At 63.6% G+C, this 56,259-nt stretch carries 48 protein-coding genes, 1 tRNA gene, 2 rRNA genes and 1 pseudogene (2 of these 52 running past the window's edge); 23 read left to right on the top strand and 29 right to left on the bottom strand.

The genetic code is table 11. The annotated features are described in order from the left end of the window. Window positions 1–225: the end of a methyl-accepting chemotaxis protein gene (locus C2U47_RS23525; RefSeq protein ID WP_043154966.1), read on the top strand. 1,770 nt of this gene lie to the left of the window's left edge; the window shows 225 of its 1,995 coding nt (coding positions 1,771–1,995); the start codon falls outside the window, past its left edge; its stop codon occupies window positions 223–225. Between the two features lie 62 nt (window positions 226–287). On the opposite strand, the gene C2U47_RS12145 is transcribed toward C2U47_RS23525, so the two are convergent. Together C2U47_RS12145 and C2U47_RS12140 are read right to left on the bottom strand one after the other, a co-directional pair. Next, window positions 288–701, bottom strand: a complete 414-nt coding sequence (locus C2U47_RS12145; protein ID WP_010675902.1) for a hypothetical protein — start codon at window positions 699–701, stop codon at window positions 288–290. Between the two features lie 129 nt (window positions 702–830). Next, window positions 831–1,832 carry a sensor domain-containing diguanylate cyclase gene (locus tag C2U47_RS12140; protein ID WP_043154967.1) on the bottom strand — a complete coding sequence of 334 codons (1,002 nt, stop codon included), beginning with the start codon at window positions 1,830–1,832 and terminating at the stop codon, window positions 831–833. Between the two features lie 386 nt (window positions 1,833–2,218). On the opposite strand from C2U47_RS12140, the gene glnK reads away from it, so the two are divergent. Together glnK and C2U47_RS12130 are read left to right on the top strand one after the other, a co-directional pair. Further along, entirely contained in the window at window positions 2,219–2,557 is a 339-nt protein-coding gene (gene glnK, locus C2U47_RS12135; protein ID WP_010675904.1) for a P-II family nitrogen regulator, read from the top strand. 25 nt (window positions 2,558–2,582) lie between these two features. Beyond that, complete coding sequence (locus C2U47_RS12130; protein ID WP_042864817.1) at window positions 2,583–3,824, top strand: ammonium transporter; 1,242 nt, start codon at window positions 2,583–2,585, stop codon at window positions 3,822–3,824. 59 nt (window positions 3,825–3,883) lie between these two features. Here C2U47_RS12130 and C2U47_RS12125 read toward each other — a convergent pair whose 3' ends face one another. Further along, window positions 3,884–4,798: a helix-turn-helix transcriptional regulator gene (locus C2U47_RS12125; RefSeq protein ID WP_049636324.1), complete on the bottom strand. Its 915-nt coding sequence runs from the start codon at window positions 4,796–4,798 to the stop codon at window positions 3,884–3,886. 75 nt (window positions 4,799–4,873) lie between these two features. Here C2U47_RS12125 and C2U47_RS12120 point away from each other — a divergent pair, with 75 nt between their 5' ends. Further along, window positions 4,874–5,272: a VOC family protein gene (locus C2U47_RS12120; protein ID WP_043154968.1), complete on the top strand. Its 399-nt coding sequence runs from the start codon at window positions 4,874–4,876 to the stop codon at window positions 5,270–5,272. 267 nt (window positions 5,273–5,539) lie between these two features. Continuing rightward, a complete protein-coding gene (locus C2U47_RS12115; protein ID WP_049636888.1) occupies window positions 5,540–7,153 on the top strand; it encodes an IS1634-like element ISAs25 family transposase in 1,614 nt (537 codons plus the stop codon). 168 nt (window positions 7,154–7,321) lie between these two features. On the opposite strand, the gene C2U47_RS12110 is transcribed toward C2U47_RS12115, so the two are convergent. From C2U47_RS12110 to C2U47_RS12075, 8 genes are all read right to left on the bottom strand, one after another. Then, on the bottom strand, window positions 7,322–8,002 hold the full coding sequence (locus tag C2U47_RS12110) for a hypothetical protein (RefSeq protein WP_081000991.1): 681 nt from the start codon (window positions 8,000–8,002) through the stop codon (window positions 7,322–7,324). After that, on the bottom strand, window positions 8,003–8,527 hold the full coding sequence (locus tag C2U47_RS12105; protein ID WP_158657413.1) for a biosynthetic peptidoglycan transglycosylase: 525 nt from the start codon (window positions 8,525–8,527) through the stop codon (window positions 8,003–8,005). It abuts the gene before it with no gap. A 32-nt stretch (window positions 8,528–8,559) separates the two neighbouring features. Then, on the bottom strand, window positions 8,560–10,614 hold the full coding sequence (gene recD, locus C2U47_RS12100) for an exodeoxyribonuclease V subunit alpha (RefSeq protein WP_103261665.1): 2,055 nt from the start codon (window positions 10,612–10,614) through the stop codon (window positions 8,560–8,562). Window positions 10,615–10,622: 8 nt separating this feature from the next. Beyond that, a complete protein-coding gene (recB, locus tag C2U47_RS12095) occupies window positions 10,623–14,237 on the bottom strand; it encodes an exodeoxyribonuclease V subunit beta (protein ID WP_103261664.1) in 3,615 nt (1,204 codons plus the stop codon). Then, a complete protein-coding gene (gene recC / locus C2U47_RS12090) occupies window positions 14,237–17,593 on the bottom strand; it encodes an exodeoxyribonuclease V subunit gamma (RefSeq protein WP_103261663.1) in 3,357 nt (1,118 codons plus the stop codon). The genes recB and recC overlap by 1 nt, the downstream gene beginning before the upstream one ends. 232 nt (window positions 17,594–17,825) lie before the next feature. Next, complete coding sequence (locus C2U47_RS12085) at window positions 17,826–18,218, bottom strand: DoxX family protein (protein WP_010675909.1); 393 nt, start codon at window positions 18,216–18,218, stop codon at window positions 17,826–17,828. Between the two features lie 83 nt (window positions 18,219–18,301). Next, entirely contained in the window at window positions 18,302–18,988 is a 687-nt protein-coding gene (locus C2U47_RS12080; protein WP_049636436.1) for a pirin family protein, read from the bottom strand. Between the two features lie 30 nt (window positions 18,989–19,018). Beyond that, window positions 19,019–19,351 carry a hypothetical protein gene (locus C2U47_RS12075; protein WP_041211883.1) on the bottom strand — a complete coding sequence of 111 codons (333 nt, stop codon included), beginning with the start codon at window positions 19,349–19,351 and terminating at the stop codon, window positions 19,019–19,021. A gap of 257 nt (window positions 19,352–19,608) precedes the next feature. Between C2U47_RS12075 and C2U47_RS12070 the strand changes: the two genes are divergently transcribed. Further along, window positions 19,609–20,523: a LysR family transcriptional regulator gene (locus C2U47_RS12070; RefSeq protein ID WP_010675912.1), complete on the top strand. Its 915-nt coding sequence runs from the start codon at window positions 19,609–19,611 to the stop codon at window positions 20,521–20,523. A 443-nt stretch (window positions 20,524–20,966) separates the two neighbouring features. Continuing rightward, window positions 20,967–21,731 carry a helix-turn-helix domain-containing protein gene (locus C2U47_RS12065; RefSeq protein WP_010675913.1) on the top strand — a complete coding sequence of 255 codons (765 nt, stop codon included), beginning with the start codon at window positions 20,967–20,969 and terminating at the stop codon, window positions 21,729–21,731. Between the two features lie 46 nt (window positions 21,732–21,777). On the opposite strand, the gene C2U47_RS12060 is transcribed toward C2U47_RS12065, so the two are convergent. Continuing rightward, complete coding sequence (locus C2U47_RS12060) at window positions 21,778–22,590, bottom strand: UTRA domain-containing protein (RefSeq protein ID WP_039040129.1); 813 nt, start codon at window positions 22,588–22,590, stop codon at window positions 21,778–21,780. 183 nt (window positions 22,591–22,773) lie between these two features. Between C2U47_RS12060 and C2U47_RS12055 the strand changes: the two genes are divergently transcribed. From C2U47_RS12055 to C2U47_RS12030, 6 genes are all read left to right on the top strand, one after another. Further along, window positions 22,774–23,820, top strand: coding sequence for an ABC transporter substrate-binding protein (locus C2U47_RS12055; RefSeq protein ID WP_049636428.1), 1,047 nt, complete (start codon window positions 22,774–22,776; stop codon window positions 23,818–23,820). A 10-nt stretch (window positions 23,821–23,830) separates the two neighbouring features. Beyond that, window positions 23,831–24,664: an alkaline phosphatase family protein gene (locus C2U47_RS12050; RefSeq protein WP_049636429.1), complete on the top strand. Its 834-nt coding sequence runs from the start codon at window positions 23,831–23,833 to the stop codon at window positions 24,662–24,664. Further along, window positions 24,664–25,560, top strand: coding sequence for an ABC transporter permease (locus tag C2U47_RS12045; protein ID WP_049636430.1), 897 nt, complete (start codon window positions 24,664–24,666; stop codon window positions 25,558–25,560). Before C2U47_RS12050 ends, C2U47_RS12045 begins: the two co-directional genes overlap by 1 nt. Then, complete coding sequence (locus tag C2U47_RS12040) at window positions 25,553–26,329, top strand: ABC transporter permease (RefSeq protein ID WP_039040132.1); 777 nt, start codon at window positions 25,553–25,555, stop codon at window positions 26,327–26,329. Before C2U47_RS12045 ends, C2U47_RS12040 begins: the two co-directional genes overlap by 8 nt. A gap of 6 nt (window positions 26,330–26,335) precedes the next feature. Then, complete coding sequence (locus C2U47_RS12035) at window positions 26,336–27,343, top strand: ABC transporter ATP-binding protein (RefSeq protein WP_043154986.1); 1,008 nt, start codon at window positions 26,336–26,338, stop codon at window positions 27,341–27,343. 65 nt (window positions 27,344–27,408) lie between these two features. Then, window positions 27,409–28,068 carry an HAD family hydrolase gene (locus tag C2U47_RS12030; RefSeq protein WP_049636431.1) on the top strand — a complete coding sequence of 220 codons (660 nt, stop codon included), beginning with the start codon at window positions 27,409–27,411 and terminating at the stop codon, window positions 28,066–28,068. Between the two features lie 23 nt (window positions 28,069–28,091). Here C2U47_RS12030 and C2U47_RS12025 read toward each other — a convergent pair whose 3' ends face one another. After that, the gene (locus C2U47_RS12025) at window positions 28,092–29,696 is read right to left on the bottom strand and encodes a sensor domain-containing diguanylate cyclase (protein WP_049636432.1); all 1,605 of its coding nucleotides are present in this window, start codon (window positions 29,694–29,696) and stop codon (window positions 28,092–28,094) included. 110 nt (window positions 29,697–29,806) lie between these two features. On the opposite strand from C2U47_RS12025, the gene C2U47_RS12020 reads away from it, so the two are divergent. Next, window positions 29,807–30,247 carry a DUF2214 family protein gene (locus tag C2U47_RS12020; RefSeq protein WP_029314852.1) on the top strand — a complete coding sequence of 147 codons (441 nt, stop codon included), beginning with the start codon at window positions 29,807–29,809 and terminating at the stop codon, window positions 30,245–30,247. 109 nt (window positions 30,248–30,356) lie between these two features. Continuing rightward, window positions 30,357–31,256 (top strand): DMT family transporter, encoded by a 900-nt coding sequence (locus tag C2U47_RS12015; protein WP_049636433.1) that lies wholly within the window; start codon window positions 30,357–30,359, stop codon window positions 31,254–31,256. A 69-nt stretch (window positions 31,257–31,325) separates the two neighbouring features. Here C2U47_RS12015 and C2U47_RS12010 read toward each other — a convergent pair whose 3' ends face one another. Next, window positions 31,326–32,183, bottom strand: a complete 858-nt coding sequence (locus C2U47_RS12010) for an AraC family transcriptional regulator (RefSeq protein WP_049636434.1) — start codon at window positions 32,181–32,183, stop codon at window positions 31,326–31,328. After that, complete coding sequence (locus C2U47_RS12005; RefSeq protein ID WP_010675925.1) at window positions 32,180–32,668, bottom strand: GNAT family N-acetyltransferase; 489 nt, start codon at window positions 32,666–32,668, stop codon at window positions 32,180–32,182. The genes C2U47_RS12010 and C2U47_RS12005 overlap by 4 nt, the downstream gene beginning before the upstream one ends. A 152-nt stretch (window positions 32,669–32,820) precedes the next feature. Between C2U47_RS12005 and C2U47_RS12000 the strand changes: the two genes are divergently transcribed. Next, complete coding sequence (locus C2U47_RS12000; RefSeq protein ID WP_039040138.1) at window positions 32,821–34,269, top strand: catalase; 1,449 nt, start codon at window positions 32,821–32,823, stop codon at window positions 34,267–34,269. 1,019 nt (window positions 34,270–35,288) lie between these two features. Here C2U47_RS12000 and C2U47_RS11995 read toward each other — a convergent pair. After that, complete coding sequence (locus tag C2U47_RS11995) at window positions 35,289–35,606, bottom strand: DUF1496 domain-containing protein (protein WP_039040821.1); 318 nt, start codon at window positions 35,604–35,606, stop codon at window positions 35,289–35,291. 219 nt (window positions 35,607–35,825) lie between these two features. Between C2U47_RS11995 and C2U47_RS11990 the strand changes: the two genes are divergently transcribed. Next, window positions 35,826–37,232 carry a hypothetical protein gene (locus tag C2U47_RS11990; RefSeq protein WP_049636435.1) on the top strand — a complete coding sequence of 469 codons (1,407 nt, stop codon included), beginning with the start codon at window positions 35,826–35,828 and terminating at the stop codon, window positions 37,230–37,232. Window positions 37,233–37,312: 80 nt separating this feature from the next. On the opposite strand, the gene C2U47_RS11985 is transcribed toward C2U47_RS11990, so the two are convergent. Further along, entirely contained in the window at window positions 37,313–37,690 is a 378-nt protein-coding gene (locus C2U47_RS11985; RefSeq protein ID WP_010675931.1) for a hypothetical protein, read from the bottom strand. A 172-nt stretch (window positions 37,691–37,862) separates the two neighbouring features. On the opposite strand from C2U47_RS11985, the gene C2U47_RS11980 reads away from it, so the two are divergent. Continuing rightward, entirely contained in the window at window positions 37,863–39,239 is a 1,377-nt protein-coding gene (locus C2U47_RS11980; protein WP_199766811.1) for a bifunctional NUDIX hydrolase/phosphatase PAP2 family protein, read from the top strand. 9 nt (window positions 39,240–39,248) lie between these two features. After that, entirely contained in the window at window positions 39,249–40,334 is a 1,086-nt protein-coding gene (gene ydiK, locus C2U47_RS11975) for an AI-2E family transporter YdiK (protein ID WP_043155010.1), read from the top strand. Window positions 40,335–40,383: 49 nt separating this feature from the next. Here ydiK and C2U47_RS11970 read toward each other — a convergent pair whose 3' ends face one another. Next, the gene (locus tag C2U47_RS11970; RefSeq protein WP_103261422.1) at window positions 40,384–41,721 is read right to left on the bottom strand and encodes an IS4-like element ISAeme15 family transposase; all 1,338 of its coding nucleotides are present in this window, start codon (window positions 41,719–41,721) and stop codon (window positions 40,384–40,386) included. A gap of 420 nt (window positions 41,722–42,141) precedes the next feature. On the opposite strand from C2U47_RS11970, the gene C2U47_RS11965 reads away from it, so the two are divergent. Further along, the gene (locus C2U47_RS11965) at window positions 42,142–42,846 is read left to right on the top strand and encodes an SDR family oxidoreductase (protein ID WP_042016491.1); all 705 of its coding nucleotides are present in this window, start codon (window positions 42,142–42,144) and stop codon (window positions 42,844–42,846) included. 90 nt (window positions 42,847–42,936) lie between these two features. Here C2U47_RS11965 and C2U47_RS11960 read toward each other — a convergent pair. The 4 genes and pseudogenes from C2U47_RS11960 to C2U47_RS11945 form a co-directional block, all read right to left on the bottom strand. Next, window positions 42,937–44,057: pseudogene (locus C2U47_RS11960) on the bottom strand (agmatine deiminase family protein). Window positions 44,058–44,073: 16 nt separating this feature from the next. Continuing rightward, entirely contained in the window at window positions 44,074–45,183 is a 1,110-nt protein-coding gene (locus C2U47_RS11955) for an extracellular solute-binding protein (protein ID WP_043155016.1), read from the bottom strand. Then, window positions 45,180–46,079 carry an N-carbamoylputrescine amidase gene (gene aguB, locus C2U47_RS11950; protein WP_043155018.1) on the bottom strand — a complete coding sequence of 300 codons (900 nt, stop codon included), beginning with the start codon at window positions 46,077–46,079 and terminating at the stop codon, window positions 45,180–45,182. Before aguB ends, C2U47_RS11955 begins: the two co-directional genes overlap by 4 nt. Before the next feature lie 132 nt (window positions 46,080–46,211). Next, window positions 46,212–47,264 (bottom strand): agmatine deiminase family protein, encoded by a 1,053-nt coding sequence (locus C2U47_RS11945; protein WP_043155020.1) that lies wholly within the window; start codon window positions 47,262–47,264, stop codon window positions 46,212–46,214. Window positions 47,265–47,380: 116 nt separating this feature from the next. Between C2U47_RS11945 and C2U47_RS11940 the strand changes: the two genes are divergently transcribed. Then, window positions 47,381–48,274, top strand: a complete 894-nt coding sequence (locus C2U47_RS11940) for a LysR family transcriptional regulator (RefSeq protein ID WP_043155023.1) — start codon at window positions 47,381–47,383, stop codon at window positions 48,272–48,274. A 72-nt stretch (window positions 48,275–48,346) separates the two neighbouring features. Further along, the gene (gene dhaR / locus C2U47_RS11935; RefSeq protein WP_043155037.1) at window positions 48,347–50,248 is read left to right on the top strand and encodes a dihydroxyacetone kinase operon transcriptional regulator DhaR; all 1,902 of its coding nucleotides are present in this window, start codon (window positions 48,347–48,349) and stop codon (window positions 50,246–50,248) included. Between the two features lie 60 nt (window positions 50,249–50,308). Here the strand turns inward: dhaR and dhaM are convergent, their stop codons facing one another. The 4 genes from dhaM to C2U47_RS11915 all read right to left on the bottom strand — a co-directional run bounded on the left by dhaM (window position 50,309) and on the right by C2U47_RS11915 (window position 54,323). Further along, window positions 50,309–51,025, bottom strand: coding sequence for a dihydroxyacetone kinase phosphoryl donor subunit DhaM (dhaM, locus tag C2U47_RS11930; protein WP_043155025.1), 717 nt, complete (start codon window positions 51,023–51,025; stop codon window positions 50,309–50,311). A 1-nt stretch (window position 51,026) separates the two neighbouring features. Next, complete coding sequence (gene dhaL / locus C2U47_RS11925) at window positions 51,027–51,656, bottom strand: dihydroxyacetone kinase subunit DhaL (RefSeq protein ID WP_043155027.1); 630 nt, start codon at window positions 51,654–51,656, stop codon at window positions 51,027–51,029. 9 nt (window positions 51,657–51,665) lie between these two features. Next, on the bottom strand, window positions 51,666–52,736 hold the full coding sequence (gene dhaK, locus C2U47_RS11920; RefSeq protein WP_043155030.1) for a dihydroxyacetone kinase subunit DhaK: 1,071 nt from the start codon (window positions 52,734–52,736) through the stop codon (window positions 51,666–51,668). Window positions 52,737–52,964: 228 nt separating this feature from the next. Beyond that, complete coding sequence (locus C2U47_RS11915; protein WP_010675944.1) at window positions 52,965–54,323, bottom strand: NCS2 family permease; 1,359 nt, start codon at window positions 54,321–54,323, stop codon at window positions 52,965–52,967. 206 nt (window positions 54,324–54,529) lie between these two features. Between C2U47_RS11915 and C2U47_RS11910 the strand changes: the two genes are divergently transcribed. Next, window positions 54,530–54,862 carry a cupin domain-containing protein gene (locus tag C2U47_RS11910; RefSeq protein WP_043155034.1) on the top strand — a complete coding sequence of 111 codons (333 nt, stop codon included), beginning with the start codon at window positions 54,530–54,532 and terminating at the stop codon, window positions 54,860–54,862. Between the two features lie 277 nt (window positions 54,863–55,139). Here the strand turns inward: C2U47_RS11910 and C2U47_RS11905 are convergent. The 3 genes from C2U47_RS11905 to C2U47_RS11895 all read right to left on the bottom strand — a co-directional run. Continuing rightward, window positions 55,140–55,216, bottom strand: a tRNA-Asp gene (locus C2U47_RS11905). 98 nt (window positions 55,217–55,314) lie between these two features. Beyond that, window positions 55,315–55,429, bottom strand: a 5S ribosomal RNA gene (gene rrf / locus C2U47_RS11900). A 79-nt stretch (window positions 55,430–55,508) separates the two neighbouring features. After that, window positions 55,509–56,259: ribosomal RNA gene (locus C2U47_RS11895) — 23S ribosomal RNA — on the bottom strand; it runs 2,138 nt beyond the window's last position.

Raw genomic sequence — 56,259 nt, 5'->3', positions numbered from 1 at the left:
ACCATGGCCGACGCCGTAGTGCAGATCCACGATCTCAGCAGCCAGATCGCCACCGCTGCCGAGGAGCAGAGCCGGGTGACCGAGGAGATCAACCGCAACATGGTAAGCATTCGCGACATGCTGAACCTCCTGGTGGAGAACGGCGGCAACACGGAGCAGAGCGCCGCCACCCTGCTGGGGTCCAACCGCCAGTTGCTGGCACTGGTGCACCGCTTCAAGGTGTGAGCCTGAACACCAGGCAGCAAAAAGGGGCCCGCGGGCCCCTTTTTCATTCACTTTGCCAGGACTCAGGCCTTGTTGGCCAGGTTCAGGGTCTTCACGGTCTCGCCTTCGAACTTGATGACCACGTTCTTCTGGGCCACTTCGGAGTCTTTCAGCAGGGACTTGGTAGTCTCGGCCAGCAGCGGGGAGGCCTTGTTCAGTGCGTCCAGGTCATAGGTCCACACTTCCAGACCGGCGTCGGTCTTGGTGCTGGCCGGGGCGCCCAGCTTGTCCTTGATGGCCTGCTTGTTGGAGCCGCCTTCCTTGATGTCCAGGGCCTTCTTGATCGCTTCGTTGGAAGCAGTGTCCATGGCGTTGCCAGCCATCTCTTTGGCGGTGCTGGTGACGCTGCTGGTCACGGTGTCGGTCAGGGAATCCATCAGGCCGGCGTGGGCAACCAGAGGCAGGGCGGTCAGGGCAATCAGCAAGGACTTTTTCATGAAGATACATCTCGCAAGAATGAAAAGAGCGCGCATGAAACCAGCGGGATGAATTGGAGTCAAGAAAATCCCTTGGTCAAGCCGTATTCGGGGGGAACAGCCCCGTAGCGGCTCCGACCAGTGCCCTTGTCAGCCGCTGAGCTGGTCCTTGCCCGCCAGCTTGGCCCGGTAGAGCGCCCTGTCGACCCGCGCCATCAGGTGGGACACCTGCTCGTCGGGGTCGGACTCCACCAACCCGAAACTCAAGGTCACGGGCTCGATCCCCTTGACCCTGGCATGGCTCAGGCGCTGCCTCAGTTTTTCGGCCACCACCCGGGCGTCGGGCAACCGGGTATTGGGAAGCACCAGCATGAACTCGTCACCCCCCCAGCGGGCCAGCAGATCGATCTCGCGGATGCAGCCCCGGGTCAGCTGCACGATATCGATCAGGGTCTGGTCCCCCACCCCGTGGCCATGGCGATCGTTGATCTGCTTGAAGTCGTCCACGTCCATGGCGATCACGGCAAAGGGCTCCTTGAAGCGCTTGGCGCGCTCATGCTCCAGCCGCACCGCCTGCTCCAGCCGATAGCGGCTGGCCGCGCCGGTCAGGGAGTCCGTCTCCGCCAGGCGGCGGTTCTCCTCCACCTGGAACTGCAATGCCTGGTTGAGCCGCTCCAGTTCGGCGGTACGCTGCGCCACCTGCTGCTCCAGGGTGCGGTTTTGCAGCTCCAGCCTGGCGTAGAGTTCCCGCTGGGCGTGGATGTTGCGGTGTGCCCCCACCATCCTGGCGACACTGCCGTCCGGGTTGCGTGTGACGATGCGGCCGCAATCCGCCACCCAGAGGTAGTCACCGTTACGGCAACGGCAGCGGTATTCGGCCCGGTAGTCCGCCGCCCGCCCGCTCAGGCAGGCATCGAAGCTCTCCATGACCTGCGCCAGATCGTCCGGGTGGATCAGGTTCTCCCAGGTGAAGACGGTGTTGTCGAGGGAGTGTGGCTCATACCCCAGCATCTGATACCAGCCGGGATAGCGATGGACATAGCCGGTGTTGGCATTCCAGTCCCAGAGACCGTCGCTCACGACCTCCAGCATGCCGCTCATCACGGCCTCGTCGAGGGCCGGTTGCCTTGTCATCTCATTGTCATGCAGCATGAAAACCTTCCTTGTTCTGCTACTCGGCGCCACGGATCCGCTTGTTGACCTGGCGGGAAAACCGGGCCTGCCGGTCGAGCCTTCAAGGGGGCGACTGGCCTCGACACCCCGTCATGACTGGTTATCGGCCAGGTTGCTCTCTTGTTGAACAACAGTAGCAGCCCGCACACTTTCGAGTCTTGCGCGCCGTCACGCTCCCTTCCGTTCTTCTGCCGGCCAGATTGCACCACGGCGGTGCACACCTTTGGCGCAGCCCTGCCCATATTGGGCAAGCCTCGCTGACCAGGGCTGCGATTAATAAGTAAGTGTATGAATAAAAAGAAAAATACTTTTCTGGCGCAATATTTGCCTTTATCTGGGTGAACCACAAGGATTGGGGATATTGCATGAAATTAATCACCGCCATCATCAAGCCGTTCAAACTCGACGACGTGCGCGAAGCCATCGCCAACCTCGGCGTCGAGGGGCTGACGGTTTCCGAGGTCAAGGGGTTTGGCCGCCAGAAGGGGCACACCGAGCTGTACCGGGGTGCCGAATACCAGGTGGATTTCCTGCCCAAGGTAAAGCTGGAGATCGCCACCCTGGCCGACAACGTCGAGCAGATCATCGAAGCCATCAGCAAGGCCGCCCACACCGGCAAGATAGGTGACGGCAAGATCTTCGTTTATGACCTGCAGGCCGCCGTGCGCATCCGCACCGGCGAGACCGACGCAGACGCCCTTTGATACGACTGGAACTGAGGAATACGACATGGAAGAGTTGATCACATCCGTCAGCGAGCTGCGCTATGCACTCGACACCTTCTACCTGCTGATCTCCGGCGTGCTGGTCATGTGGATGGCCGCCGGGTTCGCCATGCTCGAAGCCGGCCTGGTCCGCGCCAAGAACACCACCGAGATCCTGACCAAGAACATCCTGCTCTATGCCATCGCCTGCATCATGTTCCTGCTGGTCGGCTACAACATCATGTACGTGGACAACAGCGCCGGCGGCTGGCTGCCGAGCTTTGGCAGCCTGATGGGCAGCCAGGCGGACGACGCGGGCCACTCCCTGCACTCCGACTTCTTCTTCCAGGTGGTGTTCGTCGCCACCGCCACCTCCATCATCTCAGGTGCGGTGGCAGAGCGGATGAAGCTCTGGTCCTTCCTGCTGTTCTGCGTGGTGATGACCGGCTTCATCTACCCCGTGGAAGGCTACTGGAGCTGGGGCGGTGGCTTCCTGAAAGAGGCGGGCTTCTCCGACTTCGCAGGCTCCGGCATCGTCCACATGGCGGGCGCTGCCGCTGCCCTGGCCGCCGTGCTGCTGCTCGGCCCCCGTCGCGGCAAATATGGCAAGCAAGGGGAGATCTACCCCATCCCCGGCTCCAACCTGCCGCTCGCGACCCTGGGCACCCTGATCCTCTGGATGGGCTGGTTCGGCTTCAACGGTGGCTCCCAACTGGCGCTCTCCAGCGCCGCTGACGCCACCGCCATCGGCACCGTGTTCGTCAACACCAACGCCGCCGCGGCCGCCGGTGTGGTCGGCGCCCTGCTGGTCAGCAAGCTCACCTGGGGCAAGGCGGATCTCACCATGATCCTCAACGGCGCCCTCGGCGGTCTGGTCGCCATCACCGCCGACCCGGCCTCCCCCAGCCCGCTGTTCGCCAGCCTGATCGGCGCCCTGGCCGGTGCCCTGGTGGTCTACGCCATCGTCGCCTTCGATCGCCTGAAGATCGATGATCCGGTCGGTGCCATCTCGGTACACGGCGTCTGCGGCCTGTTCGGCCTGATGGTGGTGCCCTTCTCCAACACGAGCGCCACCTTCGGTGCCCAGTTGCTGGGTGCTGCCACCATCTTCGGATGGGTCTTTGTCGTCTCCCTCGTGGTCTGGAGCCTGCTCAAGGCCACCATGGGCCTGCGGGTCAGCGAAGAGGAAGAGATGATGGGTGTGGATGTCCACGAGTGCGGCATCGATGCCTACCCCGAGTTCGTCAGCGTCAAATCCAGCATCTAAGCACGCCATCTGCTTGCGGGGCCCGGGGGACACCTCGGGCCCCGTTTTTTTGGGCGCCCTCAGCGCCCCTTGAAGGCGGGGTGATGCAACCGGCGATAGTGACTGGGCGCCAGCCCATGCTGGCGCTTGAAGGCGGTGGAGAAGTGGTATTCGTTCTTGAAGCCGCACTGCTCGGCCAACTGCTTCACCGGGTCGGCCCGGCTCGCCAGCAAGAGCGCCGCCCGCTGCAACCGCAACCGTTGCAGCAGCGCCATGGGCGCCAGCGCGAAATGCTGCTGACAGAGTCGATGGAGCTGACGCTCGGAGAAGTGCAGGGCGCCGGCCATGCGGGCTATGTCCCAAGGCTCGGTCAGCGCCTCTTTGAGCAGTAATTCGAGGCGCAGCGCCAGCCGCTCGCCGCGGCTCTGTCCCTCTCCCTTTTGCAACAGGCGGCGCAGGTAGAAACCGAGCTGCTCCACCAGCAGCGCGCTGAGCAGCGGGTCCTGATGGCGCTCCTGCTCCGCATAGAGGTTCTCGATCGTGCGCAGCACGGTGGCCTGCTGGGAGGTACAGCCGAGCCGGGGGTGGCTGGCGAAGGCATCCCAGGGGGAATCCTTGTGCAACAGCAGCCACACCAGCTCCCACTCACCACCCTTATTCACCTGCGGGTTCAACGTCTCATTAAGCTGCTCACTCAACTGCTCACTAAGCTGGTAGCAGAGCGGCTCCCCGGCCGGGATCAGGGCCCACTCCCCGACCGGCAGCCGCTCGAGGCGATCGCCGATCAGCACCTCCCCCTCGCCGCCCAGGGTCAGCAGAAAACAGTGCATATCGGCAAAGCGGCGCGCGATGTGGTAGCGGGTCTTGAGACGGGAATAGCCCGCCAGCCACACCTGCTCCTGCGCAAGAGCCGGCAGCAAGCTGTCACAGCAGATCTGCTCGCGGCAGTCGGGGGAGACATCGATAATCTCGGTGTTGGCAGTTTCAGACATCATCAGGACGGGCTCAGCCATGTCGAAGGGACAGGCCCCAGCATAGCATCAAGGGCATCAAGTCACAGGAGACCAGCCATGCATATCCATCACGTCGCCATCTGGGCGCAAGATCTGGAGGCACTCAAGGCATTCTACTGCTCCCGGTTTGGCGGGCAGGCCAATGAGCGCTACCACAATCCGAGCAAACAATTCAGCTCTTACTTCGTGCGTTTCGAAGGGGGCGCCAGCCTGGAGCTGATGCACAGCCCCATCCTGTTCCCGGCGGATCTCCATCTGCCGCACCCGTTGCAGGGGTTGGCCCACCTCGCCTTCTCCCTCGGCAGCGTGGATGCGGTGGACCAGATGACAGCCCGCCTCAAGCTGCTCAAGGGCGCCGAGGTGAAACACCTGGACGGCCCCCGCTGGACCGGCGATGGCTATTACGAGAGCACCTTCCTCGATCCCGAAGGCAATCGGCTGGAGCTGACTATCTAATTACCTGAATGATCCCCTCACCCTGCCCTCTCCCAACGGGAGAGGGGATAAAGCGGCACCGGGGATATAATCGCCAGCCATGGCGATTCAATTGACGTAAAAGTAGTCAGCCACGTAGGTTCGATTAGCGAAGCGTAATCGGACGAAGGTAACGGCATAGCTCCCTTCTCCCGTTTATCCGTCATTCCGCACCTGATTTTGCTATTTTCAGTGCTTGACGGCGATCGGCCGTTCTGATCTATTACTCTCTTTTGCAGGTAGATCATCATGGCCGCACCCGCTATCTCGATCCGTAACCTCGATCACCTTGGTTTGGTCGCCGCACTCTGCCAGGAACTGGGCATTGCCCGCATGATCGATGCCTTGCTCCCCAAAACCCCGCCTTTCAAGGTCTCACATGGTGAAGCCTTGGTCGCCATGATAGTGAACGGCCTCGGCTTTCACAGCAGCACCCTGCACATGTTCCCGCAATTCTTCGCTAACAAGCCGGTTGAGCGCCTGATTGGCCCCGGGATCTGTGCTGATGACCTCAATGATGATGTGCTCGGTCGCTGTCTCGATGCCCTCTTTGAGGCCGATGTCAGCGCCTTGTATCAGGTGATGGCGGCGCAAGTTGTCGAGCGGCTGGGGCTCAAAAGCACCGCAGTGCACCTCGATATTACCAGCTTCCACGTCGATGGCGCCTATGACTGTGCCGATGGGGATCTGGTCGGTAAGCTGCAACTGGTGCGTGGTTATAGTCGTGATCACCGGCCAGAGCTGAATCAAGTGATCCTTGAGCTCATCTGTGAAAATCAGGCCGGCCTACCTGTCTATATGCAGGCCCTGAGCGGCAATAGTAATGACACCAAAGCCTTTGCCCAGACCGTTCGTCGCCATTTGAGCAGTCTCAAGGCCGCGCAGGAGTGCCGTTATCTGGTCGGCGATGCCGCACTGTACTGCGCCGATACCTTGCAATTACTGGCGCAACAGCAGCAACTATTTGTGACCCGGGTGCCCGTCACTCTCAATGAGGCAAAGCAGGCCGTGGCAACCATAGGTGCACAACCGCTGACCGCTCTGGGCAATGGCTATCATGGCCGTTGGCAACACGCGAATTATGCCGGGGTCGCGCAACGTTGGTTGCTGGTGCGCAGCGAACAAGCCAGCCACCGCGAGCAGCAGACATTGGCCAAAAACCTGCTCAAAGACAGTACCCGCGAGCTCAAAGCCTTCGCCAAATTGTGTGCCCGACGCTTTGCTTGTGAGGCGGATGCCCAAGCTGAGTTGAGCTGTTTTACCGCCAGCTTGATGCTGCTGCAACTGGATGCCGAAGTGGTAGGTGAACCCGTTTATACAGGACGTGGCAGACCCAAGCGTGGCGAAGAGCCAATTGGCCATCAGTTTCAAATCACTGGGTTGGCGGCAACTAGCCTGGCTTGCGTTGAAGAGGCCCACAACCAGACCGGGGTGTTCATCCTGGCGACCAATGACCACAGCGATACGCTGACCATGGCCGAACTTTTGGCCACCTATAAAGCGCAGCAGAATGTCGAACGGGGCTTTCGTTTTCTCAAGAGCCCGGAGTTTTTAACCTCCTCACTGTACCTGAAAAAGCCGGAGCGGATTGAAGCGTTGCTCATGGTGATGACCTGTAGCCTGATGATTTACGCAGCGTTGGAGCACCGGATCCGGCAGGGATTAGTGGAGCAGAATCGCAGTGTGGCGGATATGAAAAAGAAACCGACCCAGCAGCCGACGGCCCGTTGGATCTTTTTGCGCTTTGGTGGCATCCATGAATATCGACTGGGAGAAGCTCCGCCACAAGTAACGGAGCTAACAGGAGACCAGCAGATCATTTTGGAGGTATTGGGTGAGCGCTATCGGCAAATTTATTCCTAAATCAGGTGCGGAATGTCGGGTTTATTAAAAAAGGAGGAGAAGGGTCGGGGATAAGGGGAAGGAAAAAGAGATTACGCGGTAAACGTTGGGCTTCGCTACGCTCAACCACAACCTACACAATCGGTAGGTTGGTGATGAGCCTGAGAAACCCAACATACGATATTTCAACTATTGTCCTTGATGACTACTGTAGTCCACATTTAAAAATGTTTGAGTTATAAAATCATTCCATGTTTTATAACACCTTATACTCATATTTTTTACCTGAGGAGCACCTGTTGTCACCTCTAGACGTTTAGATAGTAACCACAGGGTTTGGGAAATCTCTCGTGTCCATCTATATGGTTCTAGGTTTGGTATTATCTTTGCATCAATAAACCCTCGAGCAAGATTGCGCTCCCCCCTAATTGCATTGTCCCTCCAAAAACCAGCTTCATTGTCATTCCTTGGTTTCACGACCTCGCTATAGTAATCTGCATACCATTGTTTAAACTCATCTTTTATTCTTGAGAAAAGACTCTCACTGACTATAAAAAAGTCCAAATCAGAGTGTAAACCAAACTTTTTACCAAGTTGCTTGGGTGATAGCGACTGTCCTAACCTAGCACTTCCAGTAATATTAATACTCTTTGGCTCAACATCCAGCTGAATACTTAACCATAATCTCACAGACTCATATATAAGGGGCGCATCTTTAAACGCATAAGGAACGCCTTCAGAAAGCCACTGAGTAGCGATAGCTTGTTTAGCAAACTGACCTCCAGACATAACAGCCTCAGCTATATGTGCTGCATCAGGGTATGTGCCAACGATATTTTTTAATGTTGGTGGGTTTTTGAATGGTTCCATTTAAACACCATTATTGTTAAGGGAATTATTCACAATATAAAAAGATCTTCGCTTTATCTTTGCATCTTGTATTGGATTCTGGAATCTAGACTGAGGATACTTTAATCTGGCAATCAAATCAGCCGCATCAACAAGGCTCATGTTTCCAATGTCTATTTTTAACTTGGTAGACGCATCAATAATGCCATGCATGTTCCAGCCAAAATAAGCCAACTGAAGATACTTGCTCAATATTTTCTCTCTACCGTAGATGCGTGTAATTTTCTTTGCTAGCAAAATCTCAATCACTTTTCTTTTTAATGTAACTTGATAGTTAGATGTAATAACTCTAACTAATTGCATCGCAATTGTAGAGCCACCCTCTCTATTTTTAAAAAAACCAGTTTTAACGATGGCTCTTAATAAAGAAAAATAATCAACTCCAGAATGATTCCAAAAACGATGATCCTCTCCTACCACCAGCGTATTTTTTAGCAAACGAGGGAGTTCGAGACAGCATTCATCCGCCATTGCTTTCTCTATCAACTTCCACTCTTTCGAAAATATATATTTCATGTTCAATCTAACAACCTCTCCGCCAATCCGGAATAACGCTCGGTCTTTTTCCGAACCGCCTGTGCCAGCAGGGCGCGATCGCCGTAGAGATCGAGGCGCGCCTTGGCGCGGGTGATGCCGGTATAGACCAGCTCGCGGGTCAGCAGCGGGCTGGGGCTGTCGGGCAGCACCAGCACGGTATGGGCAAACTCCGAGCCCTGGGATTTGTGAATGGTCATGGCGTAGACGGTCTCGTGGGGGGGCAAGCGGCTTGGCAAAAGCGCCCGCAGGGTGCCGTCCGGCTGCTCGAACCACACCTTGAGGCGGCCGGTGTCATCGGGCAGACAGAGCCCCATGTCGCCGTTGTAGAGGCCGACCCCGTGGTCGTTGCGCACCACCATCACCGGGCGGCCCGCATACCAGTCGCCGTCGCGGGCGATCAGCCCTGCCTTGGCGAGGGCCAGTTCGAGCCGCTCGTTGAGCCCCGTCACCCCGAAGGGGCCGTCCCGCAGGGCGCAGAGGATCTGGAAGCCGTTGAACGCCTTGAACACCGCCGCCGGATCCTCGCCGGCCCGGGCCGCCTTGAGGTAGCTGCCATAACCGGCCACGCCCTCGGCAATCAAGGCGTTGTAGGCCTCCCCCGCCCAGGGGTGCAGGCGGATGTCGCCAAATCCTGCGCCCCAGACCGCCTCCACCGCCGCCCCGTCGCCGCTGTTGCAGGCCCGCGCCAACTGGCCGATGCCCGAATGCTGGTCAAAGCGCCAGCTCTTGGAGAGCAAACAGAGGCTGTCGCGCACGCTGGCCCCCGCCGGCGTGCCTTGCAGGCGATAGCCGGTCTGGCGGGAGAGCCAATCCGCCTGCGCGGGGCTGATGCCCTGTTCGATAAAGCTGCAGATATCCCCGAGCACGGCCCCCGCCTCCACCGAGGCGAGCTGATCCTTGTCGCCGAGCAGGATGAGGCGGGCGTGGCGGGGCAGTGCATCCAGCAGGCGCGCCATCATGGGCAGGTCCACCATGGAGGCCTCGTCCACCACCAGCAAGTCCAGGTGCAGCGGGTTGCCTCTGTGATGGCGGAACTGGCTGCGCCCGGGGATCACCCCGAGCAGCCGGTGCAAGGTACCCGCCTCCGTGGGGATGGCCTCCACCCACTCGGGGGGCAGATCCAGGGCCTGCAGGGCAGCGCCGATACTCTCGGTCAGACGCGCCGCCGCCTTGCCGGTGGGGGCCACCAGCCGGATCGCCGGGGCCTTGCCCCCTTGCAGGCCGGTCTCCACCAGGATGGCGAGGAGCTTGGCCACCGTGGTGGTCTTGCCGGTGCCGGGGCCGCCGGAAATGACCGCGAAGGGGCGCGCCGCCGCCGTGGCCGCCGCCAGCTTCTGGCCGTTGCAGCAGAGCGCCTCGGGCACCAGGGTATCCAGCCGCTCCAGCTCGCTGGCTGCCTGGGCGCTTTTTAGCAGGGTCTCCACGGCGGGCCACTCCACCTCATGGGGGAAGACCAGATCCAGGTACTTCTCCACAAAGTGGTGGACGGAGAAATCCGGTGCGAGGCGGGCCTTGAGCAGGGCCCCGAACACCAGGCCGTAGTCGCGGGCAAAGAGGCGTGACAGGGCCGGGGCAATCTCCGGCCATTCGGCCCGTTCACTCAAGGCGCTAAGGTGGCGGGCCACCCCCAGCTCAAAGTCGTGGTAGCGGGTGAGGTAGAGGCGATCCCCCCAGAGTCGCAGGGGCCAGCGGGGGATCTCCCCCTCCTCCTGTTCGCTCCCCACCAGGGGGCTGGCCGCAAAGAGGGCGGGCCAGCTCGCGGGATCCGCGAGATCCGCCAGCAGATCCCGGCTCTGATCCGGATCCAGCCCGAAGGGGCGCGAGGATCCCTGCCCGTCACTGCCCTGAGCGAGCATCGCCAGCGGCAGGCAGACATGGCCGCGCCCCAGCTCATGGCAGGCGAGCGCGGCCCCCAGCACCAGCTCGGGGCTGCCGCCAAGGTCAGCCACCAGCCTGGCAAATTGCAGGTCAAGCTGGCGGATGCGCCCCGCCAGCGCCAAGGCTTTCAGCCGCTCTATCATGGTTTCGCCCTTCATCTCGCCCCTCATGCCTCTACCTTGTTCGATTTTTCTAAACGATGATCGTCAGATGTCACACCTTTACTAAACAACTCGTCCAGCCCCAGCACCAGTTCCCGGCTGGGCCTGGCATGGAAAATGCCCCCCTGGGGCATGCCGCGCAGGAAGAGATAGAAGACCCCGCCAAAATGCCGGTCGAAATCGTAGCCCGGCAGCCGCAAGGCGAGCAGCCGATGCAGGGCCAGCGAATAGAGCTGGTATTGCAGATCGTAGCGATGCTCGCGCATGGCCCGCTCCAGGGCCGGGCGGCCGTAATCGGCGGGGCTCATGCCAAGGTGGTTCGATTTGTAGTCGAGCAGATACCAGCGCCCCTGCCACTCGAACACCAGGTCGATGAAGCCCTTGAGCATCCCCTGCACGGTGGCAAAACCGAGCGGCTTGCCGCCCCGCGACAGGGGGTCGTGCTGCTGGCAGAGCGCGGTCAGCGCCGGTGCCGTCACCCGCCCCATGGGCAGGAAGAACTCCAGCTCCACCTGTTTGCGCTCGGGGGCCAGATCCCGCAGCCGCACCGGATCCCCAAGGCCGGTCTCAAGGGAGGTATCCAGCACCGCCTCCACCTGCTGTTGCAGCACGGGGGCCCAGCCTTCGTCGAACCCCTCCTGGGTCAGCAGGGCGGCGATGTGCTGTGCCAGCGACTCGCCCCCCGCGTGCTCGAAGTCGATGGTCTCGAACAGGCTGTGGAGCAGGGTGCCGGGACGCGCCCCCTTGGGGAAGGTGAAGATGGAAGGGGCGGGCGCCTCCTCTTCCTGCACGGTGACGGCAGCCTCGGTGGCCACCTCGTCATCAAAGCCGGGGTTGGCCAGCACCCCCTTGCCGTGGCCGTTGCCCTGGGCCGCGAGCCCGGAGTAGGAGCTGATCCACCAGTCCCGCTCAAGCTGCCCCTGGAACGCGCGCACGGTGGGCTCCCCCGGCGTCTCCGCTTCGGCGGGCAGCGGGGCCGGGCGGGTGAGCGAGGGCTCACCGACGGCCACCCCCGGCAGGGCCTGGGCCAGGTCGGTGAGGGCGGTCGCCAGTGTCCCGGCGTCCCCCTCCTCCCCCTTTTGCAGCAGGTAGCCGATGGCGGTGCGGTGCAGGTCGGTCTTCTCAGACTTGCCCGCCCCGGAGCGCACCGGCGCCAGCCCCAGCCAGGTGGCATAGACCCCCCGGGTCAGGGCCACGTAGAGCAGGCGCAAGTCTTCGGCGAGGCGCTCCTTGTCGGCCTCGGCAAGGGACTCCTCGGCGCCGGTGAGATCGAGCACGGTGCGATTGCCCGCCTCCCCCGTTTCGTGGAACAGGGGGGTGTCGGCGGCGCGGTGGCTGCAAATGAACGGCAGGAAGACCAGCGGGTACTCCAGCCCCTTGGATTTGTGGATGGTGACGATCTGCACCAGCTTGCGCTCGGACTCCAGGCGAAGTATCTGCTCCCCGTCCTGGCCGTTGGGCTGGCTCACCGCCTCCCCGAGCCAGCGCAGCAGGGCGTACTCCCCGTCCAGCTCGCCGCTCGCCTGTTGCAGCAGCTCGCCGAGATGGAGGAAGTTGGTCAGCCGCCGCTCCCCGTAGGGGCTCGCCAGCAGGGAGGCGGCGAGGTTGCGCCCGTGCATCAGGGCCCGCAGCATGGCCAGCACCCCGTGGCGATGCCAGACCGCGCGGTATCCCATGAACTCCTGCACCGCGCTCTCCCAGGCCCGCTCGTCCGAGGCCAGCGCGTCCAGGGCCCTGGCATCGAGATCGAACAGGCCGGTGGCGAGCGCTGCCCTAAGGCTTCGCTCATCGCTCGGGTTCTGGCAGGCGTGCAGGATCAGCAGGATCTCCCGCGCCTCCACCTGGGCCAGCACGCTCTCGCGGTTCGACAGATAGACGGAAGCGATGGCAAGGCGTGCCAGCTCCTGCTGCACCAGCTTGCCCTCGGCGCCGGTGCGCACCAGCACGGCGATATCCCCGGCCCTGACCGGCTCGCTGCCGAGCATCGCCTTGCCCTCCCGGGCCAGCGTGAGCAGGCGATGGATCTCCGCCGCCGTGGCGCGGGCCATCCTGCTCTGGTACTCCCCCTTGTTGAAGGTGGGCTGACCGGTGAGCTGCCAGCAGTGCAGCACGGGGGCGGTCTGCCCCTCGATCAGCAGTGCCCGGCTCTTGCCCTGCGCCTCCACCGGCAGGAAGGGGATGTCCGCCTCGTAGATGAAGGGATCCTTCGCCCGCTCGAACAGGCCGTTGACCGCCGCCACCAGGGCGCGGCTTGAGCGCCAGTTGCGCCCGAGGGTGTAGTGGGCGCTCACATTTCGCCGCGCCTGGATGTAGGTGAAGATGTCGGCGCCACGAAAGCCGTAGATGGCCTGCTTGGGGTCGCCGATCATCAGGAGCGCCGTGTCCTGGTGACCGCCGTAAAGGCGATGGAAGATGCGGTACTGCTGGGGGTCGGTATCCTGGAATTCATCGATCATGGCGACCCGGTAGGTGGCGCGGATGCGCTCGCACAGCCGCTCCCCCAGGCCCGAGCCGAGCGCCCCGTCGAGATCCCGCAGCAGATCGTCGAAGGAGAGCTGATGGGCCTGGCGCTTGCTCTCCTGCATTCGGCTGCGCACCACCCTGGCCGCCCGCTGCAAGACGAGATCCCGGATGCCGGGTCGGCTCGCCAGCAGGGCGTCTATCTCGCCAAAGAGCGGCAGGGTGGGCACCGCTCCCCCCTTCTTGAGGTTCTCCTCCAGCGCCTGCTGGCCGAAGCGCTCCAGCTCCTTGGGCAGGACGTAGCCGCTGGCCTCGTCCTGCGCCCAGTCGCCAATCTTGGCAAGCCAGCCCTCATAGTTCTTGCCGGTGTAGCGGCTGATCTGCCCCTCGGTCTGGCGGCGGATCTCGTCCGTCTGCGCCAGCCACCCGGCTTTCACCGCCCCGATGCGGGCCATGGCGACGCTGTGCCGCGCCGCCAGGGTCTCGTCCCCCGCCACCGGGCGGATCTCCAGCTCGTCGTTGTCGAGCCAGCTCCCCATCTCCCGCAGCAGGGCGGCGGGGCTCGGCCAGAGCCTTCGCACCGCCCGGGCCAGGGGCTGATCCACCGGATAGAACTCGGCGCGCCAGTAGTCACTCACCGCCTGCAGCCGGAGCCGGCTGTCGTCGGTCAAAAATTCGGTTTCAAAGAGGGCGCCCGACTCGAAGGCGTTCTGCCTGAGCATCCGCTGGCAGAAGCCGTGGATGGTGAAGACCGCCGCCTCGTCCATCTGCCGCTCGGCGGCCAGCAGGCGACGGGCCGCCAGATCGTGATCCTCCACCTCCACCAGCAGTTGGGCCAGCAGGGTATCCGTGCTGTGACCGCGCATAAAGGCGAGACGCGCCTCGTGGATGCGGGCGCGGATCCGCCCCCTCAGTTCGGCGGTGGCCGCCTCGGTAAAGGTCACCACCAGGATCTCGGTCACCGACAGGGGCCGCTCGTGGGCACAGGGCTGACCGGCGTCACCCCCCTCCTCGCCTGCTTGTTCGATAACCGGGCCGTGGCCCAGCAAGAGGCGCAGATAGAGGCCCGCGATGGTATAGGTCTTGCCGGTCCCGGCGGAGGCCTCGATCAGCCGCTCGCCATAGAGGGGAAAACGCAGGGGATTGAGCGGGTTAGCCATTATTGCAACTCCTCCAGCGCCTGATGGAGCGTGGTCAGGTGTTCACGGGCCAGCCCCTGCAACTGGGCCAGCACCTCGTCATCGAGTTCCGGGAAGCAGCGGGCGACATAGACGTCCTGCCCCTCTCCCGTCACCATGTAGCCGCCGTTGAAGCGGGCAAGCGCCGCCTTGTCGGCCTCCTCCGGCTTTGCCGGATCCTTCTCGATCGCCTTGAGCCACTCCCAGGCGGTGCTCGGGAAGAAGGGCAGCGGCCGCTTCATCCCCTGGGTCCAGAGGGCCACCAGGGCCGCCAACCTGGGCCGCGCCTCGTCCGCCGCAAGCCTTGGCAGCCGCAGACTCTGTTTGGCATCGAACAGCAGGGTGTCGCCGGGGACGCTGCTCAATGAGAGGCAAAGGTGCTGGATCCAGGCCAGCAGCAGATCCTTGCCGTTGAAGCTGCCGGGTTTGACCACCAGCGCTCGTCCCTTCTGGGTGTCTATCCAGCCCTGAAGCTGCCCCTGGGCCAGGGCGATGTCGATCTCCACCGCCTGTTTGTCCCCCGTCCAGGGACGCAGCCGCGCCGCCAGCTTGCCCATCTCGCCGTCGATCTCCTCCAGCAGCAGGCTGCCGAACCACCCTTGCGGCAGCAGGCCGGAGAGTTGCAGCCGGTGGCGACGGGCCTCGCTCTCCCCTTCGGTCAGATGGGCATCCAGCAGCAGCGCCTTGAGCTGATAGTGCTGCAGGCCGTCCAGCTCGAAGGGCTCGCTGTCTTCGATGGTCGCCTCCTCCAGCTCGAACCATACCTTGAGGCGGCGGTTGAGGAAGTACCTGGCGGGCTGGCGATAGAAGCGCAGCAGCTCCGCCAGCTCCAGCCCCTGCTCCCTGCCCCACTCCGCAGGCAGGGGCAGATCGCCGCTCTGGAAGTTGGCGGCCCCCCGCTCCGGGCTCAGGGCCGGCAGCCAGTCGGCGGCATAGGTGAAGAGACCGGAGCCGGGTTCGGGGTAAAAGTAGGCCGGGCTGTAGGGGGTGAGGGGGTGCGCCACGATCAGGTGTTCGAGCAGCCGCCGGCCCGAGGTGTCGTCGTCGAGATCTTCATCCCCCGCCAGCACGAAGCCCTGGCGCACGTAGTCGATGAGCTCCGCCAGCAGCACGGAGGGTACCTTCTCGCTGTTGTCCTGGGCGCTGAACCCCTGATAGCTGATGTAGAGCCCCTGCTGGGCACTGAGGAGCGCCTCGAGGAAGAGGTAGCGGTCGTCATCCCGGCGGGATCGGTCCCCGCGCCGCGAGGCCACCGCCATCAGATCGAAGCCCATGGGGGGCAGGGTGCGCGGGTAGACGCCGTCGTTCATGCCGAGCAGGCAGACCTGGCGGAAGGGGATGGAGCGCATCGGCATCAGGGTGCAGAAGTTGACCTGACCGGCGAGGAAGCGCTGGCTGGAGCGGGACTCCCCCAGCACGCTGCCGAGGTAGTCCTGCAACAGGTCGGCACTGATGGCCTGCTCGAAGCGGGCCTCGCCGAGCTGGGCCTGCCAGTCGGTGAGCTGGCTGCGAATGAGCTGGAGCTGGCGCTCTTCATCCTCGTCGGCGAGATAGAAGCGCTCCAGCAGCGCCAGCAGGCAGGCGTGCCATTCGGCCAGCGGCTGCGCCTGTTGCAGCCTGGGCAGAAACTCCGCCAGGGAGTCGACGAACCAGGCGAGCTTGCCGAGGATCAGCCCCTGCTGACCCTCGATGTCCGCATAGGGCAGGATCCCCGCCACCGGCTCCCCGTCCCCCATGGCAAAACCCAGCAGCATGCGCCGCAGGCCGAACAGCCAGCTGTTGCCGGACAGACGCGGCAGCGCGAAGCGCTCGGGATAGTCGTCATCCAGCCCCCAGCGGATGCCGGTCTCCTGCACCCAGCGCCGCAGCACGTTGAACTCGTCGTCGTCCAGCTCGAAGCGGCGCAGCACGGCGGGCACCTCCAGGATGGCGAGCAGCTCCCCCGCTCCGAAGCGGGCGTTCGGCAGCCTGAGCAGGGCGAGGAAACTTTGCAGCAGCGGGCTCTCCTGGCTCGCCGCCCGATCGGAGATCGCAAAGGGGATCTGGCCGCGGGCCCCGCCCCGCCCCTTGCCGCCCTCCTTGCCAAAAACGGCCTGGATGTAGGGACCGTAGCTGTTGACGTCCGGCATCATCACCACCACGTCTTTGGGGGTGAGGGTGGGATCCTGCTCGAACAGGGCCAGCAGCCGGTCGTGCAGCACCTCGAGCTCCCGCATGGGGCCGTGGCAGGCGTGGATCTGCAGGGTGCCGTCATCCAGGCTGACAGGGCTCTTGTGATGGCTGGCATCGAGACTGAACTCGCCAGCCCCCCGTTCCGCCAGCTCCAGCACGTCTTTCTGGATGGCCCGCAGCAAGGTGACCTTGCCCTCATCGTCGCGATCCTCGATGTCGACGAAGGCCTCGATCTGCGGCACCTCCAGCTCCATCAGCTGGTGCAGGTAGTCGCGCCCCAGCTTGCCCATGGAGGCGAGCAGCGGATTGGCAGGGCCCTGCAGGGTCTCGAGATCCGTGCCGGGCTTGAGCTTGTTTTCGAGGCGCGCCAGGGTCTTGCGATCGAGCAAATCCCCCCAGTAGTAGCGGCAGGGGTTGGTCACAAACAGGTGTACCTCCACCTCGGGGCGGCTGCCGAGGGCCAGCAGGGCCTCCACATAGCGGGGCGGCAGGGCCGAGATGCCGAACACGAAGACCCGTTGCGGCAGCCTGCCCGGCAGATCCCGGGTGCGCTCCAGCTCGTGGATGAAGGCCTCGTAGAGGTTGGCGCGGTGGTAGCCGCTGGGGCTGAGGGCCAGGGTGCGGGCCACCAGCTCGCGCCAGAGCTCGGGCTGCCAATCCTGACCGCTCACTCCGGCCAGCTCCTGGCTCAATCCTTCCCCCTCTTCCCAGCGGGCGATCCAGTCCGGCCGGTAGACCAGATACTGGTCGAACAGATCCGCCACCTTCTGGCAGAGCTGCCAGAGCCGCACCTGCTCCGGCACCGCCCCGTCACTGCCCCCCAGATAGGCCGCGAGGGGCGCAAAGGCGGGTCTGCCGAGCAGAGTGGGCAGAATGGTCATCAGGTGCCAGCTCATGGCCCCCTTGTTGTAGGGGCTCTGGCGCGGCACGTCCGCCAGCACCCGGGTGAACATCTCCCAGATGAAACTCGCGGGCAGGGGAAAGTCGATGTTGGCGGCGATGCCGAACGCCTTGGCCAGCTCCAGCTTGAGCCACTGGGCCATGCCGGGACTCTGCACCAGGATCTGCTCCCGATCGAAGGGGTGGGAGAGCGGAGCCTGCCGGATGCGGCTCACCAGCAGCTCCTTGAGCAGATCCAGCTGATTGGAGTGGTAGAGGGTAAACATGGACGACTCCCGCCAATTTCATGAAGAGGGGGTGCGCGGGGGGACACTCTCTGGCATTCCCGTCACGGCACGCGAATCGGGATTGTCAGGGATCGGGGGATAAGATGCAAAAGGCACTTGTGGCGTCCGGACTGCGCGCCGTCACACCGATGACATCCCCGGGAAGCGGGCACAAAAAAGCCGGTGCGGGGCACCGGCCAAAAGGCGTTGGAAAACTTGAAACGTCAGGGTATTACCAGTGCTTGCCGAGGCGGGCATCCAGGCTGAAAGCCCCTGCACCGGCCGCCGCCAGGGCCAGGAAACCACCGGCCACGGAGACGTTCTTCATGAACATCAGCATCTGCATCTGCTCGGCAGGCTGATAGTGGAAGATGAAGGCGGCCATCAGGGTGAAACCGGCCAGCAGCACGGAGAGGCTGCGGGTAAACAGGCCCAGCATGATGGCAAGACCGCCACCCAGCTCCAGCAGGATCACCAGGGGCAGCATGAACCCGGGCACGCCCATGGCTTCCATGTAACCCTGGGTACCGGCGTAACCGCCGATCTTGCCCCAGCCAGCCATCACGAACATCAGCGCCAGCAGTACACGACCCACCAGCAGTGCCACATCTTTCATCTTGTCCATCGTCATATTCCTTTGCTTACCATCATGGTATTTACAGTGTAAAAGCTAATTGTTAACTCATTCATTTCGCCAAGATTTTTCTATCAAGGCAGGTCAAACAGCAGGGCTTCACTCCCCCTGGAGGCGATGAGCACCCAGCTCGACTCGTCGCGGCTGAGCAGCCCGTCGCCGGGTCGGGCAGCCAGACCGTTGCCGGTCAGCTCCCCTGAAATCATGTGCAGGTAACCATGACGCCCTTGCAATGCCCACTCGAGGGTCTCCCCTTCGGCAAGCTGCAGCCGCCATACGCGGGCCTGCTGGCGGATCCTGAAGGATCCCGCCTCGCCGTCCGGTGACGCCACCAGCGTCATCCCGGGCTTGTTTTCAATCTTCTTCTGCTGATAACCCGGGGTCGTGCCGTGTTCATTCGGCTCGATCCAGATTTGCAACAGGGAGAGCGGCTCGGTCTGCGAGGGGTTGTACTCGCTGTGCCGGATGCCGGACCCTGCGCTCATCAGCTGGAAATCCCCCGCCGGGATCTGCTCGGCGTGGCCGAGGCTGTCCTTGTGCTCTATGGTGCCTTGCAGCACGCAGGTGAGGATCTCCATGTTGGCGTGAGGGTGGGTCGCGAAACCGCCACCCGGCGCCACCCGATCCTGATTGATGACCCGCAGGGCAGAGTGTCCCATCCATTCCGGGTCATAGTAGTGACCGAAGGAGAAGCTGTGACGGGCATCCAGCCAGCCAAAGTTGGCCTTGCCCCGTGCTTCTGCGGCTCTCAATTTCATCATGGTGTGCTCCTCACTGACCAAGTTGGTTCATTAACGCTGGCGACCGTCACCCAGACCGAAGGGGATGCGGTAGCTGCTGCTTTCGTTGCCCAGGCTCACCGTCAGCTTGCCCTGGGTACGGCTCGGGATGGCGACCTGCTGGGTGCCCATCAGGTTGGCGTGGACGGAAGCCAGCAGATCACCGGACTCGTCGCGCACCTCCAGCATGGGGTTGGCCTTGCCGTCCATCGCGGCGGTGGCGCTCCAGTTGACGAACAGCACGCCCGGGGCGGCATTGAAGTCAGCGGGAACGGAAGCCTGGGCGGCACCTGCGGTCATCAGGCCTGCAACGGCCAGCATCTTGATTACGTTTTTCATGTTCATTCACTCTCTTGGGTTTTATGTCATTGCCAAGGCCCCTTGGGCCCGAATCAATGCATCCATGCAAGAGATCATTCAAATACTATGTTGTTCTTTTGCTGACATCAGACATCGTGTTTGGGGATGTCTCAGCCCGGAACTACCTTTTATTTGGCTGCCAGGCGTTCCTGCCTAAGCGTTGATTGAATATTAAAGTGACTTCCCCTAAGTTGTTAGCGAGATAATCTGGTAAACACATTCAAAAAAATTGAAGGTTTGATATGGCCAAGGAATCGAACAAGGAGCGGGCGTTGACCCTGGAGGCGATCCGGGTGCTGGACGCCATCGACCGTCGTGGCAGCTTCGCGGCGGCGGCCGACGAGTTGGGCAAGGTGCCTTCGGCGCTGAGCTACACGGTACAAAAGCTGGAAGACGAGCTGGACGCCATGCTGTTCGACCGCAGCGGCCACAGGACCAAGTTCACCCCGGCGGGCCGCATGCTGCTGGAGCGGGGCCGGGTGCTGCTGGAGGCGGCCGAGCACCTGGTGGGGGAGACCCGGGCCCTCTCCCGTGGCTGGGAGACCGACATCACCATCGCCGTCGATGCCTTGATGCCGGTACAGGCTCTCTACCCCCTGGTGGATCGGCTGGCAGAACAGACCGATACCCGGCTGAGGTTTCGCGCCGAGGTGCTGGCGGGCAGTTGGGAGTGCCTGGAGGATGGTCGCGCCGACCTGCTCATCTCCTCCCTCAATGCCGATATCGCCATGACCGGCATCAAGCACCAGGTGCTCAGGGAGGAGGTGATGCTCTACGTCGCCCACCCCGATCACCCCCTGCATCAGGAACCCGAGCCCCTGGCGGACGAGACCCTGCGCCGCTATCGCGCCATCGCGGTGGCCGACACGGCGCTGCGCAAGCCGGTGCTCACCTACCGCCTGCTCGACAAGCAGCCGCGCCTGACCGTCAGCACCATGGGGGAGAAGCGGGACGCCCTGCTGGCGGGGCTCGGCATCGGCACCATGCCGCAACGCTGGATTGAAGAGGACATCAAGGCGGGCAGACTCAAGGTGATCAGTCCCGAATATCGCCACCAGATCCAGGTCGTGCTGGCCTGGCGGCGAGACACCATGGGCAAGGCCAAGAGCTGGCTGGTGCGGGAGATCCCCAAGCTGTTTGCCGGTCAGGGGGAATAAAGGACTGCCTTCCGGGGTCGGTGGCGCAGGAAGTACCAAAACTGCGCCCCATTCTTGACGACGGGCTCAGATTCGGAGAAAAGAAAAAAAGCGGACCTCTTGCGAGTTCCGCTCAATGCCAGGAAAGAATAAAACCTTGCGGTTAAAAAAACCCTTAAATTGGAAGCAAACAATCGTTTTCTCAACCAGGAAGGTATTGAATCCGATTCGTGTTGAATTATGTGCGATGTAATATGCATCACCAGCAAAATGTTGAAAGGTTGAAGGATATGCACCACCGAGTGTCATTTTCTGCCACCTTGCACCACAACTGGTCAGGCCATTTCCGCCATTATCACCGGGTTACCCTCCTCTGGTTTTTCTAGGTGTCAAAATTTGAGCCCGATACAGACAAACCACTCAATTTCTGACACGACTAAAAATGCAGATAAAGGAATAGTTGCATGACCTACAGCCAGACACTGGCCAATCACATCCTCGACACCCTGAAGAAAACCCTGACCGACAAGGGGATCCGCTATCAGACCCTGGCAGAAGCCATGGGGGTTTCCATCGCCACCGTGAAGCGCATGATGAACAAGCCCTCCCTGCCGTTCGACACTCTGCTGGAGATCTGCCATCTGGTGGGACTCTCCTTCGAAGAGCTGCTGGACCGGACCCAGGATGCCCAGAGCCGCCGGGCCGTCTTTACCCAGGAGCAGGACGAGGCGTTTCACAAGGAGCCGGGGCTCTATGCCTTCCTCGCCAACATCTTCTGGCGCGACAAGACCCTTATCGATCTCAAGCGGGAGTACGGCCTGACCGATGCCTCCTGCTACCTCTATCTGCGCAAGCTGGAGAAGCTCGGCATCCTGCAGCTTGGCATCGACAACAGCTACCACTTCCTCATCAGCGAGCGCATCAGCTTCGAGCAGCACAGCCGCTTCGCCCGCCAGCAGGCGCGCCAGGCCATGTCGGTGCTGGGGGACTATCTGGTGGAGAACATGCACAGGCCCAACAACTACATGGCGCTGTGCCAGCTCCATCTGGGGGAAAGCGAGGCCATGGCGCTGATCGATCGCATGAAGGAGTACTGGCATCAGGAGCTCAAGCTCAACCGCCCCGCCATCGGCCAGCGGGAGGGCAGCAAGACCTACACCATGTCCCTGCAACTGGCGGACTGCGGCTACCAGAGCTTCGACGATCTGATCCCCAACATCGACAACTGATCCCGGTGGATCCTGCGGGATCCGCCATGTCAGTGCTAGAACGCCGCTACTCTGCCAGTTGCACCTGCCGCGCGCCGGTGGCGAGCGGTTGCAGTGCCCGGGTATCCAGGCAGATGCGGATGGCGTCCGGTCGCCAGTGCTCGATGTCGCAATCCACCAGCTTCCCCTCCTCGTCATGATTGACCCGCACCAACCGCAGCACGGCGCTCCCCTGGGCCAGGTTGAGGGCGCGGGCTATCTCTCCCCGTGCCGCCGACGGGGTGATCTCGAGGCTCGCCCAGCCCTGGCCTATGCCATAGCGCTGTCGGTAGAGCTCGGTGAGGGAGCTGGCCAGGGGAGCGCTGGCGATGCCGGGGAAGCGGCTCGCCAGCAGGTGATGGCTGACGTGGAGCACGGGGCGACCGTCGATCAGCCGCTGGCGGCGGATTTCGTAGAGCGGCGTAAAGGGTTCCAGACCCATCCAGCGGCACAACTCGCTGCTGGCAAGCTGGTTGCCATGAGCCAGCACCCGGGTCTCGGCGGTGCGCTGCTGCTCGCCAATCCACTGGTGAAAGTGGGTGTGGATGGCGGGATCGTAGGTGAGGCGAGGCGGCGCCACGAACCAGCCGCGCCGCTCGGCCCGGTAGATGAGGCCGTCCGCCTCGAGGCTGGAGAGCGCCTCCTTGATGGTGATGCGGGTGGTGGCGAAGCGCTCGCTCAGCGCCCGTTCGGCGGGCAGCTGCTGCCCCGCCGCCAGGTGTCCGCTGCCGATATAGCGGCGCAGGGTCCGGCAAATCTGTTCGCACTTGGAGGGTGTGCGGCCATCGGCCATCCCCTGTTCACTCAATCGCTCTGTCACTGTCACATCCCTGTCGGTCATTCGGGTTTGCACACCACTGGAGTAGACCAGAGGTTGTCGACCCCGAGTTGTAACCGCCCCTGATGACAGCGCCATGACAGGGCGATTGTCACGAAACTGCCATCAAAGCGCCCCGCCACCGTCATATTTCCCCTCTAGCATCCCTCTCGAACCTTAACTGACCTAGTCCAGAGGGATGGGATGATGAAAAGCGTGATCGCAAGTGCACTGGCCCTGGTGGCCATCAGTCAACCGCTGTTTGCCGCCGATAACATCGCGGATCTCGAAAAAGCCGCCCGCGGTGAGGGCCAGCTCCAGAGCGTCGGCATGCCGGACAGCTGGGCCAACTGGAAGGATACCTGGCAGCAGCTCGGCAGCATCTATGGCATCAAGCATCAGGATACCGACATGAGCTCCGCCCAGGAGATCGCCAAGTTCGCCGCCGAGAAGGCCAATGCCACCGCCGACATCGGCGACGTGGGCGGCGCCTTCGGCCCGGTGGCGGTCAAGCAGGGGGTCACCCAGCCCTACAAGCCCTCCACCTGGGCCGACATTCCCAACTGGGCCAAGGATGCGGACGGCCACTGGATGCTGGCCTATACCGGCACCATCGCCTTCCTGATCAACAAGGATCTGGTCAAGGCCGCCCCCACCAGCTGGCAATCCCTGCTGGGTGGCGACTACAAGGTGACCCTGGGTGACGTAGGCGTCGCCTCCCAGGCCAACAACGGCGTGCTGGCGGCGGCCTATGCCACCGGCGGCAGCGAGAAGAATCTGAAACCCGCCCTGGAGTTGTTCGGCAAGCTGGCCAAGCAGGGCCGTCTGTCGCTGAACGACCCGACCATCGCCAACATCGAGAAAGGCGAAGTGGAAGTGGGGGTGCTGTGGGACTTCAACGCCCTCAACTACCGCGACCAGATCGACCCCAAGAAGTTTGATGTGGTGATCCCGAGCGACGGCTCAGTCATCGCCGGCTACACCACCATCATCAACAAGTGGGCCAAGAACCCCAACGCCGCCAAGCTGGCGCGGGAATACATCCTCTCCGATGCAGGTCAAATCAACCTGGCCCGTGGCTATGCCCGCCCCATCCGCAGCAACGTGACCCTGCCGGATGACGTCAAGGCCAAGCTGCTGCCGGCCGAGCAGTATGCCAATGCCAAGCCGGTGCAGGATCACGCCGCCTGGGAGCAGAGCTCCAAGGCCCTGCCGCGCCAGTGGCAGGAAACCGTCATGATCAACATGCAGTAAGGAGTGGCCAGTGCAACACAAGGTGATAGTGGTACTTGTGGATGGCCTGGCAGCAGAGGTAGCCCATTGCATGGGCTACCTCTGTGGCATGGTGGAGGCAGAGCGCGGCCTGCATACGACCCTGAGTGCCGCCCTGCCCTCCCTCTCCCGCCCTCTCTACGAGTGCATCCTGACCGGCCTGCCGCCGGTGGCGAGCGGCATCACCCACAACGGGGTGACGCGCCTGAGCCAACACGACTCCATCTTCCATCTGGCCCGGGCCGCGGGTAAACGCACCGCAGCGGCGGCCTACCACTGGGTGAGCGAGCTCTACAACCAGAGCCCCTGGCTGGCGGCCCGCGATCGCTTCACCCATGACGAGCAACTGCCCATCCAGCACGGCTGCTTCTACTGGGATGACGGCTACCCCGACAGCCACCTGCTGATGGACGGCGAGTGGCTGCGCAGCCAGTACGACCCCGATTTTCTGCTGATCCACCCCATGGGGGTGGATGACGCTGGCCACCAGTTTGGCCTCGATTCCCGCCAGTACCGCAATCAGGCGCGCCGCATGGACAGCCTGCTGGCCGACCTGCTGCCCCAGTGGCTGGCGGAGGGGTATCAGGTGGTGATCACCTCGGATCACGGCATGAACAACGATCTCAGCCATGGCGGCACCCTGGCCGAGGAGCGCACCGTGCCGCTCTGGCTCTTTGGCGATGCCTTCGTCGAGCGCTGGCCGGATGGGGTGGCGATCGCCCAGACCCAGCTCTGCGCCCTGATGGCGGATCTGCTGGGAGTTCCCCACGACAAGCCGGCAGCCCCCCCGCTGCTCAAGGCGGCCTTTATGCGCGAGGTGCACTGATGATGCCTGCCACCACCGAGATCCTCGCGGATCAACAGGTGAAGCCACGCCGGGTGCGCCGCCACTGGCTGCCGGCCCTGGTGCTGCTGCCCTTTGTCCTATTGATGATCCTGTTCCAGCTCGCCCCCATGGTGTGGGTGCTGGTGGGCAGCGTCCAGACCCCCGATGGCTGGGGTCTCGACCACTACCGGGAGATTTTGAGCTCCCCCTTCTATCTGCAATCCTTCGGCAACTCGTTGCGCATCGCCGGCATCGCCAGCCTGGCGGGGCTCGCCATCGGCACCCTCGGGGCCGCGGCGCTGCGCCACAGCGGCGAGCGGGTCAAGCGGCTGCTGCTGGCCTTCGTCACCATGACGGGCAACTTCAGCGGCGTGCCGCTGGCGTTCGCATTCATCATCGTGCTCGGCATCAATGGCGCGGTGACCCTGCTGCTCAAATCCTGGGGCCTCATCGATGGCTTCAACCTCTATTCGGGCAGCGGCCTTATCCTGATTTACACCTACTTCCAGATCCCGCTTGCCCTGCTGCTGCTCTACCCGGCGTTCGACGCCCTGCAGGATGAGTGGCCCCAGGCCGCCGCCCTGCTTGGCGCCAGCAAGGGCCAGTATGTGTGGCACGTGGCGCTGCCGGTGCTGACGCCCGCCTTGCTCGGCACCCTGATCATCCTGTTTGCCAACGCGGTGGGAGCCTATGCCTCCGCCTACGCCCTCACCACCGGCAACTTCAACCTGGTGACCATCAGGGTGGCCAGTCTGGTCTCCGGCGACATCTTCCTCGAGCCGAATCTCGCGGCGGCGCTGGCGGTGATCCTGATGGTGCTGCTGGGGGTGGTGACAGCCGCCAACCAGTGGCTGCTGAAAAAGAGCTATGTGAACAGGGGGCAATCCCATGCATGATTTGACGCCGCGCTGGCCCAGATGGGTGCTGGGGGCGCTGGTCGCCACCCTGCTGCTGCCGCTGCTGGCCACCTTTCTCTACTCCATCTCCACCCGCTGGGGGGCGACCCTGCTGCCGGATGGCTTTACCCTCGACTGGTATCTCAAGCTCTGGGGCGATCCGCGCTTTCTGGCGGCCTTTGGCCGCAGCCTCCTGGTCTGTTTCGCCACCCTGCTGCTGGGGACCCTGGTGCTGGTGCCCACCGTGCTGGTGGTGGCCTACTACTTCCCCAGGCTGGATCCCTGGATGAACCTCTTGATCCTGCTCCCCTTCGCGGTGCCGCCCGTGGTCTCTTCGGTGGGGCTGCTGCAGATCTACGCTGACGGCGTGCTGCCGATTATCGGCACGCCGTGGATCCTGATCGGGACCTGGTTCACCGTGGTGCTCCCCTTCATGTACCGGGCGCTGGCCAACAGCCTGCAAGGGGTGCCGCTCAAGGATCTGATGGATGCCGCTCATCTGCTGGGGGCGAGCAGTGCCCGCGCCTTCCTGCTGGTGGTGATCCCCTGCCTGCGCAAGGGGCTGCTGGCGGCACTGTTTCTCTCCCTCTCCTTCCTGCTCGGCGAGTTCGTGTTTGCCAACATGCTGGTGGGCACCCGTTACGAGACCCTGCAGGTCTACCTCTACAACATGCGTGCCACCTCGGGCCACTTCACCAGCGCCCTGGTGATGAGCTACTTCCTGCTGACCCTGCTGCTCACCTGGGCAGCCAACAGATTTCATCGGTGAATCAACATGTTCCATCTAGAAGTGAATCAACTGCACAAATCCTACGGTGACACCAAGGTGTTCGAGGGGATTGAATTCGGCATCCGCAAGGGGGAGCTTGTGACCCTGCTCGGCCCCTCCGGCTGCGGCAAATCCACCCTGCTGCGGGCCCTGGCCGGGCTCACCCCGGTGGATGGTGGTCAGGTGCGGGTGGCCGGTGAGGACATTACCTGGCAGGCCCCCCAGAAGCGGGGCATCGGCATGGTGTTCCAGAGCTATGCGCTGTTTCCCAACATGACGGTGTGGGACAACGTCGTTTTCGGCCTCAAGATGAAACCCCAGCCGGGGCGGGATCTCGCCGCCAGCGTACAGGAGGCGCTAGAGCTGGTGGAGCTGACCGGCTTCGAGCGCCGCTATCCAGCCGAGCTCTCCGGCGGCCAGCGCCAGCGAGTGGCGCTGGCCCGGGCGCTGGTGGTGCAGCCGCGGATCCTGCTGCTGGATGAGCCGCTCTCGGCGCTGGATGCCCGCATCCGCCGCAGCCTGCGCCAGCAGATCCGCGAGATCCAGCAGCGCCTCGAGCTCACCACCATCTTCGTGACCCACGATCAGGAGGAGGCGCTGACCCTGTCGGATCGGATCTTCCTGATGAACAAGGGCTCCATCGTCCAGAGCGGCACGCCAGAGCAGATCTACACCCGTCCCGCCAGCGAGTTCGTGGCGGGCTTTATCGGCAACTACAACCTGCTGGGTGGCGAGCAGGCCAAATCCCTGTTCGGCCCGCGCTTTCGCGGCAAGCTGGCGCTGCGGCCGGAGTCCATCATCCTGCTGCCCGCCGGGGCGGGCAGCCACGAGCCCAGCCTGCCCGGCATCGTTCGCCAGCAGCAGCTGCTCGGCAACGTCATCCGCTATCAGGTGGAGTGCGAGGCGGGGCTGTTGACGGTGGATTGCCTCAACCGCCGTGCCGGTGATCTGCTGCCGGTAGGCAGCGCCGTGACCCTGGTGGTGGCCCGGGATCAACTCTGTGAGGTAGCATAACGCCATGAATCCCATTCATTTTTCAGCCAGTACCCCGATGCTGGCAGCCAACCCGAGGAGCAGCCATGGCCCTGGCACTGTTTGATCTGGACGAGACCCTGATAGCGGGGGATTCCGCCAGCCTCTGGCTGGAGTACATGGTGGCCCAGGAGCTGGCCCCGGCGGGCATGGTGGCCGAGGAGCAGGCCATGATGTCCCTCTACCACCAGGGCAAGATGGACATGCACCAGTACATGGCCTTCACCCTGCAACCGCTGGCAGGCAGGACGCGCCAGTGGCTCGACTCCCTCTGCACCCGCTTTGCCGAACAGGTGCTGCGGGAGCGCCTCTACCCCGAGGGGCTGGCCCGCATCGAGTGGCACCGCCAGCGTGGCGACGAGCTGGTGCTCATCTCCGCCTCCGGCGAGCATCTGGTGGCCCCCATGGCGCAGATGCTGGGGATGGATCACTGCGTGGCCATCCTGCTCGACGAGGAAGCCGGCATGTTGACCGGCCAGACCCGCGGCACCCTGAGTTTTCGCGAAGGCAAGGTGGTCCGCATCAACCAGCTCTTTGCCGGAAAGGAACACCTCTGGCAGGGGAGCTTCGGCTACAGCGATTCCCACAACGATCTGCCCATGCTGCAGGCGGTGAGCCATCCCCATGCGGTCAATCCGGCCCCCGCCCTGCGCCAGTGCGCCGAGGAGCTGGGCTGGCCCCTCTGGACCTGGCAGTTGCACCCTTGATCCGCGCAATGAAGAAGAGGCCCTCAGGCCTCTTCTTTGCTCAACATGCCATCCCCTGAGGGCGAGTCGTCCCGGGGAGCCAGGGGATCCACCATGTAGATGCGATTCTTGCCGTCACCCTTGGCGCGATAGACCTCGGCATCGACCATGGTCAGCAGGCTCCTGGCCCCAAGCCCGGGGGCACTCGCCACCAGGCCGCCGCTGAAGGTGATCCCAAGACCGGGTTCACGCCAGTGCAGAGAGGCCACCCCCATCCTGTACTGCTCCAGCAGCATCTGGCAGAAGTGGATATCCGGATTGGCGAACAGCACCACCAGCTCTTCCCCGCCATAGCGGCATACCCAGCCATGATCCCCCAGCAGCTTGGCGCCAAAGCTGGCCACCCGCTTGAGCACCACGTCCCCGGTCTGGTGACCATAGGTGTCATTGATCCGCTTGAAACCGTCCAGATCGATCATGGCCAGGCAGAAGCTGTCCTGATCGAGCAGCAGCCGATTCAACCGCTCGTCGAAGAAGCGCCGGTTGTAAAGGCCGGTCAGCTTGTCGAGGTTCGCCTGCTGGCGCACCTCGTGATAATCCTTGCTCACCTCCGCCAGCTCGGCATAGACGTGCCTGAGCTCGCGCATCCCCCCCTGGTGCACCTCGTCAGGCTGGGTCCGGCTGGCCCGGATCACGGTGGAGATCTCGTCCAGCATCCGCCTGAAATAACGGGACCAGATCAGTGCCAGCACCATGTAGAGCACGCTGGCCAGCACGATGATCCCGAGCACGTTGAGGGAGGCGCTCGCCACCACCGCCTGGATGCTGGAGGCGGGCAACACGCTGATCAGCACCCAGTTGTGGTCAGGCAGGCGGCTGTAGGCCACGAACTGGCGAGACGCCTGATCCAGGAAGATGCCGTCCTCCCCGCTGAAGCGGGAGAGCCAGGTCGGGTGGGTCATGGGCTTGAGCAGTTGCGAGGGATCGGGGTGGGCCAACACCTTGCCCGACTGGTTGACGATCATCTGGTAGCCGCTGTTCCACTGCCGGTTCAGCTGGGCGGAGAAGGGGGCCAGGATGGCATCCACCGCGAAGACCCCCCGCACCTTGCCCTCCTTGTCGGTGATGGCCCGCGCCAGGGCGATCACCAGCGTGCCGTTGGTGTAGTCGTAGTAGGGTTCGGTCCAGACCATCTTGCCCACATGCTGGCTGGCCAGCTGATACCAGGGGCGCACCCTAGGATCGAAGTCCGCATCCGCCTGCCATTCGGGGTAGATCAGCATCTGGCGCTCGGCGGTGCCCACATAGATGTAGATGAGATCCGCCATCACCCCCTTGTAGAGACGCCACTCCCTGAGATAGGAGTCGGTGTTGCGCAGACGGGGGCCACTGATGTCCTCCACCTTGACCTGGTCGTAGATGAGGGAGAACTGACGCTCCATCTCGTTCAGGTAGGGTTCGATGAAGACGTGGCGCAACTGGTGATTGGTGGCGAGCAGGCGCTGTTGCAGCTCTCGCTGCAGGCTGCGCTCCATGTGCAAGTAGTAGATGGCGCCCAGCATCAGGACGGGAATGAAGAGCAGAAGCAGGCCCAGGCGCATCCGTGCCACCAGGGACCAGGTCTTTTTGGAGACTGCTCGCTTATCCAACCCTGACTCCATGCTATCCCCTGACATCGTGTAGTGTCAGAATATCAGCCCCACCTGATGGCGTCCAAACGGAAGCGCATCAGGTGGCCAACGAGAAGGAACTGGCCTGGATGTTGAAACCGGAACTGCTGACTGCCCTCCATTACTGCGCCGTGATCACCCTGACCGGTGCCATCACCTCGGAGTATTTCCTGTTCCGGCGCGGCATGTCCATCGAGCAGGTGCGCAAGCTGCTGCTGGCTGACAGCCTGGCCGCCCTGGCCCTGCTGCTCATCTTCATCACGGGAGTGCTGCTGGTGGTCGCCCATCCCCAGCCACCGGCCATCCTGTTTGCCAATCCGGGTTACCGCACCAAGCTGCTGATGTTCTTCGCCATGGCCATCAGCTTTGGCTACCCCAGCCGGCTGTTCCACCACTGGCGCCGATCCTTGCGCCAGGGACGGGCTCCCCTTGTCTCCACCCAGCAGCAGTTCTGGGTGATCTGGATCCTTAGGGGCAACCTGCTGCTGCTCGCCCTGCTGCCCCTGCTCGCCAAGCTGGCCAGCCGCTGATCCTGCCCTCGCCCGGCAACAAATGGCTGACGACAAACGCCCCTTCTCGCAGGTATCGTAATGGCGGGGCCCGAGTGCCGCCGAGACTCTTTCTCAGGGATGATTCCGTATGCGTTCAAACATGATGTTATTGATGGCCGCCGCCATCTGGGGGCTGGGCTTCGTCGCCCAGCGTCTGGGGATGGATCACATGGGGCCCTTCACCTTCAACGGCCTGCGCTTCCTGCTGGGCGCCCTCTCCCTGCTGCCGCTCTTGTGGTGGCTCAAGTCACGCCAGCCGCCCCAGCCTGCCGGTGATCACCGCCTGCTGCTGACCGGGGGCCTCATCGCCGGCACCGTGCTCTTCTCCGCCGCCTCCCTGCAACAGGTGGGGCTGCTCTACACCACGGCCGCCAAGGCGGGCTTCATCACCGGCCTCTACATCATACTGGTCCCCGTCATCGGCCTGGCCCTGCGCCACAAGACCGGGGCCAACACCTGGGTAGGCGCCCTCATCGCCATGGCCGGGCTCTATTACCTCAGCGTCACCGAGGAGTTCACCATCGGCTACGGCGATCTGCTGCAAGTGATCGGGGCCCTGTTCTGGGCCGTGCATCTGCTGGTGCTGGATCACTACTCGAACCGGGTCGCCCCCATTCGTCTTGCCGGGGTGCAGTTCGTGGTGTGCGGCCTGCTCAGCCTGGCCACGGCCTTCATCATCGAGACCCCGACGGCGAGTGGTGCCGTCGCGGGCTGGCAGGCGCTGCTCTACGCCGGTCTGGTCTCGGTCGGCATCGGCTATACCCTGCAGGTGGTGGGGCAGCGCGGTGCCCATCCGGCCCACGCCGCCATCATCCTCAGCCTGGAGACGGTGTTCGCCGCCATCGGCGGTGTCCTGCTGCTGGGGGAACATCTGGACGAACGGGCCGTGGTCGGCTGCGCCCTGATGCTGGCGGGGATGCTCATCTCCCAGATCCGCCTGCGCTGGTGGTGGAAGTCCCGCCGCAACAAGGTGCCCAGCCAGTCCTGATATCTGCGGTGGTCATGGACCCCAAATAAAACGAGGCGCCCTTGGGTGCCTCGTTTTATTGCCGCCTGCCTAGCGCACGCTGGAGCAGAAGCTCACGTCATCGCGCAGGGGGTCATTGCTCACGCTGTGATAGAGCTCGAAGCAGGGGCCGTCCCCAAAGGCGAGCCCGGCCGCGACGATATCGCCGATGTGCTCCTGCCAGCGCTCCCCGTACTGGCTGCGATCCGTGATGAGGTAGCGGGACTGGGCGTAGCGTCCGGCGGGGATGTGCTGGATCTCCACCTCTCCCGAGCCCTGGGTCCCCACCGGTACGCTGATGCCGATGTCGGTGCGGCACTGGGCCGGCGGCGTCACCTCGGGGTTGTCGTGGTAGATGAAGATCCACTCTCCCCCTTCCAGGCCACGGGGCGCGGCCCACTGGTGAAGGCGATGGCAGACGGCGTCATACCCTTCGCCATAGGGGCCGGTCACGCGGATATAGGCCAGGGTGCGGGCGTCCATCTCGACGGTGTTCATGGTGTTGCTCCTTGCTGATGAGTGGCCTTCAGCATAAGGGAGTGCCCCTTGCCATGCGTGTCCTTCCTTGCGATCCAGGTGTCCGTTCTTGCCCTTGTCGCGGCGAAACGCCCCCGGGGTGCAACCATAGTGGCGACGAAACGCCTTGGCGAAGGCCTGGGAGCTGCCAAGCCCCGCCCCCAGGGCGATGGCGGTGACGCTGGCATCGGTGTAGCAGAGCTGCCAGGCCGCCCGCTGCATCCGCAGGCGGCGGCACATCTCGCCAGGGGCCTCCCCCACCACGGCGGTGAACACCCGGTGGAAGTGGTAGAGGGAGAGGCAGGCGCGACTCGCCAGCGCCTCGATGGAGAGATCCGGATCCTGCTCCAGTGCCCGCAGCACCGGCGTCAGGCGCTCGCGATAGTCGATCATCGGCGCACCCTGGCCATGTAGAGGGCATCCACCAGCACCCCATGACGCAGGCCGTAATCCCGGGCAACGCCCTCCTCCACGAAGCCCGCCTTGCGATAGAGGGCCAGGGCCGCCTGGTTGTCGGCCCAGACCGTCAGCTCCACCCGCGTCAAGCCGAGCCAGTTGTCCGCCAGATCCAGCGCAGCCTGCATCAGGGCGGTGCCCACCCCGCGCCCGGCCCAGTCATCGTGTACCGCCATGCCGATGCTCGCCACGTGGCGGCGGCGGGGGGCCGGCTCCACCATCAGGACCAGCGCGCCCGCCACCTCCCCCTCCCACTCCGCCAGCAGGCTGTAGATGCCATCCCGCGGGGTCAGCTTCTGCTCCCACTGCTGCAGGGAGGGGAAGGGAAGTTGCAGGGTGCCCGCCTGGGCATGGGGCATGGCGTGAAGATCCCGCAGGGCGGCGGCATCTTCCGGCCCGGCGCGGCGAATGGTGATGGACATGAGACCTCCTGATTGGCTGAATCCCATCTTGCCGCAAGGCTGGCGTCTGTTTCCACCCCCATCAGCGAAACCAATCAAAGGGTTAGGCACACTCCATTGGAGCCGCTCCCCCACTTCACCTAGTCTGGCGACTCATCACAAGGAGACCCGCCATGACCGACAAGACCCTGCGCAGCGCCAACGGCGCCCCCGTCGTCGACAACAACAACAGCCTCACCGCCGGCCCCCGCGGCCCCGTCCTGATGCAAGACATCTGGTTGATGGAGAAACTCGCCCACTTCGACCGCGAGCGCATTCCCGAGCGGGTGGTGCACGCCAAGGGCTCGGGCGCCTACGGCACCTTCACCGTGACTCACGACATCAGCGCCTTCAGCAAGGCCGACCTGTTCAACGCCGTCGGCAAGCAGACCCCGGTGTTCCTGCGCTTCTCCACCGTGGCCGGCGAGAAGGGCGCCGCCGACGCAGAGCGCGACGTGCGCGGCTTCGCCCTCAAGTTCTACACCGAGCAGGGCAACTGGGATCTGGTGGGCAACAACACCCCGGTGTTCTTCATCCGCGATCCCCTGAAATTCCCTGACTTCATCCACACCCAGAAGCGGGATCCCCGCACCAACCTGCGCAGCGCCACCGCCGCCTGGGACTTCTGGTCCCGCCACCCGGAATCCCTGCACCAGGTCACCATCCTCTTCAGCGATCGCGGCATTCCCAGGAGCCTGCGGGAGATGAACGGCTACGGCAGCCACACCTTCAGCTTCATCAACGACGCGAACGAGCGCTTCTGGGTCAAGTTCCACTTCAAGACCGAGCAGGGCCACCGCTTCTACACCGATGAAGAGGCGGCCACCGCCGTCGGTCAGGACAGAGAGACCAGCCAGGCAGATCTGTTCAACGCCATCGAGCGGGGGGACTTCCCGCGCTGGAAGGTCTATGTGCAGGTGATGCCAGAGGCCGAGGCCCAGACCTACTCGATCCACCCGTTCGACCTCACCAAGGTGTGGCCCCACAAGGACTACCCGCTCATCCCGGTCGGCGTGCTGGAACTCAACCAGAACCCGGACAACTACTTCGCCCACGTGGAGCAGGCCGCCTTCACCCCGGCCAACGTGGTGCCCGGCATCGGCTTCTCGCCGGATCGCATGTTGCAGGGGCGGCTCTTCTCCTACGGTGACACCCAGCGCTACCGTCTCGGCGTCAACCACGGCCTGCTGCCGGTCAACGCCCCGCGCTGCCCGTTCCACCACGGTGCCCACCGCGACGGCGCCATGCGGGCCGACAGCAACGGTGGCGCCAGCCCCAACTACCAGCCAAACCGCTTCGGCACCCAGCAGCCGAGCGAGCAGCACGAACCGGCCCTGAGTCTGGAAGGGGCTGCCCTGCACTACGATTTTCGTGACTACGACAGCGACTACTACAGCCAGCCGGGGGATCTCTTCCGCCTGATGGACGAGGGGCAGCGTGCCCGCCTCGCCGCCAACCTGGCCCGCTCCCTCATCAATGTGGAGGATGACGCCATCGTCGCGGCCCAGCTCAGGCACTTCGAGCAGGCCGACCCCGAGTACGCCAAGCGGGTCGAGCTGGCCCTCGCCGCCCTGCAACGCTGAGTCGCAGGCAGCCAACCTCTGCAAAAGCAAAACGGGGGCCTGATGGCCCCCGTTCTCGCATGACGGTCTTTGCTGAATGAAGGGGTTGTACCGCCAGCTCACGGCGGCAACGACGTTGAGCACTGGCAGCGCGGCACCATTATCCACCTGTGGTAATCAACCTGTCTGTGGTAATGCACTTCTAGTCAGCAATAAAAACGGAGCCCGAGGCTCCGTTCTTCCATGTCGTATCCATCCCGGACACTGCGCCCTCGCGCGCTTCCCTCCTTTGCCAACAAGGGTTTGTACCGCCAGCTTACGACGGCAACGACGTTGTGCACTGGCAGAACGGCATCATTGTCCACCTGTGGTAATAAACCTGCCTGCGGTAATGCACGTTTAGTCACCAATAAAAACGGAGCCCGAGGCTCCGTTTTTCAATGCGGTATCAATCCCGGACGGAACGCGCTTCGCGCTCTTCCCGTCCCCTTGCCAACAAGGGTTTGTACCGCCAGCTCACGGCGGCAACGACGTTGTGCACTGACAGAGCGGCACCATTGTCCACCTGTGGTAATAAACCTGCCTGCGATAATGCTCTTTTAGTCACCAATAAAAACGGAGCCCGAGGCTCCGTTGTTCAATGCGGTATCAATCCCGGACGGAACGCGCTTCGCGCTCTTCCCGCTCCCTTGCCAACAAGGGTTGGTACCGCCAGCTCACGACGGCAACGACGTTGTGCACTGGCAGAGCGGCACCATTGTCCACCTGTGGTAATAAACCTGCCTGCGGTAATACACGTTTAGTCACCAATAAAAACGGAGCCCGAGGCTCCGTTGTTCAATGCGGTATCAATCCCGGACGGAACGCGCTTCGCGCTCTTCCCGCTCCCTTGCCAACAAGCGTTTGTACCACCAGCTACTGCGACGACGTTGTGCATTGGAAGAGCGACGAGCCATTGCTTAGATCCCAGTCAAGAGAAGAAAGAGCCGCATTATGCGATAGAGATCACGCCCGTGTCTGTAGCTGGATCAAGAAAAGGCTCACTGGCCCACCCGGATCGTCCGCTGGTTGCCCTCCGGTTCACCACTCTGTGACGGCGTCGTCACCTCTCGCCAGATCAGGGGACCATTGGTCTCCATCGCCTGTTGCGGCGCGCACTCCAGCCAGAGCTCCCCCTGCTGGATACGGGCCCCCTGGGAGTATTTCTGATCCTGATACCAGCACACCCGCTCGGGCAGCGAACCAAGGGGCAGCACCAGCTCGGTGCCCACCGAGTGGCTGAGGGTGTTGGACGCCGGGGCGGCCAACGCGGGGAAGAGCCAGCCAAGGGCCAGCAGACAACCTGCACAACGGATCATGGGAATTCCTGTCACGGGGGTGTGAAAGTGTAGAGCGACCAGCAGAGCCCTCGACTTGACCAATAAATGTCGGCTCATCTGGCATTCCGGAAGCAATATGATAGCCTGCCTGCGCCCGCAAAGGCCTGTCAGGGTTCTGCCGTGGGCCCCCACCGGCATCGCCGGGATGCGGTAATGAATAACCCTTAATAATCAGATAATTAACTGGATATGTTGTCAATGCGTATCATGCCGTTGCTCAAGGCTGCCTGCCTGAGCCTGATGTTGTCCGCCTGTGTCGCCCCCCTGCTGATGATGAGCCCCACCAGCCAGCTGATGTGGGCCCTGCTCAAGCCGCTGGTCGGTTTCGATCCGAACGAGGCCAACCTGTTCGAGCAGCCGCTGATCAAGGACAGAATGACCGCCATGCTGGGGCCCAACTACGAGAGCACCATGCAGCTGCTCAAGACCGCCGACGAGCTGCAACAGGAGGGGCCGCTCTTTTACGTGGTCTCCCGCTACGCCCCGGTGCCGGACGTAGCCAAGCAGGCCGGCATGGTCTGGAACGCCGACACCAACCAGCTCGCCGTCATGGTGCAAAAAGGTGACGGGGCGACCCAGGTCTTCGGGGAAAACCTGACGGCCGCAACCCCGACCTGGCCCAGCGCCATGCAGGGCTGGCAGTCCCAGGCCACCCCGGCCGCCACGGCCCTGACCGGTGCCGGTCAGGGGCTCACGGGCGCTGGCAGTTCTCTGCTGGGCACCATGATGGGGGGCCTGCAACAGAGCGCCAGCAAGGCCCTGTCCGACTCCACCAGACAGGTGATCGGCAGTGCCGCCACCACGGCGCAGCAACAAGCGACCAAGGCGGCGAGCGACTCGGCCAAACAGGCCGCCAGCAGCGCAGCGACCATCAGTGCCGCCACCACGGCGCAGCAGCAAACCGCCAAGGCGGTGAGCGACAGCGCCAAGCAGGCCGCCAGCAGTGCCGCCGCCATCAGTGCCGCAACCACGGCGCAGCAGCAAGCCGAAAAGGCGGTGAGCGACACCGCCAAACAGGCCGCCAGCAGCGCAGCGACCATCAGTGCTGCAACCACAGCGCAGCAACAAGCCGCCAAGGCGGTAAGTGACAGCGCCAAGCAGGCTGCCAGCAGTGCCGCCGCCATCAGTGCCGCCACCACGGCGCAGCAGCAAGCCGCCAAGGCGGTGAGCGACACCGTCAAACAGGCCGTCAGCAGTGCCGAAACCACGGCGCAGCAACAAGCCACCAAGGCGGTAAACGACAGCGCCAAGCAGGCCGTCAGCAGCGCCGCAACCACGGCGCAGCAACAAGCCGCCAAGGCGGTGAGTGACAGCGCCAAGCAGGCCGTCAGCAGCGCAGCGACCATCAGTGCCGCCACCACGGCGCAGCAGCAAGCCGCCAAGGCGGTGAGCGACAGCGCCAAGCAGGCCGCCAGCAGTGCCACAACCACGGCGAAGCAACAAGCCGCCAGCAGCGCAGCGACCATCAGTGCCGCGACCAGTGCACAGCAGCAAGCGGCCAAGGCGGTGCAGCAACAGGGCGAGAAGCTGGAAGCGACTTCCGGCACCCTGAGCGATCAGGCCAGGGCGGATGCCGAAGCGGAGCTGGAAAAACTGCTTAACTGACTTTTTTAAGCGTCATGCCACCATAAAAACAGGCCATCACATGATGGCCTGTTGTTTATCTGACCCGTAGCAGGGGAAGATCAGAAATGGCGGTCCTGCTCGGTGGGCTTGGCACCCTTCTCTTCGCTGTGCTCGATGGCGGTGCGGATAAGGTCGACGCCGGCCCGGATGATCAGCACCCCCATGTTGACCAGCTTGACGCAGACCCACATGAAAGTGATGAGCAGGATCAGCTTGAGCACCGTCTGGAATGCCTCCAGGAAGTTCTGCTCCAGCTGGGCGGTGAGCCCGTTGGCGCTGCTCATCAGCCAGGTGTACACCTCGCGCACGAAGGGGATCCGGCTCGGCATCTCCAGCACGTCCAGCGCCGCAGGCAGGGCCTGGAAGATGACGATGCTGCCAAACAGTATCAGGATGACGCCGATGGCAATCCCCAGAAAGAAACCGAACTGTCGCATGAAGAGCCCCACAATGTAGTGAATGAGAAGAACAATAGCCGCCAATACTAGGGACTGCCCGCGCAGACGGCAATCCTTGCGTCCCCGACAGGGTCGGTGCCCCCTGCAAGCCATTGCCCGGCCGTCTGATTTCTGTGACCCTTGTCCCCACTCCTTGCCCCTGGGTGTCATCATGTTTCGAGTCGTCTTCTGCCTGCTGCTGTTGCTGGGCGGTGCCCTGCCCGCCTCCCGCGCCGAATCCCCTCCCTCTGCGGCCGCCTGCGTGATCCGCCACCAGCAAGGGATCCTGCTGGTGCAGGACAGGCTCTCCTCGCGCTACAGCCTGAGCGGCGGCTACATCGACAGGGGGGAGACCCCGGAGCAGGCGGCCCTGCGCGAGCTGTTCGAGGAGACCGGCCTGCAGGGTCGCGTCACCGGCGAGCTGGGGCGCTGGCAACGGGCCAGGGTGTTCGCCTGCCAGACCCTGGAACCCCTGCGGGTCCAGCGAGGGACGGGGTTTGTCTCCCTGCTCCAGGCCCCGGATCTCGGTGGCGAGATCCTGAACGCCAGGCTGATCGCGGCCGCCGACCTGCCCCTTGACCAGCGTCGCTTCCCGGCGCAGCTCGACTGGATAGCCCCGAAGCTGGCCGAGGTGCCCGAGAGCCAGGTGCTGTGGGTGACGGATTTCAGCGACGCGGCCAGTGAGCTGCACCGCGCCGAGCTGCCGCTGATCCAGCGCCTGCAACAATGGCTAGGGCCGGATGCGCTCTGGCCAAGGGCGGGCAATCTGCTGGGCTCGGCCCCCTTCCAGCTGGCGCTGCTGCCCTTGCTGCTGCCCCTGCTCGGCTGGTCCAGACTGCGCCACCTGCTGTTTGCCATGGTGCTGCTCACCCTGGTGGTGAACCTGCTCAAGGCGGGCATTGGCTGGCCCAGGCCCTTCCACCTGCAACCCGAGCTGGCCCGCCAGAGTGCCCAGGGCTTCGGCATGCCGAGCGGCCACGCCGCTTCGACCCTGCTCTACTGGGGCCTGCTGTTTGGCTGGCTGCCGGCGCTGCGGGCCTGGCAGGGGGTCCTGCTGGCCCTGTTGCTGGCCGGCGTGGCCGGGCTGGCCCGGGTCTGGCTGGGGGTCCACTTCCTCTCGGATGTGGTGGCCGGCCTTGCTCTGGGGGCCCTGCTGCTGGCACTGCGCGCCACGCTGGCGAAGCTGGCGGCGCGCCCACTCCCCTGGGCCGGGGTGCTCATCGCCAGCGCCCTCTCGGCCTGGCTCACCCAGTCCACCGCCCTGGCCGGGCTTGCCATGTTCATCCTGGGGCTGGTATCGGGTAATCTGCTATCACTCGAACGGAGCCCCACCCCCGCCCTGCCCGCCGCGCTGCTGACCCTGGCAGGGGGACTGGTCGTGGCAGGGCTCCTGTTCCTGGTGCCCGCGCTCACCAGCAGCTCTCTGCTGATCCTCGCGGGACAAGGGTGGCTCTTTGGCTGCCTGGGGTTCTGGCTCAGCGCCGGGCTCTGGTGGTCGTTGTCCGCTATCCGTCACGGTGCCCGAACCGGGCGCTCAACCCCTCGTTAAGGGAATGCCATGAATATGAAAAAAGTGGATTTGGCCAAGATCACCCTGGGCTTGCTGTTCCTCAGCCTGCTCATCATCTCGTGCTTCATGGTCTTGCGCCCCTTCCTGCCCGCCCTGGTGTGGTCGACCATGATCACCATCGCCACCTGGCCCCTGATGCAGATGGCCCAGCGCCTGCTGTGGGGCAAGCGCACCCTGGCGGCGTTGCTGATGACCAGCATCTTGCTGCTCATCTTCGTCATTCCCCTCTTCATGACGCTGGCCAACGTGGCGGAGAAGGCCCCCATGCTCATCGAGCTGGGCACCGAGCTCAGCCAATCCCCGCCCCCCGAGCTGCTCTGGTTGCAGCAAGTGCCCCTGGTGGGCGACAAGCTCTATGAGTTCTGGCAGCAGATCCTCGCGAGCGGCGGCCAGGTGCTGTTCACCAAGCTGGCCCCCTACTTCGGCCAGACCGCCCGCTGGCTGGCGGCCCAGGCGGGCAACCTCGGCCTGCTGTTCGTCCACTTCCTGCTGACCGTGGCCATCTGCGGCCTGCTCTACCACTCGGGGGAGAAGGCCGCAGAAGGCATTCGCCGCTTCGCCCACCGTCTGGCGGGCCAGCGCGGTGACAATGCGGTGGTGCTCGCCTCCCAGGCCATCCGCGCCGTCGCCATGGGGGTGGTGGTGACCGCCCTGGTGCAATCCTCGGTGGCGGGCCTGGGCCTGCTCATCGCCGGCATTCCCTATGTCATGGTGCTGGTGGTGCTGATGTTCCTGCTGATCGTCGCCCAGATAGGCCCCTTCCCGGTGCTGCTGGCCAGCGTCGGCTACCTCTACTGGAGCGGAGACACCACCTGGGGCACCTTCCTGCTGGTCTGGTCCCTGCTGGCGGGCACCATGGACAACTTCCTGCGCCCCTTCCTGATCAAGCGCGGGGCCGACCTGCCGCTGATCCTCATTCTGGTGGGGGTCATCGGCGGCCTGCTGGCGCTGGGGATCATCGGTCTCTTCATCGGCCCCGTGGTGTTGGCGGTGGGCTACACCCTGCTGGATGCCTGGATCAAGGAAGATGACCAACCGGCAACCGCTCTGGTGGAGCCGTCCAAGGCGCCGTGACGATTCATTCATCCCCGATGCAAAGAGCCGCCCCAGGGCGCAATGCTGTTCACTTAAGCGGAGCCGCATTGCGATTTACCGGAAAACGGGTCTTTGATATCTTCACCGCCCTGGGTCTCGATGGCCTGGGGCGTTTTTCTATGAACATGACGCCTATGCAGCCCCGCAACTCCGCCAACCTCCGTGGCGTATGGGCTGGCGATAACGCGCCCGCCATCACTGCCATCTGGTTCGCGATGAACTGACAGGCAAACTTAAAGCTCACCTCATTGGGCGCTCGCTGATGGGCTATGGCGGCCTGGCTGGCCTCCCGCCTGACCAGATTGTATCCAAGCAGCAATCCCCACAGCTCCTGATAGACCAAGTCCACTTTCTTGCTTCTCAGCGTGATGGCGTTGTGCTGCATCGCGCTTTTGATATCCCGGTATCCCAGCTCGATTTCCCAGCGCTCGTGGTACAGGGTCGCCACCTGAGCTGCACTGAATCGCGCCACGGGCAGGGAGGTAAAGACCGTTTTCTCCTTGCCTGCCACCTCATAGGTCACTGCGCGAACTTGCCAGTGTGTCGGCAACGCCGGGTTTTTCTTGCGAGCCTGAGGCGAGACCGTCATTTGCAACAGACGGTCACCGTCGCCATAGCGCTCAAGTTCCGTGTATACCAGCCCCTTGCGTTCCGGGATGAGCCAGTGACGGTCGGTGTCTTCGGCCTGAATACGCAGCAACAGGTCGGCACCGAAGAAGCCTTTATCCAGCAGGGTCACTGACTTGTCCGGCAATGAGTGAATGAACTCGCTGGCCAGGGGGATTTCCCCTTTGCGGTACGGGCTGATGGCCGCGTTGGCAATGACATGCGAGCGGACATTCATGAGCGTGACCAACCGCAGCATCGGGTAGGGTGTCTGCCGGTTGGTTGAGGTGTTACCCGAGCCGAAATGTGCTCTGAGTTCAGGCATATCCTGGGTTCGGAACAGGGCCCCATCGATGGCAAAGACCTGTAAACCGTGCCAATGGTCTTCAGGATAACGTTCCCGCCCCCACACATCGGCGCACTGTTTGAACAGCCACTCGAGCGGCTGTTTGCCGAGTCGCTGACGGGCCTGAGACAGGGCACTGTCCGCGAGCAAGGCATCATTGGCCAACCCTTCTGCACAGATGTTGAGGCGCCGAGCGACCTCGGAGATGGGCTCATTGCGGAAAAAGGCCATCCCCACGACGAGCCACAAGACCATATCAGAAGGTAAGCGGCGTCGGCGGATAGTGGCCTTTTCAGACAAGGCGGCAGCGGCAGTAATCCATTCGTCGGGAATATGGTCGGCAAAAATGGCCAGCCGAGCCAGCATGTCGCCAGATGCCTCAACAACATCGTTCAGATCGTTTGCAATAGACATAAAAAATCCGGAACCAGTGATTGGTTCCGGATTGTCCTACAGCAGAAGGATCGGTCAATGGATCCTTAACTGATCAGCATTGCGCCCCAGGGCGGCTCTTTTGTTTATTACCGTCCCATGTTGGTTCGATTAGCGAAGCGTAATCGGACGATCGAGATGCCGCTGTCCGGTGTGTCCATGAATCAGCGGCATCTGTCAGCAGGGAAATATGGATGGCTGTTATAGCGGGAGAATTGATTTACGCGAACGTCCGATTACGCCTTATGGCTAATCGAACCAACGGCCGGTCGCGGCCTTTAGAACCAAAGTTCGAACCGGAACGCCAAAACACGAACCAGGGTTCGAATCACTCCTTCCCCTCCCCTGTTCCCTGCCGAAGGCGCCCGCCACAATGCCTGCACCATTGGAGGAGAACACAAGATGAACGAACTGAGAGCAACACGGGCCCTCATCAGCGGCGGCGCCAGCGGCATCGGACTGGCCATCGCCGAGGCCCTGGCCAGCCAGGGGGTGGAGCTGATCCTGGCTTCCCGCCGCCTGGGGCTGCTGGAGCAGGAAGCGGCCAGACTGGAGGCGCGATACGGGGTGCGAGTCATGGCACTGGCGCTGGATGTGTGCGACGGCGATCAGGTGCGGGACGGCCATGCCCGGATCCGGGAGCGGCTCGGCCCCGTCGATCTGCTCATCAACAACAGCGGGGTCGGCAGCGACCACCTGGTGCAGGATCTGCCGGAATCGGAGTGGGACAGGGTGATGGATACCTGTGCCAAGGGCACCTTCCTGCTGACCCGGGCCTGCCTGCCGGACATGCTGGCAAACCGCCACGGCACCGTCATCAACATCGCCTCCCAGGCCGCCAGGCACGGCTATGCCAGGGCCAGCGTCTACTGCGCCGCCAAGTTTGCGGTGCTGGGGTTCGCCCGGGCACTGCGGGAAGAAGTGCAGCATCAAGGCATCCGGGTCCACACCCTCTGTCCCGGACTGGTGCAGGTGCCGCCCCCGGCCTGCCCGGGCGATCGCAAGCCCGGCTGGCTGCAGGTGGAGGATCTGGCCGAGGCCGTGCTCTACACCCTGCGCCAACCCGCTCACGTCCAGCTCGACGAGATCGGCATGACGGGGATCTGAGCGAGGCGCCATGGAACGCCAGCAAGGACAAGGGGCGCCGAGGCGCCCCTTGTCCTGCGTCACACCGCCAGAGGCGGCCTGCGCGTAAGATCAGGCAGGTTGATGGAGGGTGATGCAGTGGATGCCGCCGCCCCCGGCCGCCACCGGGTCTATGTCTATCTGCACTATCTTGCGCCCCGGATAGAGGCGGGCCAGCAGATCCCGGCAATGACGGTCGGCCCTGGCATCCCCGAACTGGGGAGCGATGACGGCGCCGTTGATGGGCAGGTAGTTGATGTAACCGGCGGCAAAGTCCGGGCTGCGGCTGAACTTGTTGTCCCGCCCGCCCAGGGGCGGCGGCAGCTGATGCAGCTCCAGCTTGTTGCCGTCGGCGTCCGTCGCCTGCTGCAGGATGGCGAGGTGCTGGCGGGTCACCTTGTAGTCGTAGGAGTCGGGATCGTTGTCCATGTTGATCACCACCACCCCGGGGCGCACGAAGCGGGCGTAGAAGTCCACGTGGGCATCCGTGATGTCACGGCCCTTGATCCCCGGCAGCCAGATGATCTTGCGCAGCCCCAGGTTGGCCTTGAGCTCCGCCTCCACCTGCGCCTTGGTGAGGCCGGGGTTGCGGTTGCTGTTGATCCAGCTGCTCTCGGTCATGATGGCGGTGCCGTTGCCATCCACCTCGATGCCGCCCCCCTCACCGATGAGCTCGCTCTGCAGGTAATAGGCATCGGTCTGCCGGCCCACCAGGGCGGCGACCCTGGCGTCATGGCTGTGCTCCTGCTTGTCACCCCAGCCGTTGAAGTTGAAGTCCACCAGCCCGAGCCCTCCCTGCTCGTCCTGCACGAAGACGCCGCCGGTATCCCGCAGCCAGATGTCATCCATCTCGGCGTGGACGAAGTGGGTGTTGCGCTCGCCGCACAACTGGCGCGCCAGCGCCTCGTCATCCTCATGGCAGAGCACGTTGACCCGGGTGTAGGGCACCATGGCCTGCACCAGCCGCCCTATGGTGGCCTGCACCTCCTTGTAGTGGCGACCCCAGATCTCGCTGGTGGCCCCGAAGGCCACCCACACCAGGGCCTGGGGGAGGACTCCTCCGGCATGTGGTAGCGAGCGGCGGCGCCGGGTTCGCCGGCGGCGAAGGCCGCGCGGGCACCGGGCAGACTGCCAAACCCGGCAATGGCGCCAAGGGCAACCAGCTGTTTCAATACGTGGCGTCGGGAAAACATCGTTCTACTCCTGGGTTCAGAGGCTGCTCTTGAAGCGAGTCCAGGCTCGCATGCGGGCACGCATCTGGGATTGTGCTATATCCTGACCCGGAATGAGCCGCTGGTAGCTGGCCTCGTCCAGGTAGATATCCGGGTTGGCCGTCATGGTGGCATCCACCATGGGTCTGGCCTTGGCACTGGCAGTCGGATAACCGGTGCTGTTGGTGATGGCCGCCATGTTGGCCGGGCGCATCACGAAGTTGATAAAGGCATAGGCATAGTCAGGATGGGGGGCATCCGCCGGGATCGCCATGGTGTCCATCCAGATGGTGCTCCCCTCCTTCGGCAATCGGTATTCGAAGTCGGCCCGCTTGCCCGCCTCGGCGGCGGTGCGCCTGGCCTGGGTCATGTCGCCGCTGTAGCCCAGGGAGAGGCAGAGATCCCCGTTCACCAGCTGAGTCACCGGCTGGGACTGGAACTTGCGGATATAGGGCTTGATCCCCTTGAGCAGGGCCAGGGCCGCCTCCAGATCGTCCGCCTTGCCGCTGCGGGGATCCCGCCCAAGATAGTGCAGCACCACCGCCAGCACCTCGTCCGGGGAGTCGATGACCGAGATGCCGCAATCTGCAAATTTCGCCGCCAGCTCGGGCTTGAACAGCATGTCCAGGCTGCTGACCGGGGCATCCGGCATCCGCTGCTTGATAGCGTCCGCATTGTAAGTGAGCCCTATGGTGCCCCAGGTGTAGGGCACCACGGCCTCCTTCGCATGGGGGTAGGCCTGCTGCAGCCGCGCCAGGCCGGGGTCTATGTCCCCCAGGTGTTGCAGCTTGCCCTTGTCGAGGGGCTGCAGGCTGCCCGCCCGCATCAGCCGCTCCGCCACCGTGTCCCCCGGGAAGATGAGGTCATACCCGCTGCGACCCGCCATCAGCTTGGCCTCCAGGGTCTCGCTGCTGTCCATCACGTCGTAGATGACCCGGATCCCGGTCTCCCGGGTGAACTCGCTCAGGGTATCGGGGGCGAAATAATCGGACCAGTTGTAGAGGCGCAGCACCTTCTCCTCTGTCGCCTCCCCCGTCCCTTCTGCGGCCTGGGCCCCCAGACCCAGCAGCAGGGCCAGTGCCGTGGCTATCTTGGTGAGTGGGCTCATGATGGACGCCCTCCCCGATGGCTCTGCCCATCCAGGCTCAGCAAGGCGCCATACATCTCGGGGCGGCGATCTCGATAGATGCCCCAGGTCAGCCGCTCCTCGGCCATGGCGGCGAGATCCAGCTCCCGCACCAGCACGCCCGGGGTATCCCTGTCCGCCTCGGCCAGCAGGGCCCCCTTGTGATCCGTGATGAAGGAGGAGCCATAGAAGCGCATCTGCAACGCGGGATCCCGGGTCGCCACCTCGCGTCCGATGCGGTTGGCGGCGATCACCGGCATGATGTTGGCGGCGGCGTGGCCGCGCTGGGTCAGTTGCCAGTGATCCCGGGAATCGAGCCCCTCTGCCCCCGGCTCCGAGCCGATGGCGGTGGGATAGAGCAGCAGCTCGGCCCCCTGCAGCGCCATGGCGCGGGCCGCCTCCGGGAACCACTGATCCCAGCAGATGCCGACCCCGATGCGGCCGGCGGCCGTGTCCCAGACCCGAAACCCCGTGTCCCCCGGGCTGAAGTACTCCTTCTCCTGATAGCCGATGGCGTTCGGGATATGGGTCTTGCGATAGACCCCGAGCAGCCGGCCATCCTCATCGGCCACCGCCAGGGAGTTGAAGCAGGCGTTGCCGGCACGTTCGAACCAGCTGATGGGCAGCACCACCCCCAGTTCCCGCGCCAGGGCCGAGAAGCGGCGCAACACCCGGCTCTGTTCGAACGACTCCGCCAGCGCCAGATGGCCGTGGTATTGCTCGATGCAGAAATAGGGGGTGGCGAAGAGCTCCTGCAACAGCACCAGGTTGGCCCCCCTGGCGGCGGCGTCCCGTACCAGGCTCTCCGCTGTGTCCAGATTGCGCTCCAGCTCCCAGCTGCAAGCGAATTGTGTGGTGGCGACGACGATCTTGCTCATCCGGATACCCTCCCTGACACGCGTTCCCCCTGACAGGCAAACTGCATGGTTGCGACGACCTTGTTCATGAATCTCTCCTCCCTGATCCCGTCATGAGGCCTCGCAGACGCCTGACGAGGCCGCTCCAAACGCTTACCCCTGCACCGGCCAGGCCGGCTGCTGCTGGGTGATGCAGTGAATGCCGCCCCCGCCGTGGGCCAACTGGTTGATGCGCACCGGCACCAGCTGCCTGTTCGGGAAGGCGCGCCTCAGCACTTCCCCAGCCGCCTCGTCCGCGCCTACGCCGTAGGCGGGCATGATGATGGCGCCGTTGGCGATGTAGAAGTTGGTGTAGGAGGCGCAGAACACCTCCGCCTCGGCGTCCACCGCCTCGCTCGCCTCGAACAGCTCGAGGCACTCGAAGGAGCGACCTCTCGCATCGGTGGCCAGGGCCAGGGCTCGGCGGTTCTCCCGCACCACGCGGCCATAGGTGGAGTGCCCGTCCAGGGTGGCGTCCACCAGCAGGTGGCCGGGGCGGCTGAAGGCGCAGACCCCGTCCACATGACCGTCCGTCATGTCGCCGGTGACGTGGTCCGGGTCCCCCGGCAGCCAGATAGTCTTCTCGATGCCGAGCAGGCGGCTGAAGATCCGTTCGATCTCCACTTTGGTCATGCCGGGGTTGCGGTTGCTGTTGAGCAGCACCGACTCCGTGGTGATCAGGGTGCCCTCCTCATCCACATGGATGGCGCCCCCTTCGTTGGCGAGGAAGCTGCCGATGCACTCCAGCTCCAGGCTGTTGAGAACGCGCCGCGCCAGCCCCTCATCCAGACCGTGGGCCGACTTGCCGCCCCAGGCGTTGAAACGCCAGCTGATCCCGGCGGTGCCAAGCTCGGGATGGCAGATGAAGGTGGGGCCGGAGTCACGGCACCAGCTGTCATCCACCGGCAGGGGAATGAAGCGCACCCCGTCGCCGCACAGGGCGCGAGCCTCCGCCTGTGCGGCGGGATCCACCACCAGGTTCACCGGTTCGAAGCGGGCGATGGCATTGACCACCCGGGCGAAGTCCTGCTGGACCTGGGACAGGGTTACGCCCCAGCCGTTTTCCCACAGCGCCTTGTTGTGCGGCCAGACCATCCAGGTCGCCGCGTGCCGGCACCACTCCGCTGGCATGAACCAGCCCACAGCCCTCATTCCCTGCTCGCGCATCTCAGCCTCTCTGATTAGGTACTATTAAGGTTATTGACGATGGGAATAGACTATTCTCCCCGTTGATGGGTAACAAACGATCGATTTTCGATAAAAGTGATAAGCGGAGCTAATCAATGATGTTCAAACACTGGCCCCCTCTCAACGTGCTGCGCGGCTTCGAGGCGGCGGCCAGGCTCGGCAGCTTTCATCAGGCGGCCCAGGAGCTGCACCTCACCCAATCTGCCATCAGTCAGCAGATCCGCTCGCTGGAGGAGCTGCTTGGCCAGCCTCTGTTTCACCGCCAGGGACGTTCCGTCGCCCTGACCGACGCGGGCCAGGATCTGCTGGAGACGACCCAGCAGGTACTGCTGCAACTGGCGGTGGGAATACAGCGCCTCGAGCAGTACCGCAAGCCGAACCAGCTGGTGCTCAACACCAGCACCGCCATCGCCCGCCTCTGGCTGCTGCCCCGGCTGGCCGACCTTCACCGCAAGCATCCGGGCATCGATCTCTGGCTGTTCACCAGCGACGACACGCCGAACATGGCCGAGCAGACCATCGACATTTCGCTGCGCTGGGGGCTGGCTCCCCAGGCGGAATGCCGCCATCAGCCGCTGCTGGCGGATCGGCTGCTGCCGGTGGCGAGCCCGGCCGTGCTGGCACAGCCCGCGCAGGAGCGCACCACCCTGCACGGGGAGCGGGAGATGGACTGGCACCACTGGACCCTCAAGGGCGGCGACGATCTGCACCTGCAGACCCAGGGGCTCAACTTTTCCGATCCCGGCTTGTTGCAGGATGCGGCCAGCGCCGGGCTCGGGGTGGCGCTGGCGAGCGAGCTGCTCTCTCGCGACGCACGCCGACAGGGGTGGCTGCTGCCCCTCTCGTCCCACCGGGTGGCCGGGCCGAACTGGAACATGCTGATCCATCAGGAGAGCGAAGGCAGTCCCCAGTGCCGGGCGGTGAGCCAATGGCTCCAGCAGCAGTTTGCTGCAGAGGCTGCCACCCGGGGCAAGGACGCGACACTCTGAGAGCGGTCACTGAATCGGGGCGGCAAGGGTGATTAAATGGCCTCTTCCCTTTTGCCGGATATCGCCGTGACCATGCCATCCGTCCCCCAGCCCCTCTCGTCCTGGCCCGAGCACCTGCAGGCCTCCTGGCTGCGCTGTGCCCACCAGACCAGCGCGTCCCTCTGGCATCCTCCCCACTGCGCCAGAGGGCAGACCCTGGAGAGCCTGCGCCAGCGCAAACGGGACCTGCTCACCACCGGCGAGATGGCGCTGGAGGATCTCTACGAGTTCATGGAGGGGCGCCCCTGCGTCCTGCTGCTCACAGACGAGAGCGGTTGCCTGCTGGCCCGGACCGGCCACCCCGATACCCTGCAGGCGCTGGCGGCACTCGGTTTTGGCCCAGGCGCGTTTTTCAGCGAGGGACGCATCGGCACCAATGCCGTCAACCTTGCGGCCCTGGAGGGGGTGCCGCTCTGCGTCAGCGGCCCCCAGCACTTCAACCAGCGTCTCCACCCCTGGCACTGCTGTGCCAGCCCCGTCTACAACAGCACCGGTCGCCAGGTGGCGATCGTGGCCCTGATCTGCCGGGTGGAAGAGGCCGCGCCGGGGGATCTCGCGCTCACCGTCAGCGCCGGCCGTGAGCTGGCCAATCTGCTGCAGATGGAGCGCCTGATGCAGGAGTCCCAGCACCATTTGAGCGAGCTCTATGCCCTGCTGGATGGCATGGAAGACGGCGTGCTGGCCTGGGATCCCCAGGGGCGGCTGCGCTACCTCAACGCCCTGGCGGCCAGTCGGCTGCAACTCGACCCGGATGTCTGCCTGGGTCAGCCCCTCGATCACCATCTGCTGTTGCCCCAGCGCCTGCGTCTGGCCATCGCGGAGATGACCCCCCTGAGCCATGTGGAGGTGACGCTGGAGCGGCGGGAGACCCGTGGCGAGGCCTTCATCGACGCCCTGGTGAGCCTCAAGCCCCTCCCGGGACCGGACGGGGTCAGCTTCATCGTCCTGCTCCATCCCACCGATCGATTGCGCGCCATTCATCAACTGCGCCAGACGGTGCCCGAGCTCTCCGCCCTGGTGGGGGAGTCGAGCGCCATGCGCAAACTGCTTCGCCACGCCCGCCAGGCGGCCAGGGGACAGGGCCCCGTCCTGCTGCGAGGGGAAGAGGAGGTGGGCAAGGCCCAACTGGCGGAGGCCATCCACTTTGGCAGCGAGCGAGCCGCCGGCCCCCTGGTCATCTTCAACTGCCAGGCATGGCCGAGGGAGCGGATGGCGCTGGAACTCATGGGGTCCGACGAGGCGGGGCAGGAGCGGGCCGGCAAGTTCGAGCTGGCTCACGGTGGCACCCTGGTGCTGGAGCAGGTGGAGTGCCTGCCCGCCCCCATGCAGGCCGCCCTGCTGCAACTGCTCAAGACGGGGCGCATCCAGCGCTTCGACTCCGCCCGCATCCTGCCCCTCAGGGTGAGGATCATCGCGACCAGCAGCGCCCCGCTGGAGCAGCGGGTGCAGGAGGGGGGATTCGGTCGCCAGCTGCTCTATGCGCTGCAAGGGTGCGAACTCTGGCTGCCGAGCCTGCGGGAGCGCAGCGCCGATCTGCCCGGCCTCATCCGCCAGCACCTGGCGGTGCAGGGGGGCGAGCCGGGGCGCCAGTTCACCCCTGACGCCCTCGACTGCCTGCTGGCCTACCCCTGGCCCGGCAACCTGGGGGAGCTGCGCAGCGCCATCGAGTATGCCCTGCTGCATTGCAGTGAGGCACAGATCCCGCCCCGGGCGCTCCCGGCCGCCATCCGCCAGGGTCATTGCCTGCTGGCGAACGAGGTGGTGGGACAGCCGCTGCTCACCCTGGCGGAGCTGGAGCATCAGGCGATCCTGCGGGCCGCCCGTGCCAGCAAGGGCCAGGTCAGCCAGATGGCGCGCCAGCTCGGGATCAGCCGCACCACCCTCTGGCGGCGACTCAAACTGCTCGACATCGATCCCGCCGACTACCACCACTGACCAGAACGCCCCTCAAAAAAAGCGGGCCCCGTCGTGACGGGGCCCGGATGGGGGAATGTTTCAGTCGCCGAAGCGATCCTGCGCCAGTTGCTGGAAGCAGCTCAGCGCCGCCCCGGCATCCTCCCCTCGCGCCAGCAGGATGAGCCTGTCCCCCTGGCGCACATCGAGCATGGCGAGCCGGCTCAGGCTGCGGGGATTCGCCTCTTTCTCCCCCTTTTGCAGCCTGAGTTCAGCGGCAAAGGGCTTGAGTGCCGCGACCAGCCGGGCGGCGGGGCGCACATGCAGGCCGTGGGGGTTATCGACCACCACCTCGCAGCGCAACCAGCCGTCGTCGGCAACGGGGGCTGCCTCCGTGGTGGCCTGCGCCGCACTGGCAGGCAGCATTCCTTGTTTCGGGCCCAGGGCGCCAAGCGCCTCGGCGGCTACCTCGTCCAGCGTCAGGCCTGCGCCAGCGGCCACCACGGCGGCCAGAGTGCCCTCGACCAGCGGGGCGGGGCTGAGCCGCACCCGGGCGCTCAGCTCGGGGGGCAGCAGCTCGAGGGCGGTCTCGGCGCTCAGCAGGGCGCTGCCCAAGTCCATCAGCACCAGTACCCCGCTGCCGTCATCCGCCTCTTCCATCGCACTCATCACGGCGATGGCGTCGGTGCCGATGGGATGGGCGGGGTCATCGACCCCGGCCGCCAGCAACAGTTTCGCCGGGCTGCCGAGCTGATCGGCCAGGGCTTTCAAACCGGCCGCAAGCATGGCGCTGTGAGAGACCACTACGATGCCGATCATGTCACAACCTCGCTCTGTCACGCAGGGCGGTCAGCAGCAGCAGGGTCGAGGTGGCCCCCGCATCCTGATGGCCGATGCTGCGCTCACCAAGATAGCTGGCGCGCCCCTTGCGAGCCTGCATCTGGATGGTGGCCTCGGTGCCGGCTGCGGCGGCAGCCACCGCCTTGTCCAGCGCCTCGGGGAGCGGCAGGCCCTGTTGTTCCGCCTGCTGCAGGGCGGCCAGAGCGGGCCACCAGGCATCGCACATGGTCTTGTCACCCGGCTCGGCACGGCCGCGGGAGACGATCCCCTCCACCCCGTCGCTCAGCATCTTGCCGAGCTGGCCGAGGGTCAGGCTCTGGCAGGCATCGCTGCTGGCCGCCGCCCGGATGAAGAAGGTGCCGTAGAGGGGTCCGCTGGCGCCGCCGACCGAGGAGAGCAACGTCATGCCGGTAGTTTTGAGCACCAGGCCGATGTCCTTGTCCGCCACCGCGGGCAGCTTCTCCGCCACCTTGGCAAAGCCGCGCTGCATGTTGAGGCCGTGGTCGCCGTCGCCGATGTCGGTATCCAGCGCCGTGAGGTAGTCACGCTGCTCGGTGAAGATGTGCTCGCAGTCGAGCAGCCAGTTGACGATCTGATGCTTGCTTAACATGAATATTCCTCAGCAGCCGCGCCGCAGGGCCGGGGTGTGAACGGGGGCATCCCACAGGGTCATCAGCTCGTCATCCACCTTGAGCAGGGTGATGGAGATGCCGGTCATGTCGAGGGAGGTACAGTAGGGGCCGATGAGGTTGCGCACCAGATGAATGCCCGCCTCTTCGCACAGGGTGGCGAGGCGACCATAGACGCCGTAGAGCTCGGAGATGGGGGTGCCGCCGAGGCTATTGACCAGGACGATGACCCGGTCACCCCCATTGAGCGACTCGATAAAGGTGTGCTCTTCCTGCCAGCTGCCGGTGGTTCTGTCCCAGTGGCGCAGGGTGCGGCCATAAGGGCTGTTGTCGGTCAGCTCCTTGAACATGTCGTCCACCAGGGCGTTGAGGTCGGTGAAGGGACGGCGCTCGATACCGGGTTCGCCGTGAATGCCCACGCCGAACTCCACCTCGTTGTCCGCCAGGGTGAAGGAGGGTTTGCCGGCAGCAGGCACGGTGCAGGCGTGCATGGCCACGCCTATGGTGCGGCTCTGGTTGTTGATGCGGCGGGCCAGCGCCTCACAGCGCGCCAGATCGTAGCCCGACTCGGTGGCGGCACCGACCAGCTTCTCGCACAACACTGTCGTGGCAACCCCGCGGCGGCCAGCGGTGTAGAGGCTGTCCTTCACCGCCACGTCGTCATCGATGAGGGCGAAGCCCACCTTGACCCCGTCACCGTGCAGCAGCTCGACCGCGGTCTCGAAGTTGAGCACGTCGCCGGTGTAGTTCTTCACCAGAAACAGCACGCCGGCGCCGCCGTCGACGGCCTGACCGCACTCGTACATCTGATCCGGGGTCGGGGACGTGAAGATCTCGCCGGGGCAGGCACCATCCAGCATTCCTTTACCCACCAGGCCACCGTGCATGGGCTCGTGGCCGCTGCCGCCACCGGAGACCAGCGCCACCTTGCCCGTCACGGGGGAATCGGCGCGGGTGATGTAGTGGGGTTCGATTCGCACCTTGAGCTCGGGGTGGGCAGCGGCCATCCCCATCAGTTGTTCACGGACCACGGCATCGACAGCATTGATCAGCTTCTTCATGGCTCACTCCTTGGCTTGCCACCATACGGGTGGACAGATGGTTGATGCAGCCAGTCTAGCGAGCCATAGGGGGATAAAAATGACAGGGATTTCGGTTCGGATCTGAAACAACAAACGAAGCCTGACGTTTCAATCTGAAACGAGCGGATGGGGAAGATCCGGGAAAGTGTTAGCCGCCTCACAGCCATGAAAAAGGGCCCCGCAGGGCCCTTCTCGATAGCGTGAGGATTAGATGGCCCAGCCACCGGCGTAGAAGATCACCAGGGCCACGGCGATGATGACGGTGCCGATGTTGAGCTTCTTCCACTCGGCGGCAAACAGGCGGCCGACCACCAGGGCCACGAAGCCTAACATGATGCCGGTGACGATGTTGCAGGTGAGCACGATGAAGACGGCGCACAGCATGCCGGAGAGGGCATCGACCGAGTCGTTGAAGTCCAGCTTGGTGACGTTGCCCAGCATCAGCAGGCCCACATACATCAGGGCCGGTGCGGTGGCGTAGGCCGGTACCAGATAGCTCAGCGGGGAGAGGAAGATCATCAGCAGGAAGAGCACGCCGACCAGGGTGGCGGTCAGACCTGTCTTGCCGCCGGCAGCTGTCCCTGCGGCGGATTCGATGTAGACGGCTGCCGGAGCACCACCTACCACGCCCGCCACCATGCTGCTGACGGAGTCCGCAGTCAGGGCCTTGCCACCGCTGATGATGTGACCACGCTCGTTGATGAGGCCAGCCTGACCAGCCACGGCACGGATGGTGCCGGTGGCGTCAAACACGGCGGTCATCACCAGCGCCAACACGGTCGGAATCACCACCGGATTGAGGGCGCCCAGCAGATCCATGCTGCCCACCAGGGAGCCATTCTCGCCACTCAGGCTCGGCATGGCGAAGAAGCCCTGCCAGGTCACTTTCGGATCGAAGATGAGGCCGAGGATGGAGATGGCGATGATCACCATCAGGATACCGCCCGGCACCTTGCGGCGCTCCAGGCCGAAGATGGCAGCCAGACCCAGCACCGTCATGATGACCGGGAAGGCAGTGATCTCGCCGAGCTGCACCGGCAGGCCAGCCCCTTCATTCTTGATCACCATGCCGACCCCGTTGGTGGCGATCAGCAGCAGGAACAAGCCGATACCGATGCCGGTACCGTGGGCGATGCCGGAGGGAAGGTTGTCCAGGATCCACTGGCGCACGCCGGTGACGCTGATCAGGGTGAACAGCACCCCCATCAGGAAGATGGCGCCCAGCGCGACCGGAATGCTCAGCCCCTGACCCAGCACCAGGCTGAAGGCGGTAAAGGCGGTGAGAGAGATGGCACAACCGATGGCCATCGGCAGCTTGGCCCAGAGCCCCATCAGCAGGGAGCCGAAGGCGGCGATCAGACAGGTCGCCACAAACACCGGGCCCTGCTCAAAACCGGCTGCGCCCAGCATGTTCGGCACGACGATGATGCTGTAGACCATCGCCAGGAAGGTGGTCAACCCGGCCAGCAGCTCCTGTCGCACCGTGCTGCCACGCTGGCTGATGGAGAAATAGGAATCCAGAAACCCGCCATTGCCGGCGCGGGCCGTCGTTTGTTGCGTTGCCATAGTTCATCCTGAAAGTGTGAAGGAAATCGTTTGCTTTCTGGCGCGCAAAATAGCAAGAATTTGACGAGATTGCAGCGGATAAGCCCCCATTTCCCCGAAGTTTTTCATAAAAAGGCTCGTTGGAGGCCTCATTTTCCATGAGAGCGGCCCATCCCAAGCTTCTACACTCTTAGCTAGCCACGTTCCCATCTACCGGAGAGAAGCCCATGCACACAGGCAACCTGCTTGGCCGGATCCCCTCCCCCCTGCCCAGTGAAGTGTTCGCGGATCTGGTCAGTACCAACAATGTTCGTATCGAGCGCATTCTCTCCCAGGGGCAGCAGACCCCTACCGGAGAGTGGTTCGATCAGGATGAACACGAATGGGTATTGCTGGTGCAGGGAGAGGCCATCCTGGTCTTCATCACACCGGATACCGGGGTACAGGAACGCGTCCATCTGGGGCCGGGGGATTACATCAACATCCCGGCGCACCTTCAGCACCGGGTGGAGTGGACCCATCCGACCGAGACAACCGTCTGGCTCTGCGTCTATTACTAGCAAGCTCACGGCTCAAGAAGGCAATGCTTCTGCTGCGAAGATCGAAGAGGAGACCGTGGAGACTAAAAAAAGCCCAGTCTGTCGACTGGGCTTCTTGTTAGTGGCATAACGGACGCAGAGACGGACAAAGTCCGGCTCAAGCACAAAGGACAACAGAGCGGGATCGAGTTGTCAGTGGCAAGTCGCAGCCCTGGTGGTAGCCTCTTGTTCCCTGAGCCCTTATCCAGACGCCAGAAAGCAAAAAGGCCTTCCCGATAGGGAAGGCCTTTCAATTTAGTGGCGGAGCGGACGGGACTCGAACCCGCGACCCCCGGCGTGACAGGCCGGTATTCTAACCGACTGAACTACCGCTCCGCATTCGGTTAGCTTTCGCTAAATCTTTTGCTGCTTGTTTGTGAGGTGTCATCCTCGCAGCCAGCCATGTGATTCTTCACATCACCGTTTAATTGGGTGCCTGGCAGTGTCCTACTCTCGCATGGCGAATGCCACACTACCATCGGCGCTACAGCGTTTCACTTCTGAGTTCGGCATGGGGTCAGGTGGTTCCACTGCGCTATTGCCGCCAGGCAAAATCTTCAATCTGAGAAAGCTGATGTAAGTAATTCGTTCATTCGCTACAAGGCCAGAAACACTTCTTGGGTGTTGTATGGTTAAGCCTCACGGGTAATTAGTATGGGTTAGCTCAACGTATCGCTACGCTTACACACCCCACCTATCAACGTTGTGGTCTCCAACGGCCCTTTAGGACCCTCAAGGGGTCAGGGATGACTCATCTCAGGGCTCGCTTCCCGCTTAGATGCTTTCAGCGGTTATCGATTCCGAACTTAGCTACCGGGCAGTGCCACTGGCGTGACAACCCGAACACCAGAGGTTCGTTCACTCCGGTCCTCTCGTACTAGGAGCAACTCCCTTCAATCATCCAACGCCCACGGCAGATAGGGACCGAACTGTCTCACGACGTTCTGAACCCAGCTCGCGTACCACTTTAAATGGCGAACAGCCATACCCTTGGGACCGACTTCAGCCCCAGGATGTGATGAGCCGACATCGAGGTGCCAAACACCGCCGTCGATATGAACTCTTGGGCGGTATCAGCCTGTTATCCCCGGAGTACCTTTTATCCGTTGAGCGATGGCCCTTCCATTCAGAACCACCGGATCACTATGACCTACTTTCGTACCTGCTCGACCTGTCCGTCTCGCAGTTAAGCTGGCTTATGCCATTGCACTAACCTCCTGATGTCCGACCAGGATTAGCCAACCTTCGTGCTCCTCCGTTACTCTTTGGGAGGAGACCGCCCCAGTCAAACTACCCACCAGGTACTGTCCGCGAGCCCGATTCAGGGCCCTGCGTTAGAACATCAAACATACAAGGGTGGTATTTCAAGGACGGCTCCA

This window comes from Aeromonas sp. ASNIH7 (assembly GCF_002903485.1).
Classification (GTDB): domain Bacteria; phylum Pseudomonadota; class Gammaproteobacteria; order Enterobacterales; family Aeromonadaceae; genus Aeromonas; species Aeromonas caviae.
Note: the sequence above shows the minus strand (reverse complement) of the source record. Positions and strands in the feature narration are given on the sequence as shown.

What these genes read in the sequence shown, in the direction of transcription:
- glnK (WP_010675904.1), top strand. Translation starts at nt 2,219, where the DNA reads ATGAAATTAATCACCGCCATCATCAAGCCGTTCAAACTCGACGACGTG.
- recB (WP_103261664.1), bottom strand. Translation starts at nt 14,237, where the DNA reads ATGGCTAACCCGCTCAATCCCCTGCGTTTTCCCCTCTATGGCGAGCGG.
- C2U47_RS12035 (WP_043154986.1), top strand. Translation starts at nt 26,336, where the DNA reads ATGTTCCATCTAGAAGTGAATCAACTGCACAAATCCTACGGTGACACC.
- aguB (WP_043155018.1), bottom strand. Translation starts at nt 46,079, where the DNA reads ATGAGCAAGATCGTCGTCGCCACCACACAATTCGCTTGCAGCTGGGAG.
- C2U47_RS12010 (WP_049636434.1), bottom strand. Translation starts at nt 32,183, where the DNA reads ATGATCGACTATCGCGAGCGCCTGACGCCGGTGCTGCGGGCACTGGAG.
- C2U47_RS12000 (WP_039040138.1), top strand. Translation starts at nt 32,821, where the DNA reads ATGACCGACAAGACCCTGCGCAGCGCCAACGGCGCCCCCGTCGTCGAC.
- C2U47_RS12065 (WP_010675913.1), top strand. Translation starts at nt 20,967, where the DNA reads ATGACCTACAGCCAGACACTGGCCAATCACATCCTCGACACCCTGAAG.
- C2U47_RS11965 (WP_042016491.1), top strand. Translation starts at nt 42,142, where the DNA reads ATGAACGAACTGAGAGCAACACGGGCCCTCATCAGCGGCGGCGCCAGC.
- C2U47_RS12110 (WP_081000991.1), bottom strand. Translation starts at nt 8,002, where the DNA reads ATGGAACCATTCAAAAACCCACCAACATTAAAAAATATCGTTGGCACA.
- dhaL (WP_043155027.1), bottom strand. Translation starts at nt 51,656, where the DNA reads ATGTTAAGCAAGCATCAGATCGTCAACTGGCTGCTCGACTGCGAGCAC.
- C2U47_RS12020 (WP_029314852.1), top strand. Translation starts at nt 29,807, where the DNA reads ATGTTGAAACCGGAACTGCTGACTGCCCTCCATTACTGCGCCGTGATC.
- recC (WP_103261663.1), bottom strand. Translation starts at nt 17,593, where the DNA reads ATGTTTACCCTCTACCACTCCAATCAGCTGGATCTGCTCAAGGAGCTG.
- C2U47_RS12005 (WP_010675925.1), bottom strand. Translation starts at nt 32,668, where the DNA reads ATGTCCATCACCATTCGCCGCGCCGGGCCGGAAGATGCCGCCGCCCTG.
- C2U47_RS11940 (WP_043155023.1), top strand. Translation starts at nt 47,381, where the DNA reads ATGATGTTCAAACACTGGCCCCCTCTCAACGTGCTGCGCGGCTTCGAG.
- recD (WP_103261665.1), bottom strand. Translation starts at nt 10,614, where the DNA reads ATGAAGGGCGAAACCATGATAGAGCGGCTGAAAGCCTTGGCGCTGGCG.
- C2U47_RS12070 (WP_010675912.1), top strand. Translation starts at nt 19,609, where the DNA reads ATGGCCAAGGAATCGAACAAGGAGCGGGCGTTGACCCTGGAGGCGATC.
- dhaM (WP_043155025.1), bottom strand. Translation starts at nt 51,025, where the DNA reads ATGATCGGCATCGTAGTGGTCTCTCACAGCGCCATGCTTGCGGCCGGT.
- C2U47_RS11910 (WP_043155034.1), top strand. Translation starts at nt 54,530, where the DNA reads ATGCACACAGGCAACCTGCTTGGCCGGATCCCCTCCCCCCTGCCCAGT.
- C2U47_RS11985 (WP_010675931.1), bottom strand. Translation starts at nt 37,690, where the DNA reads ATGCGACAGTTCGGTTTCTTTCTGGGGATTGCCATCGGCGTCATCCTG.
- C2U47_RS12130 (WP_042864817.1), top strand. Translation starts at nt 2,583, where the DNA reads ATGGAAGAGTTGATCACATCCGTCAGCGAGCTGCGCTATGCACTCGAC.
- C2U47_RS11915 (WP_010675944.1), bottom strand. Translation starts at nt 54,323, where the DNA reads ATGGCAACGCAACAAACGACGGCCCGCGCCGGCAATGGCGGGTTTCTG.
- C2U47_RS11955 (WP_043155016.1), bottom strand. Translation starts at nt 45,183, where the DNA reads ATGAGCCCACTCACCAAGATAGCCACGGCACTGGCCCTGCTGCTGGGT.
- C2U47_RS12145 (WP_010675902.1), bottom strand. Translation starts at nt 701, where the DNA reads ATGAAAAAGTCCTTGCTGATTGCCCTGACCGCCCTGCCTCTGGTTGCC.
- C2U47_RS12015 (WP_049636433.1), top strand. Translation starts at nt 30,357, where the DNA reads ATGCGTTCAAACATGATGTTATTGATGGCCGCCGCCATCTGGGGGCTG.
- C2U47_RS12045 (WP_049636430.1), top strand. Translation starts at nt 24,664, where the DNA reads ATGATGCCTGCCACCACCGAGATCCTCGCGGATCAACAGGTGAAGCCA.
- C2U47_RS12075 (WP_041211883.1), bottom strand. Translation starts at nt 19,351, where the DNA reads ATGAACATGAAAAACGTAATCAAGATGCTGGCCGTTGCAGGCCTGATG.
- C2U47_RS12030 (WP_049636431.1), top strand. Translation starts at nt 27,409, where the DNA reads ATGGCCCTGGCACTGTTTGATCTGGACGAGACCCTGATAGCGGGGGAT.
- C2U47_RS11995 (WP_039040821.1), bottom strand. Translation starts at nt 35,606, where the DNA reads ATGATCCGTTGTGCAGGTTGTCTGCTGGCCCTTGGCTGGCTCTTCCCC.
- C2U47_RS12125 (WP_049636324.1), bottom strand. Translation starts at nt 4,798, where the DNA reads ATGATGTCTGAAACTGCCAACACCGAGATTATCGATGTCTCCCCCGAC.
- C2U47_RS12080 (WP_049636436.1), bottom strand. Translation starts at nt 18,988, where the DNA reads ATGATGAAATTGAGAGCCGCAGAAGCACGGGGCAAGGCCAACTTTGGC.
- dhaK (WP_043155030.1), bottom strand. Translation starts at nt 52,736, where the DNA reads ATGAAGAAGCTGATCAATGCTGTCGATGCCGTGGTCCGTGAACAACTG.
- C2U47_RS12085 (WP_010675909.1), bottom strand. Translation starts at nt 18,218, where the DNA reads ATGGACAAGATGAAAGATGTGGCACTGCTGGTGGGTCGTGTACTGCTG.
- C2U47_RS11980 (WP_199766811.1), top strand. Translation starts at nt 37,863, where the DNA reads ATGTTTCGAGTCGTCTTCTGCCTGCTGCTGTTGCTGGGCGGTGCCCTG.
- C2U47_RS11990 (WP_049636435.1), top strand. Translation starts at nt 35,826, where the DNA reads ATGCGTATCATGCCGTTGCTCAAGGCTGCCTGCCTGAGCCTGATGTTG.
- C2U47_RS11970 (WP_103261422.1), bottom strand. Translation starts at nt 41,721, where the DNA reads ATGTCTATTGCAAACGATCTGAACGATGTTGTTGAGGCATCTGGCGAC.
- C2U47_RS12060 (WP_039040129.1), bottom strand. Translation starts at nt 22,590, where the DNA reads ATGACCGACAGGGATGTGACAGTGACAGAGCGATTGAGTGAACAGGGG.
- ydiK (WP_043155010.1), top strand. Translation starts at nt 39,249, where the DNA reads ATGAATATGAAAAAAGTGGATTTGGCCAAGATCACCCTGGGCTTGCTG.
- C2U47_RS12140 (WP_043154967.1), bottom strand. Translation starts at nt 1,832, where the DNA reads ATGCTGCATGACAATGAGATGACAAGGCAACCGGCCCTCGACGAGGCC.
- C2U47_RS12040 (WP_039040132.1), top strand. Translation starts at nt 25,553, where the DNA reads ATGCATGATTTGACGCCGCGCTGGCCCAGATGGGTGCTGGGGGCGCTG.
- C2U47_RS12055 (WP_049636428.1), top strand. Translation starts at nt 22,774, where the DNA reads ATGAAAAGCGTGATCGCAAGTGCACTGGCCCTGGTGGCCATCAGTCAA.
- C2U47_RS12120 (WP_043154968.1), top strand. Translation starts at nt 4,874, where the DNA reads ATGCATATCCATCACGTCGCCATCTGGGCGCAAGATCTGGAGGCACTC.
- dhaR (WP_043155037.1), top strand. Translation starts at nt 48,347, where the DNA reads ATGCCATCCGTCCCCCAGCCCCTCTCGTCCTGGCCCGAGCACCTGCAG.
- C2U47_RS11945 (WP_043155020.1), bottom strand. Translation starts at nt 47,264, where the DNA reads ATGCGCGAGCAGGGAATGAGGGCTGTGGGCTGGTTCATGCCAGCGGAG.
- C2U47_RS12115 (WP_049636888.1), top strand. Translation starts at nt 5,540, where the DNA reads ATGGCCGCACCCGCTATCTCGATCCGTAACCTCGATCACCTTGGTTTG.